Annotated in this window: 48 protein-coding genes and 1 pseudogene (2 of these 49 running past the window's edge); 33 read left to right on the top strand and 16 right to left on the bottom strand. The window is 62.5% G+C overall.

Annotation, left to right across the window (positions count from 1 at the left end; translation table 11 throughout):
* The 4 genes from E4634_RS19995 to E4634_RS19980 all read right to left on the bottom strand — a co-directional run.
* Positions 1-188: the 5' portion of an ABC transporter permease subunit gene (locus tag E4634_RS19995; RefSeq protein ID WP_206046964.1), read on the bottom strand. The gene continues 658 nt to the left of window position 1, outside the view; the window shows 188 of its 846 coding nt (coding positions 1-188); the start codon lies at positions 186-188; the stop codon falls past the left edge of the window.
* Positions 181-1095 (bottom strand): ABC transporter permease subunit, encoded by a 915-nt coding sequence (locus E4634_RS19990; protein WP_240725256.1) that lies wholly within the window; start codon positions 1093-1095, stop codon positions 181-183. The genes E4634_RS19995 and E4634_RS19990 overlap by 8 nt, the downstream gene beginning before the upstream one ends.
* Complete coding sequence (locus E4634_RS19985) at positions 1092-2234, bottom strand: ABC transporter ATP-binding protein (protein ID WP_135446448.1); 1143 nt, start codon at positions 2232-2234, stop codon at positions 1092-1094. Before E4634_RS19985 ends, E4634_RS19990 begins: the two co-directional genes overlap by 4 nt.
* A 205-nt stretch (positions 2235-2439) precedes the next feature.
* Entirely contained in the window at positions 2440-3396 is a 957-nt protein-coding gene (locus tag E4634_RS19980; protein ID WP_135446447.1) for a BamA/TamA family outer membrane protein, read from the bottom strand.
* Positions 3397-3814: 418 nt separating this feature from the next.
* Here E4634_RS19980 and E4634_RS19975 point away from each other — a divergent pair, with 418 nt between their 5' ends.
* The 7 genes from E4634_RS19975 (at position 3815) to E4634_RS19945 (ending at position 11323) form a co-directional block, all read left to right on the top strand.
* A complete protein-coding gene (locus E4634_RS19975; RefSeq protein WP_135446446.1) occupies positions 3815-4738 on the top strand; it encodes a sulfotransferase domain-containing protein in 924 nt (307 codons plus the stop codon).
* A 22-nt stretch (positions 4739-4760) separates the two neighbouring features.
* Entirely contained in the window at positions 4761-5672 is a 912-nt protein-coding gene (locus tag E4634_RS19970; RefSeq protein ID WP_135446445.1) for a glycosyltransferase family protein, read from the top strand.
* The gene (locus E4634_RS19965; protein WP_135446444.1) at positions 5669-6385 is read left to right on the top strand and encodes a 2OG-Fe(II) oxygenase; all 717 of its coding nucleotides are present in this window, start codon (positions 5669-5671) and stop codon (positions 6383-6385) included. The genes E4634_RS19970 and E4634_RS19965 overlap by 4 nt, the downstream gene beginning before the upstream one ends.
* 171 nt (positions 6386-6556) lie before the next feature.
* Entirely contained in the window at positions 6557-7090 is a 534-nt protein-coding gene (locus E4634_RS19960; RefSeq protein ID WP_135446443.1) for a hypothetical protein, read from the top strand.
* Positions 7091-7194: 104 nt separating this feature from the next.
* Positions 7195-8763: a phospholipase D-like domain-containing protein gene (locus tag E4634_RS19955; protein ID WP_135446442.1), complete on the top strand. Its 1569-nt coding sequence runs from the start codon at positions 7195-7197 to the stop codon at positions 8761-8763.
* 56 nt (positions 8764-8819) lie between these two features.
* Positions 8820-10097, top strand: coding sequence for a hypothetical protein (locus E4634_RS19950; RefSeq protein WP_135446441.1), 1278 nt, complete (start codon positions 8820-8822; stop codon positions 10095-10097).
* Positions 10094-11323, top strand: coding sequence for an LssY C-terminal domain-containing protein (locus E4634_RS19945; protein ID WP_135446440.1), 1230 nt, complete (start codon positions 10094-10096; stop codon positions 11321-11323). Before E4634_RS19950 ends, E4634_RS19945 begins: the two co-directional genes overlap by 4 nt.
* Here E4634_RS19945 and E4634_RS19940 read toward each other — a convergent pair.
* From E4634_RS19940 to E4634_RS19925, 4 genes are all read right to left on the bottom strand, one after another.
* A complete protein-coding gene (locus E4634_RS19940) occupies positions 11320-12078 on the bottom strand; it encodes an esterase/lipase family protein (protein ID WP_135446439.1) in 759 nt (252 codons plus the stop codon). The genes E4634_RS19945 and E4634_RS19940 overlap by 4 nt on opposite strands.
* Before the next feature lie 155 nt (positions 12079-12233).
* Positions 12234-13307: a Gfo/Idh/MocA family protein gene (locus E4634_RS19935; protein WP_135446438.1), complete on the bottom strand. Its 1074-nt coding sequence runs from the start codon at positions 13305-13307 to the stop codon at positions 12234-12236.
* A complete protein-coding gene (locus tag E4634_RS19930; protein WP_135446437.1) occupies positions 13300-13731 on the bottom strand; it encodes a nuclear transport factor 2 family protein in 432 nt (143 codons plus the stop codon). Before E4634_RS19930 ends, E4634_RS19935 begins: the two co-directional genes overlap by 8 nt.
* Positions 13732-13751: 20 nt before the next feature.
* On the bottom strand, positions 13752-14351 hold the full coding sequence (locus tag E4634_RS19925; RefSeq protein WP_135446436.1) for a TetR/AcrR family transcriptional regulator: 600 nt from the start codon (positions 14349-14351) through the stop codon (positions 13752-13754).
* 1007 nt (positions 14352-15358) lie between these two features.
* Between E4634_RS19925 and E4634_RS19920 the strand changes: the two genes are divergently transcribed.
* The 4 genes from E4634_RS19920 to E4634_RS19905 are packed head-to-tail and all read left to right on the top strand — an operon-like array spanning position 15359 to position 21900.
* A complete protein-coding gene (locus E4634_RS19920) occupies positions 15359-16510 on the top strand; it encodes a WD40/YVTN/BNR-like repeat-containing protein (RefSeq protein ID WP_135446435.1) in 1152 nt (383 codons plus the stop codon).
* Positions 16511-16514: 4 nt separating this feature from the next.
* The gene (locus tag E4634_RS19915) at positions 16515-18917 is read left to right on the top strand and encodes an efflux RND transporter permease subunit (RefSeq protein ID WP_135446434.1); all 2403 of its coding nucleotides are present in this window, start codon (positions 16515-16517) and stop codon (positions 18915-18917) included.
* Positions 18901-20505, top strand: coding sequence for a DUF1302 domain-containing protein (locus tag E4634_RS19910; protein WP_135446433.1), 1605 nt, complete (start codon positions 18901-18903; stop codon positions 20503-20505). The genes E4634_RS19915 and E4634_RS19910 overlap by 17 nt, the downstream gene beginning before the upstream one ends.
* A gap of 15 nt (positions 20506-20520) precedes the next feature.
* The gene (locus E4634_RS19905; RefSeq protein WP_167855004.1) at positions 20521-21900 is read left to right on the top strand and encodes a DUF1329 domain-containing protein; all 1380 of its coding nucleotides are present in this window, start codon (positions 20521-20523) and stop codon (positions 21898-21900) included.
* Positions 21901-22081: 181 nt separating this feature from the next.
* Here E4634_RS19905 and E4634_RS19900 read toward each other — a convergent pair whose 3' ends face one another.
* From E4634_RS19900 to E4634_RS19890, 3 genes are read right to left on the bottom strand one after another with little or no spacing between them, the layout of a single operon-like run.
* Complete coding sequence (locus E4634_RS19900; protein ID WP_135446431.1) at positions 22082-23326, bottom strand: MBL fold metallo-hydrolase; 1245 nt, start codon at positions 23324-23326, stop codon at positions 22082-22084.
* A gap of 4 nt (positions 23327-23330) precedes the next feature.
* On the bottom strand, positions 23331-24347 hold the full coding sequence (locus E4634_RS19895; protein ID WP_135446430.1) for a zinc-dependent alcohol dehydrogenase: 1017 nt from the start codon (positions 24345-24347) through the stop codon (positions 23331-23333).
* A 10-nt stretch (positions 24348-24357) separates the two neighbouring features.
* Positions 24358-25167, bottom strand: a complete 810-nt coding sequence (locus E4634_RS19890) for an SDR family NAD(P)-dependent oxidoreductase (protein ID WP_135446429.1) — start codon at positions 25165-25167, stop codon at positions 24358-24360.
* A gap of 205 nt (positions 25168-25372) precedes the next feature.
* On the opposite strand from E4634_RS19890, the gene E4634_RS19885 reads away from it, so the two are divergent.
* The 12 genes and pseudogenes from E4634_RS19885 to E4634_RS19835 all read left to right on the top strand — a co-directional run bounded on the left by E4634_RS19885 (position 25373) and on the right by E4634_RS19835 (position 36142).
* A complete protein-coding gene (locus E4634_RS19885; protein WP_206046963.1) occupies positions 25373-26239 on the top strand; it encodes a helix-turn-helix transcriptional regulator in 867 nt (288 codons plus the stop codon).
* 241 nt (positions 26240-26480) lie between these two features.
* Positions 26481-27167, top strand: a complete 687-nt coding sequence (locus E4634_RS19880; protein ID WP_135446428.1) for a hypothetical protein — start codon at positions 26481-26483, stop codon at positions 27165-27167.
* Between the two features lie 87 nt (positions 27168-27254).
* Entirely contained in the window at positions 27255-27905 is a 651-nt protein-coding gene (locus E4634_RS19875; RefSeq protein ID WP_135446427.1) for a hypothetical protein, read from the top strand.
* 80 nt (positions 27906-27985) lie between these two features.
* The gene (locus tag E4634_RS19870; protein WP_135446426.1) at positions 27986-28642 is read left to right on the top strand and encodes a uracil-DNA glycosylase; all 657 of its coding nucleotides are present in this window, start codon (positions 27986-27988) and stop codon (positions 28640-28642) included.
* Positions 28643-28823: 181 nt separating this feature from the next.
* Positions 28824-29087, top strand: a pseudogene (locus tag E4634_RS22155) (AAA family ATPase); the annotation flags it as partial.
* A gap of 45 nt (positions 29088-29132) precedes the next feature.
* A complete protein-coding gene (locus E4634_RS19865; protein ID WP_434783511.1) occupies positions 29133-30626 on the top strand; it encodes an ATP-dependent nuclease in 1494 nt (497 codons plus the stop codon).
* Complete coding sequence (locus E4634_RS19860; protein WP_206046962.1) at positions 30623-32389, top strand: UvrD-helicase domain-containing protein; 1767 nt, start codon at positions 30623-30625, stop codon at positions 32387-32389. The genes E4634_RS19865 and E4634_RS19860 overlap by 4 nt, the downstream gene beginning before the upstream one ends.
* 147 nt (positions 32390-32536) lie before the next feature.
* Complete coding sequence (locus E4634_RS19855; protein WP_135446424.1) at positions 32537-32929, top strand: hypothetical protein; 393 nt, start codon at positions 32537-32539, stop codon at positions 32927-32929.
* A gap of 766 nt (positions 32930-33695) precedes the next feature.
* Positions 33696-34445 carry an SDR family NAD(P)-dependent oxidoreductase gene (locus E4634_RS19850; RefSeq protein ID WP_135446423.1) on the top strand — a complete coding sequence of 250 codons (750 nt, stop codon included), beginning with the start codon at positions 33696-33698 and terminating at the stop codon, positions 34443-34445.
* A gap of 325 nt (positions 34446-34770) precedes the next feature.
* Complete coding sequence (locus E4634_RS19845; protein ID WP_135446422.1) at positions 34771-35214, top strand: hypothetical protein; 444 nt, start codon at positions 34771-34773, stop codon at positions 35212-35214.
* A 72-nt stretch (positions 35215-35286) separates the two neighbouring features.
* Positions 35287-35586 carry a hypothetical protein gene (locus E4634_RS19840; protein WP_135446421.1) on the top strand — a complete coding sequence of 100 codons (300 nt, stop codon included), beginning with the start codon at positions 35287-35289 and terminating at the stop codon, positions 35584-35586.
* A 184-nt stretch (positions 35587-35770) separates the two neighbouring features.
* Complete coding sequence (locus E4634_RS19835) at positions 35771-36142, top strand: hypothetical protein (RefSeq protein WP_135446420.1); 372 nt, start codon at positions 35771-35773, stop codon at positions 36140-36142.
* Positions 36143-36145: 3 nt separating this feature from the next.
* On the opposite strand, the gene E4634_RS19830 is transcribed toward E4634_RS19835, so the two are convergent.
* Positions 36146-37282, bottom strand: a complete 1137-nt coding sequence (locus tag E4634_RS19830; RefSeq protein WP_135446419.1) for a GGDEF domain-containing protein — start codon at positions 37280-37282, stop codon at positions 36146-36148.
* Between the two features lie 477 nt (positions 37283-37759).
* Between E4634_RS19830 and E4634_RS19825 the strand changes: the two genes are divergently transcribed.
* The 4 genes from E4634_RS19825 (at position 37760) to E4634_RS19810 (ending at position 41476) form a co-directional block, all read left to right on the top strand.
* Positions 37760-38209 carry a DUF3291 domain-containing protein gene (locus E4634_RS19825; protein ID WP_135446418.1) on the top strand — a complete coding sequence of 150 codons (450 nt, stop codon included), beginning with the start codon at positions 37760-37762 and terminating at the stop codon, positions 38207-38209.
* Between the two features lie 167 nt (positions 38210-38376).
* Positions 38377-38991, top strand: coding sequence for a MarC family protein (locus E4634_RS19820; RefSeq protein ID WP_135446417.1), 615 nt, complete (start codon positions 38377-38379; stop codon positions 38989-38991).
* Positions 38992-39147: 156 nt separating this feature from the next.
* Positions 39148-40296 (top strand): sulfotransferase family protein, encoded by a 1149-nt coding sequence (locus tag E4634_RS19815; protein WP_135446416.1) that lies wholly within the window; start codon positions 39148-39150, stop codon positions 40294-40296.
* Between the two features lie 148 nt (positions 40297-40444).
* On the top strand, positions 40445-41476 hold the full coding sequence (locus E4634_RS19810) for a DUF7064 domain-containing protein (RefSeq protein ID WP_135446415.1): 1032 nt from the start codon (positions 40445-40447) through the stop codon (positions 41474-41476).
* 54 nt (positions 41477-41530) lie between these two features.
* Here the strand turns inward: E4634_RS19810 and E4634_RS19805 are convergent, their stop codons facing one another.
* On the bottom strand, positions 41531-42091 hold the full coding sequence (locus E4634_RS19805; RefSeq protein WP_135446414.1) for a hypothetical protein: 561 nt from the start codon (positions 42089-42091) through the stop codon (positions 41531-41533).
* Between the two features lie 122 nt (positions 42092-42213).
* Between E4634_RS19805 and E4634_RS19800 the strand changes: the two genes are divergently transcribed.
* Positions 42214-42732, top strand: a complete 519-nt coding sequence (locus E4634_RS19800) for a DUF4823 domain-containing protein (RefSeq protein ID WP_135446413.1) — start codon at positions 42214-42216, stop codon at positions 42730-42732.
* Between the two features lie 6 nt (positions 42733-42738).
* Here E4634_RS19800 and E4634_RS19795 read toward each other — a convergent pair whose 3' ends face one another.
* Positions 42739-44565 (bottom strand): DEAD/DEAH box helicase, encoded by a 1827-nt coding sequence (locus E4634_RS19795; RefSeq protein WP_135446412.1) that lies wholly within the window; start codon positions 44563-44565, stop codon positions 42739-42741.
* Positions 44566-44781: 216 nt separating this feature from the next.
* On the opposite strand from E4634_RS19795, the gene E4634_RS19790 reads away from it, so the two are divergent.
* The 4 genes from E4634_RS19790 to E4634_RS19775 all read left to right on the top strand — a co-directional run bounded on the left by E4634_RS19790 (position 44782) and on the right by E4634_RS19775 (position 53037).
* Complete coding sequence (locus E4634_RS19790; protein ID WP_206046960.1) at positions 44782-47154, top strand: TonB-dependent receptor; 2373 nt, start codon at positions 44782-44784, stop codon at positions 47152-47154.
* Positions 47155-47157: 3 nt separating this feature from the next.
* Positions 47158-47838, top strand: a complete 681-nt coding sequence (locus tag E4634_RS19785; protein WP_135446411.1) for a Fe2+-dependent dioxygenase — start codon at positions 47158-47160, stop codon at positions 47836-47838.
* A 274-nt stretch (positions 47839-48112) separates the two neighbouring features.
* The gene (locus tag E4634_RS19780) at positions 48113-50518 is read left to right on the top strand and encodes a phosphoketolase family protein (RefSeq protein ID WP_135446410.1); all 2406 of its coding nucleotides are present in this window, start codon (positions 48113-48115) and stop codon (positions 50516-50518) included.
* Positions 50519-50865: 347 nt separating this feature from the next.
* Entirely contained in the window at positions 50866-53037 is a 2172-nt protein-coding gene (locus E4634_RS19775; RefSeq protein WP_167855003.1) for a TonB-dependent receptor, read from the top strand.
* Between the two features lie 116 nt (positions 53038-53153).
* Here the strand turns inward: E4634_RS19775 and E4634_RS21555 are convergent, their stop codons facing one another.
* The gene (locus tag E4634_RS21555; protein WP_167855002.1) at positions 53154-55394 is read right to left on the bottom strand and encodes a hypothetical protein; all 2241 of its coding nucleotides are present in this window, start codon (positions 55392-55394) and stop codon (positions 53154-53156) included.
* A gap of 873 nt (positions 55395-56267) precedes the next feature.
* Complete coding sequence (locus E4634_RS19765) at positions 56268-57194, bottom strand: hypothetical protein (RefSeq protein ID WP_135446408.1); 927 nt, start codon at positions 57192-57194, stop codon at positions 56268-56270.
* Between the two features lie 195 nt (positions 57195-57389).
* Between E4634_RS19765 and E4634_RS19760 the strand changes: the two genes are divergently transcribed.
* Positions 57390-57671 carry the 5' end (the start) of an amidohydrolase family protein gene (locus E4634_RS19760; RefSeq protein WP_167855001.1) on the top strand. Its footprint extends 615 nt past the window's final position, so 282 of the gene's 897 nt are visible here — the first part of the coding sequence; the start codon lies at positions 57390-57392; the stop codon falls past the right edge of the window.

The following is a 57671-nucleotide window of genomic DNA, read 5'->3' as shown; positions in this document are numbered from 1 at the left end:
CCGAGCATCTGCTCGTTGTTCAGCAGCTCGCCGTACCACTTGGTGGAGAAGCCGGACCACACCGTCACCAGGCGCGACTCGTTGAACGAGTAGATCATCAGCACCAGGATCGGCGCATAGAGGAAGGTGAAGCCGGCGGCCAGCGCCAGGCGGCCGAGCCAGCCGGTCTGCCCGCTCGCGCTAGCCACGTTGCGCCTCCTCCATTTCCCGCGCCTGGTAGCGCTGGAAGATGGTGATCGGCACGATCAGCAGCACCAGCATGACCACCGCCACGGCGGAGGCGCCGGGCCAGTTGCGCGCGTTGAAGAACTCGTTCCACAGCAGCTTGCCGATCATCAGGGTGTCCGGCCCACCGAGCAGTTCCGGGATCACGAACTCGCCCACCGCGGGAATGAAGACCAGCATCGAACCGGCGATGATGCCGCCCACGGACAGCGGCAAGGTGATCTTGAAGAATGCCCCCACCGGCGAGGCGCCTAGGTCCGCCGCCGCCTCCAGCAGGCGGTGGTCGTGCTTCACCAGGTTGGTGTAGATGGGCAGGATCATGAACGGCAGGTAGGCGTAGACGATACCCAGGTACACCGCGAAAGGGGTGTGCAGCAGCACCAGCGGCTCGTCGATGATGCCGATGCCGACCAGCGCGTTGTTGATCAGCCCGTTCTCCTTGAGCAGGCCGATCCAGGCGTAGATGCGGATCAGGAACGAGGTCCACGACGGCAGGATCACCAGCATCAGCGCCAGGTTGCGCGAGTGCTCGGGCAGGCGCGAGATGGCGTAGGCCACCGGGTAGCCGACCAGCAGGCAGATGCCGGTGGCGATCGCGGCGATCTTCAGTGAGCTGAGGTAGCCGGTCAGGTACAGGTCGTACTCGTACAGGTCGATGTAGTTGAACAGGTTCAGGTTGATGGTCAGCACGTCGTCGACGTACTGGGCCAGGTCGCTGAACGGCGGCTGCGCGATCAGGGTCTCGGCGAAGCTGATCTTGATGACGATGATGAACGGCGCCAGGAAGAACAGCAGCAGCCACAGGTAGGGGGTGGCCGTGACCAGCCGCCGGCCCCAGCCCATCAGTGCCTGAGCGGACAGAACGCTCACGAGGTCAGCACCACGCCGGCGTGCTCGCTCCAGCTGATGTGTACCTCGTCGTTCCAGGTAAAGCGCTCGGCGTCGTCACCGGCCACGCTGCGGTCGGTGTTGGCCACCGAGGCGATGACCACCTTGTCGCCGGGCAGGGCGATGTGCAGGATCGAGTGGCTGCCGAGGTAGGCGATGTCCACCACCTTGCCCCGGGCCGCGTTGTGCGGCTGTGCCGGCGCCTCGCGCGAGACGCGGATCTTCTCCGGGCGCACCGCCACCGCCAGGGCCATGCCCAGGCTGCCGGTGATACCGTGGCCGATGCGCAGGGGCAGGGCCAGGGCGGGGGAGGCGATTTCCACGTGGTCCGCCTCGTCCACCGCCAGGGTGCCCTCGAAGATGTTCACCGAACCGATGAACTCGGCGGTCATGCGGCAGTTGGGCTGCTCGTAGACCTCGTGGGGCGGGCCCACCTGGCGGATCACGCCGGCGTCCATGATGCCCACGCGCGAGGCCATGGTCATGGCCTCCTCCTGGTCGTGGGTGACCATCACGCAGGTCACGCCGACCTCCTCGATGATGTCGACGATCTCCAGCTGCATCTGGGTGCGCAGTTTCTTGTCCAGCGCGCCCATCGGCTCGTCGAGCAGCAGCAGTTTGGGCTCCTTGGCCAGGCTGCGCGCCAGCGCCACGCGCTGCTGCTGCCCGCCGGAGAGCTGGTGCGGCTTGCGTTTGGCGTAGTCGGTCATGCGTACCAGGCCCAGCACTTCCTGCACCTTGTCGCGGATGGCGGGCTTGGCCAGGCGGTCGTATTTCAGGCCGAAGGCGATGTTCTGCTCCACGCTCATGTGCGGGAACAGCGCATAGGACTGGAACATCATGTTGATCGGCCGCTCGTGGGCCGGCATGCGGTTGATCAGCGTGCCGTCGAGGTAGATCTCGCCCTCGGTGGGGGTCTCGAAGCCCGCCAGCATACGCAACAGGGTGGATTTGCCGCAGCCGGAGGCGCCGAGCAGGGCGAAGATCTCGCCCTGGCGGATTTCCAGGCTGACGTCGTCGACCGCCTTGAAACCGTCGTAGTCCTTGGTGACGCGGCGGATCGCGAGTTTGACGCGTGGGGTCACGGAGTCGCTGTGCTCGACAGCAACGTCGTTGGGCATTGGTCCGGAACTCCTTTGGCGCACTGCGGGCGCCCCTGTCAGGCGGTGGAAATGACGGCGTCGGGGCGCGGGGCGGGTGCCGACAAACGTTAATACTAACAACAAAAGGGTGCCCCTGAGCAGTGCCCCTAAAGTGGTAATAGGACCGCATTGCGCGGGGCGTGCGTGCGGCTTGCAGGGCGGGTGAGTTCGCTGTGTGGCGGGGTCAGAATTCCTGCCCGAACTTCATGTAGAACGCCTCGCTGCCGCCCTCGCCGCGGGCGTAGTCCAGGCGCACGACCATCTTCTCCTTCGGTCGCAGCACGAAATGCACGCCGACCCCGCCGGAGGCGTAGAGGTTGCCGGAGTCGGTGCAGTCGTTGAGGTCGTCGTGCAGGCAGCCGACGCCGGCGAAGGCGGCCAGGCGCCAGCGTTCGGCCAGGTAGTAGCGCTCCTCGCCCTCCCAGCTGATCACGTTGGGGGCGCGCAGCTCGCCGGGGATATAGCCGCGAAAGCGCAGGGTGGAGTAGCCGCTGTTGGGGGCATCGTGGGTGTAGCGCGCCTCGAACTGCTGGGCGAAGACCGAACCCTCGCCGTGGCCGAAGTAGTTGCGCCACTTCAGGTTGTACACGTCGAAACTGACATTGCCGCCCAGCGCCTCGCGGTAGGCCAGCTGCGAGAAAATCAGGTGGCGGCCGCTGGCGGGGGACTGGGTGTTGTCGCGCGAATCGTACTCCGCGCGCAGGCCCAGGGCGTTGGAGTTGAAGCCGCCGAGGTCGAGGATGTCGATGATGCTGTTGGCCAGGTCGTTGGCGCCGAGCATGGCGTAGTTGTTGATGAAGGCCTGGCCGCCGAGGAACCAGGACGGCGCCACCCGGTACAGGTAACTGGCGTAGTAGCCCTTGAAGTCGTCGGTGGTCTGCACCGGCAGGCCGCTGCCGAGGAAGTCCTGGTAGTCGTTGTTGGCCTTGCCGCCGCCGGCGAACATCTGGATGCGGTGCTGGTCCTCGCCGAGGAAGGCCCGCCCGAAAGCGCCGTAGACGAAAGAGTCGGTGGTGCTGTAGGTGCCCATCACGCCGAACATGGAGGGCGGGGCATCGCGACCCAGGTCCGCGATGTAGGCGCCCAGTGCGCCGCCGGAGGTGCCCAGCTTGGGGTTGCTGCTGACCAGCGGGGCGAACATCCAGGGGCTGGTCCTGGCGGGTTCTTCGGCGGCGTCGGCGGTGTCCTGCGCGCGGGCCGGCAGTGTAAGGGCGCTGGCCAGCAGCAGGCAGGCCGGAACCGCAAGGGCACGCGCCCCAGCTTGGGGTGCGCGAGCTCGTAGTGTCGGCCTCAGCCGTGATCCGTGTAAATCCATGGTCCTGGCGACTCCCGTTGCGGCGCTTGCGGGTCGCCGATGGCGCTCCCTCCCGGGCCAACTTGCCCTGTCGTGTCGCGCACCCGCCCGATTAAATCTAGTCGCTTCCGCGGCGGAAGGCGAAAGCGGGCGCCGCTGGCGCGCCGGGAAGGTCTAAACCGTTAAAAATACCGGGATATTGAGAAAGCACCCCTCATCCGCTACAGTTCGCCGCTGCCACGAAATCCCGGATTGGGGAACGCCCATGCACATGATTATCAAGCGCCTGACCAAGTGGTTGGTGCGTTTTATCTGCATATTCCTCCCCGAGGAGAAAGCCCACCAGCTCGAGCGCTGGCGCCGCGGCCGCGAGGAGTACTGGAAGTACCAGCGCTGCCAGTACATCTTCGCCTCCTATGGCAAGAGCGGGCGCACCTGGGTGCGGGTGATGATCTCGCGCTACTACCAGCTGGTGTACAAGCTGCCGGACAACATCCTCATGGGCTTCGATAACTACACGAAGCTCAACAGCGATATCCCGCGCATTTTCTTCACCCACGACAACTACCTGCGCCGCTACACCGGCAATGTCGATTCCAAGGCGGATTTCTACGACAAGAAAACCGTGCTGCTGGTGCGCAACCCGATCGACGTGGCGGTCTCCCAGTTCCACCAGTGGAAGTACCGCATGCGCCCGGAGAAGAAGTCGATGAACAACTACCCCGAGCACGACGCGGACATCTCGGTGTACGACTTCGTCAAGCACGAGGGGCAGGGCCTGGGCCACATTATCGACTTCATGAATGCCTGGGCGCGCGAGCTGCCGAAGATCAAAGACCTGCTGGTGGTGCGCTACGAGGACCTGCGCGCCAGCCCGGAGACCGAGATGGCGCGCATCGTCACTTTCCTCGGCATGGAGCCGAACCCGGAATACCTGCGCGACACCGCCGAGTTCGCCTCGGTGGAGAACCTGCGCAAGAAAGAGCAGGAGAACTACTTCTGGCGCAGCGGCAGCCGGGTGCAGGCCAAGGACGTCAACGACCCCAACACCTACAAGGTGCGCAAGGCCAAGGTGGGTGGGTACATGGATTATTTTGACGACGATCAGGTTGCCGAACTGACCGCGATGGTAGACTCGCGCCTCATGCCGGCCTTCGGCTATACCCGTGCGGAGCAGCAGGAGTCCTGACCATGGACCAGGAGTCGTGACGATGGAAAAGGTCGTCTTCATCCATACCAACGAGCGCCAGTGGTTGGGCGCACTGGTGGCGGCGCATTCCTTCCGCCGCAATGCCAGCGACCCGGACAGCTTCGATATCCGCTTCATCCACACCCGCGACCACCCCTGGTTGGCCGCCCGCGAAGGCCAGGAATTCCTGCGCGGAGGCACCACCCGTGTGTGGCGCATGGACGACCTGCAATCCTTCACCCCGCTGCGCTTCACCCCGCCGCAGCTCATGAACTACAGCGGCCGCGCCGTGGTCACCGACCCGGACGTGTTCGCCGCCGGCGACATCTGTGAACTGCTGGACCGCGACATGGGCGGCGCCGCGGTCATGGGTCGCCACCGCTCCGGCAAGGACGGCAAGGCCTACCAGGTCGCCACCAGCGTGATGCTCATGGACTGTGCGCGCCTGTCCCACTGGGATGCCGAGGCGCAGTTCGGCGAGCTGTTCGCCTTCGAGAAGGACTACAAGGAGTGGATGGTGCTGGCCTACGAGGACCCGGCCAACATCGGCTACCTCGAGGAGCGCTGGAACGATTTCGACCACCTCGACGCCGACACCCGACTGCTGCACAACACCAAGCGCCGCACCCAGCCGTGGAAGACCGGCCTGCCGGTGGATTACACCCCGGCGGACAAGTTCAAGGACAAGCCGTTGCTGGCCTCGCTCAACCGCCTGCGGGCGAAGATGTTCGGCGAGTACGGCCTGCTCGGTCACTACCACCCGCACCCGGACCCGGCCCAGGAGCAGTTCTTCTTCGGCCTGCTGCGCGAGTGCCTGGATTCCGGCCAGGTCAGCGAGGAACTGGTGCGCGAGGAAATCAGTCGCAACCACGTGCGCCACGACGCCTTCGAGGTTCTCGCGCGCACCCCGCCGCTGGAGGCACAGGCCGCGTGAAATACATCGATATCGACAAGCTGCGCAAGCTGCGCCGCGAGGACTTCCTCGCGATAAAGCCCTACCCCTACTTCAACACCGAGGGCGTGCTCACCGCCGAGGGCTTTCGCGAGCTGCTCGACAACATGCCCGGGCTCGACCTGTTCGAGAAAAAGTTCGGCTACGAGCGCCGCGCCGGCCAGGCGCCCCACGACCGCTACTCCCTGGAGTACACCCCGGAGACACCGGTACCGGCGCCCTGGAAGGCATTCATCGACGAGCTGTGCTCGGACGACTACCGCCACGAGATCGAGCGCCTGCTCGGCGCGAAAAAGGCCGAGTTCCGCTTCCACTGGCACTACACGCCCACCGGCTGTGACGTATCGCCCCACTGCGATGCGCGCCGCGAGCACGGCTCCCACCTGTTCTATTTCAATTCCGCCGAGGAGTGGGACCCGGCCTGGGGCGGCTCCACCCTGGTGCTCGACGACGGCGGCCGGCTGGACTACAACTCGGCGCCGGACTACGACCAGTTCGACGCGGTGCACGAGTGCGACTCCATCGGCAACTTCAGCTCGCTGATGCTGCGCACCGACCACGCCTGGCACGCGGTGCGGCCGATCAGCTGTCCCGAGGACCACATGCGGCGCATCTTCATTGTCGTGGTCAACCCCGACAACCTGTTCTGGAAGGTGCGCGACCGCATCGTCGGCAAGCAGGTGCAGCGCTTCTGATCCCCGCCCCGGGGTGCACGCCCCGGGCCGCTTTGGTCATTGCAAACGATTGTTTTAGTGATTGCCCGGCATCGCCCGCCCGGCGATGCTGGTTCCGCTTTATCCGCGCCATAGCCGGCGGCAGTGCGCCGCCGGCTGGCGACATAATTCCAATACGCGGAGCATGGCAGCATGGCGACACCCTCTATCAGCAAAGCGCGGCTGGTTTTCGGCCTCTACCTACTGGTTCTCATCGTGGTGCTGGAACTGGCGCTGCACTATTTTCACCTGCCCGCCTGGCCTGCGTTCATGGTGATGATCCTGTTCTTCGAAGCGCACATGAACCGCCAGCGTGCCCCGCACCTGCTGGTGGGCGCGCTGGTCGGCGTCGCCTGCTACGTGGCCACCGTCCACTTCGTGCAGCTTGCCGCGCCGACCCTGGGACTGTTCACCGCCAAGCTGCTGTTTATCTGCCTGGTGGTCTACGCCATCGTCGCCCTCGGCGAGGTACTGCCGGTACTGTTTAACAACTACGCCTTCCTGTTCTACCTGGTCAGCGGCCTGGCCGCCCGCGACGCGACGCTGTCGCCGGCGCCGCTGACCTGGGCGGCGGTGGCCCTGGGCGGCGGGGCGCTGGTGATTCTCGGTATCGGCGTGATCGGCCGGCTGGTTGCGGCTTCCGCCGCGCCGGCTGCGCCGGCGCCGGAATCCGGCGCGGAACACTGACGCGCCGCCCGGCGCACCACTGGCAGTGGCAGGCGCTCTCTGCTATTAAGTGAGTACCTGTTACGGTTTTGCCCGATAACGCCCGCTAAAAACGGAGCCAGTGGATGTCCCCAGCCCTGCCCCCCGTCACGCTGCCGTCACTGCGAGTGTCGGCGTTTACCTGTTTCCTCATGCTGTTTGCCCTGCTCGGTGGCTGCTCCAGCCACAGCCTGCAGGACGAGATCGTGCAGATGCCACCCAGTTACGCGCTGCCGCCGGCCGAGAGCGGCCTGCTCGCGGAGCTGGGACAGGCCCTGCAGGACGAGCACGGCGCGCAGGCGTCGGGCTTTCGCATCCTCGACGACAGCCGTTCCAGCCTCTACTGGCGCCTGGCCCTGATCGACTCCGCGGTGTCCTCGCTGGATATCCAGACCTACCTCTGGTACCCGGACGTGAGCGGCAAGCTGATCCTGGAGCGCGCGGTGCTCGCCGCCCGGCGCGGGGTCAAGGTGCGGCTGATTGTCGATGACCTTCTGCTACAGGGCCACGACGACCTGATCGCCAACCTCGAGGCGCAGCCGAATATCGAGTTCCGCATCTTCAACCCGTGGAGCGAGCGCAGCAGCCTGGCGCACCGGGTGGGCCAGATGCTGGCGGAGATGGAACGTCTCAACACGCGCATGCACGACAAGCTGATGATCGTCGACGGCCGCGCGGTGGTGATCGGCGGGCGCAATATCGGCGACCACTACTTCGGCCTGCACGAGACCTACAACTTCCACGACACCGACCTGTTCGGCCTGGGCCATATCGCCGAGCAGGCCGGCGGCATGTTCGACAGTTTCTGGAACAGCGAGTGGGTGGTGTCGGCGCAGAACCTCAGCGCACAGGCTGACCCGGCGCTGGCCGCGCAGCAGTGGCGGGCGATCCAGGACAGCACCGCCAGCGCGCCGCAGCTGGAGCAGTTCCCGCGCCAGCCGCGCGACTGGTCGCGCGAACTGCGCGAGCAGGCCGCCGCGTTGCGCATCGGCACCAGCGAGCTGATCTACGACGCCACCGCGCAAGACGCTATCGACCAGCAGCTGATCTCCAGCATGTTCAACCTGTTCGACCGCGCGCAGAGCGAACTGCTGGTGATGAACGCCTATATCATCCCCGCGCAGAAGGCGGTGGACTTCATGCGCGCACTCGATGAGCGCGGCGTGAATGTCCGCATACTCACCAATTCGCTGGCCTCCCACGACGTGCCCGCGGTGAACAGCCACTACGAACCCTGGCGCGACGACCTGATCGCGGCCGGGGTCGACCTCTACGAGATGCGGTCGGACCCGGCGATCCAGTCCACCGTGGTGGACGTGGCGCCGGTGCAGGCGCAGTTCACCGGCCTGCACAGCAAGACCGCGGTGGTCGACCGCCGCTACGTGTTCGTCGGCTCCATGAACCTCGACCCGCGCTCGGCGAAGATCAATACCGAGATGGGTGCCATCGTCGATTCGCCGGCGCTGGCCGCGGACATGGCGGCGGTAATCGAGCGCGATATGTCCGGGGACAACGCCTGGCATGTCACCCTCGATGACGATGGCGACCTGCGTTGGCAAAACAGCGAGGAGATCCGCGACTCACAACCCGCCCGCGACGGTATGCAGCGGGTGATGAACGTGATCATGAAACTCGGCCCCAGGGACCAGTACTGACCATCGACACACCGCGCATGGCCACTTGCCCTTCATTGTCGACCGCGCCCGCAGCGTTGCGCCTGATACCGTTCGCACTGCCGCGCGGCTTGCTGCTGGCCCTGCTGGCGATACTGACCGGCTGCGGCGTGCACAGCTTCAAGGCCAGCGACCCCGCCGCCGCGCCTTTCCTCGCCCGCGCACTCACCCAGGAGCAGCCCGGCGTGGCGATCACCGCCGCGGTGCCGGACGCCGCCGAGACCGAGGCCCTGACCGGCATCGACCTGTACGACCAGGACATCCAGCCGGTGTGGCTGGTGGTGGAAAACCGCGGCGACAAACCGTTGCGCATCGCCCTGCGCAGCATCGACGCGGAGTACTACTCGCCGATCGAGGTTGCCTACATGAACCGCGGCCCCTACAGCAGCCAGGGCTACGCGGACATGCAGCGCTGGTTCCACCAGCACGGCCTGCCGCGCGGCGTGCCGCCGGGCGAGCAACGCGCGGGTTTCGTGTTCACCCGCCGGCAGCGTGGTACCAAGGGTTTCAACGTGGACGTGTTCAGTGCCAGCGGCGGCCACAGCTTCACCTTCTTCGTGCCCATGCCGGGCTTCACCGCGGACTACACCACCGTGGACTTCGCCAGCCTGTACCCGCCCGAGCGCATGCGCGATCTCGACCTTGCCGGCCTGCGCAGGTTCCTGGAAACCGAGCTGTCCTGCTGCGCCAGCGGCCCGCAGGCCGGCGACAACGGCGGCCCGCTGAACGTGGCCATGATCGGTTCCTCGCTGGCCCTGCGCCGGGCCCTGTTGCGTGGCGGCTGGCAGGAGACCAGGGCGGGCGGGACGCTGCTGGCCAGCGCGCGCAGGCATCTCTTCGAGGAGCGTGGCCCGGACGCCATCTTTTACCTCGAACGGGCGGATGGGAACGAGATGCTCAACCTGCACCTGTGGCTCGCGCCCTGGACCGTGGACGGCGAGCCGGCATGGATCGGGCAGGTGTACTACCGGGAGTTCGAGGAGAGCCTGCTGCGCGGTATCGCCAGTAACGAGACGCTGCGCAACTCGGCATTTCTCTCGCGTTATATTCGCGAGAGCGTGGCCGCGGACATCGACGCCGCCCAGCGCTTCCTGCTGCAGAACTTCTGGTACAACCAGTCGCTCTCGGGCTTCGGCGTGGTGGGCGGTGTGGGCTATTCCAGCGAGGCAGAGCCGGCACTTACCTTTGACGGTATCGGCTATTTCAGCGACGGCTTCCGCCACGTGTTGAAGCTGTCGGAAACGCCGGTGCCGCTGGACGGCGTGCACCTGCTGTACGGTGACCTGGCGCTGCCGGGCACGGGGGAGGCGCGATGAAACACCGCTGGTGGCTGGCCGCGCTCCTGTGGTGGAGCGTCGCCGCGGGTGGTGCCGCCGACGTACCGCCCCCCAACGACCGCCTGCAGACGCGCAGCGAGGGCGCTGTATCGGTGAGTGTGGCGGTGCCCAGCGCAGCCGAGGCACAGGCGATTTTCGGTGCCGACCTCTACGCGCAAAACATCCAGCCGGTGTGGGTGAGCGTGACCAACGATGGCGAGGAGCCGGTTTTCCTCACCCCCATGGGTATCGACGCGGCCTACTACGCGCCGCGCGAGGCGCTGCAGCGCGTGCGCAGTGTCGGCCGCTCCGATGTCGCCAGCCTGGTGGAGAGCGCGGCGGTGCGCCGGGTCGAGGTGCTGCCGCACAGCCGCCGCGCCGGCTACGTGTTCACCCGGGTAGACGAGGGCACCAAGTCGTTCAATGTCGACGTGCTCAGCGACAGTGCGGTGGCGCAGATGAGCTTTTTCGTGCCGGTACCCGGGCTGCGCCTGGACCACCACGATTTCGACCGCGAAGCGCTGTACGCGGCGGAGGAGATTCGCGAACTGGCGCTGCCGGAACTGGTGGCGGCCCTGGAGGGCATGCCCTGCTGCGTGCGCGACGCCGACGGCGAGGACCGCGGCGACCCGCTCAACCTGGTGCTGGTCGGCGAGGTCGAGGACCTCTTCTACGCCTTCATGCGCGCCGGCTGGGACGAGACCGAGACCATCTACGCCAGCAGCCTGCTGAAGACCGCCGGCTCCGCGCTGACCGGCGGGCGCTACCGTTACTCGCCGGTGAGCGCCCTGTACGTGTTCGACCGCGCCCAGGACATCGCCCTGCAACGCGCGCGCAGCAGCATCCACGAGCGCAATCACCTGCGCCTGTGGCTGACGCCGCTAGTGTACGAGGGCCAGCCGGTGTGGATCGGCCAGATCAGCCGCGACATCGGCGTGCGCTTCACCACCCGCACCATCACCACCCACAAGATCGATCCGGACGTGGACGAGACCCGCGAGTTCCTGCTCGAGGATCTCGCCTACTCGCAGGCCCTGCTGCGCTTCGGTTACGTGGGCGGGGTCGGCGCCGCCGACTACAACGCACCGCGCGGCAACCTGACCGGCGACCCGTATTTCACCGATGGCCGGCGCCTGGTGATGTGGCTCTCGGGTACGCCGACGGCACTGGATGCGGTGGAAGTGGTGGACCTTTCGCCCTGGCACACCGGGCAGGTGGGGGACTAGTAGCGGCGCGGACCGCGCCGTGGTTGCGGTGCCGGCGCCATCGGCCGGTGGTCGAACTGGCCGTTTTGCAGGAAGTGGACGACCTGGTCCAGTACGCCTGTGTTCCACATGATCAGCGTGTGGGTGGCGCCCATCTCGATGAAATCCACCATGCCGGCAACGCGGGTCTCCTCCACGGAGACCGTGCCGTCACTGGCCTCGTCGGGAAAGCCCGGCAGCGGCGGCCGGCGGCTGATGTTGCCGGCGATCACGCCAACCTCGAATTCCACCGGGCCGAGTTGCAGCGGCACCGAGTTCTCCCCGGTGCCGAGCTGTCCCACCGGCACCGGTTGCAGCGGCTGCAGTATATCCAGCGAATACAGGTACTCGGCGAGCTGGCTGCCCTGGTTGGGCGGGCCGAGCATCACCGCCCGCTCCAGCCCCGCAATCTCGTGCTCCGCGAGGTACTGGCGCAGCAGGATGCCGCCGAGGGAGTGGGTGACGAAGTGAATGCGCTGCAATGACTGCCCGTGGCACTCGGCCAGCCCCTCGCCGACCGCCATTTCGGCGAGTTCCTCGATGGGGTGGGTGAGGGACGGGTAGGTGATGTTGGCCACCGTATAGCCCGCGTCCTCGAGCCGCCAGGCGACCGCCAGCATCGACAGCTCGGTGCGCCACAGCCCGTGCAACAGGATCACGCACTCGCCCCCGGCGAGGGGCGCGGCGCTGGCGGCGGGGGCCAGCCAGAGAGTCAGGAAGAGAACGAGGCGACGCATGGCAGGGAGGTTAACCCGGGCGAACAGCCCGTGTCAGCTTTTGCGTTGGGTGTGCTGTCCGTGTTGCGATGCGCGTGCTGGCAGCGTTGTTAAGCGCTCCGCAACCGGCGCCTCGCCAGCGCGGCGGCTCGTCAAAGTAGCTCTGTGTGCCGTCGCTATCCGCGCTGCACCGCGACGCTGGCACCGTCCGCGCGGGCGGAGGCGCGCACCGCGTCGATCACCTGCATAGCGGCCAGGCCGTCGGCAAAGGTGGCGAAGGGGTGGTCGCCGCTGCGGCCCTCGATGGCCGCATGCCAGGCCGCGAACAGTTTCAGCGTCGGCGGCAGTTCCACGTGCAGGTAGCGCTGGCGCGGGTCCTCGCTGGGCTGCATCGGCACCAGGCGGTCTTCCTCGGGTACCGGCAGCTGGCGCACGCCGTCCCTGTCAGCCAGCCAGGCCGTACCGTTTTCCAGCCACAGCGTGCCGTGGGAGCCGACCACTTTGGTCACCGAGGTCATCGGCCCCCAGTCGGCGGCGGTCTGGGTGATCATGCCCTGCACGCCGCTGGCCAGGCGAAAACGCACGGTGAAGGAGTCTTCCGCCACTGACTTACGATCCGCCACCAGTGGCAGTGCTGCGCTCAGTACATCGAACTCGCCGAGCCAGTCGCGCACGTGATCGATCATGTGCGAGCCCGAGGCGCCCAGCCAGCCGCCGCCGGCGTCGCTGTCAAACCACCAGTCGGGCCAGGGCCGGTCGGTATCCGCAAGCAGGTCCGCGTGCTGCAGGAAGCTCAGGTAGCGCGGCTCGCCGATCAAACCTTCGGCGATAGCCCGCGCGCCGGCGCGGCGGTCCGGCATGGCGCGCAACTGGTTGCCCATGAAATGCACCACGCCCGCCTGATGCGCGGCATCGAACAGTTCGCGCGCCTCGGCCGCGTCGCGGGTGAAGGGTTTTTCGCAGACCACGTGGCAGCCGTGGCGCAGGGCGCCGCGCACCACCTCCGCGTGGCTGTTGGGCAGGCTGGCCACGGTGACTGCCTTGGCGCCGGTAGCCCGAATCGCCGCGTCGATGTCCGTGAACGCGGCGGGGATGCCGTGGCGCTCGGCGCGTCGCGCGGTGCGCCCGGCATCGGTACCCAGCAGCCCCACTACCTCGAAGCCGGTCTCGCGCAGGGCCGGCAGGTGCACCCGGCAGCCGTGGCCGCTGCCGGCGATGATAACCCGCGGCCCGCCGCCGGACTCAGTCACCGGCCGAATCCTTTTGCGCCGCCAGCTGCTGTGCCAGCACCTGGATCGCCGGGCCGATGATCTCGCGGGTCACCCGTGTATCCATGTATTCGGCGACATGGGCGATGCGCCCGTCGCGCACGCGAAACGCGAACACGTGGTCGTTGCGCGCGTGCTGGCCGTTGACCAGCGGCCAGTCGGAGCTGACCTCGGCGACCACGCGGTCTTCCTCCGCGGTGATGCTCTGAATCTCGTAGACCAGCTTGCCCGGCTCCACCAGCGCCGCGAGCAGGGCGATGCCGCCATTGAAGCGCGCCAGGTCCGAGTCGCCGCTGGACAGCACCCAGGCGGTCATGTCCGGTGTAACCAGGTCTTCCGGCAGGTGGCCGCGACCCACCGCGGCGAAGAAGTTGCGGGCGAGTTGGTGCAGGGGCGCTGTGTCCATGGGGTTCTCCGTGAAGCGGGTTATTCTTGTGGATTGCCTGCCGTCGGGTTGGCGTTGATGCCGTCGAGGATGAAGTCCACTACCGCGGCGTTGAAGCGCGCATCGCTGGCCATGCCGGCGGGGAACAGCCAGTCGCGGAACAGCACGTTGGCCAGCACCGCGGCGAAGGACACGCGCACCATCAGCTCCGGCGCGACGCGCGCTCGGCCGTCGATGCGCCGCTTCATGACCGCGGCGCCGATATCGAAGTAGCCGCCCAGCGCGTCGATGTCGCTCAGGCTCTGGATATCCCCGGCAGACGTCGCCTCGGCAACGAGAAGCGCCTGCAGCAGCGGCGCGTTGTCGCGAATGAACTGCTGCAGCTCGCCGATGTACTGCTCGGCCCCGGCGCGCATGTCCTCGGCGGGTTCCCCGCTGCTGAGCTGCCGCGCATTGAACGCGGCGAAGCGCTCGTTCAGCGGCTCGAACACGGCGGCCCGGAACAGCGCGGCCTTGGACTCGAAATACCGGAACAACTGCGCCTCGGTAATTTCCGCCCGCCGCGCGATCGCCGCGGTGGTCGCCCCGTCATACCCGGCCCGGCTGAACTCCTCCTGCGCGGATTCCAGCAGGCGCGCCATGATTTCCTGCGGCGAACGCCTGCGTCGGCGTGGGGCGGCAGCTGCCTCCGTCTTGCTTCGGGCTGGCTTGCCGGGTTTGGCTTTTGCGGCTTTGCCTGGTGGGTTATTGCGTGCGGACAAGAGGTGCGTCTCCGGGTTTCTGGGCTCAAGATAGCAATTACTATCAATAAAGTCGACTGGGGTGCTGTGGTGTTTGGTTCGCGGCCGGGAGTGTCCGCCCTTCCAGGGTTCGAAAAGCTCACTCACCCTGGAAGGGCGGACACTCCCGGTCCTGAGACAATGTTCCAGCTAGTCGATTGCTATGCGCTCCATTCGCGAGGGACGGACCGGCAGCGCGGGCGTTGGCCGCTCCAGTCCGACGCCGCTCCGCGGTGCCCTCAGTTGGTCGGGAGCCTTAAAGCGCTTCGCTGTCTCCCTCCACGCCCTCGGCGCCAGACGTGATTTCCGCGGCCAACACCCCCGCTGCCGGCCCTCGCATTGCGCGAGTCAAGGAACTCGGAGGTTCGAGCTGCAAGTGCCGGGAGACGGGCGGGTGGAGCGCTCGCAAAAGACGCGCCGAGGGCGTGGAGGGAGACAGCGAAGCGCTTTAAGGCTCCCGACCAACCGAGGGCACCCCGGAGGGGCGCGATCTTGAGAGCGCTCCGCCCGCGGGTCTCCCGGCAACCCTCGCCGCCCCCGGACTCGGCAGGCGATCACCGCTCGGGTATCACCGGTAAGAGGCAGCCGCGAGTGTGGCAGGCCCCCGCCGCGACTGTGCTTTTGGAGCGACGGGGGCCTGCCACACTCGCGGCGGCCGTCCAGCCTCACCGAGACAAACAGCCACCCAGCCCAACCAAGACAAACAGCCGCCCAGCCCCCGACCAAAGTACAAGCCAATCCACCAGGAATTGACCTGACGCATAGCACCGTCACGTCTATGCTGAGAGTATGACCTCGAAGGGCCCCAGCCCCGAAAGTCACCAGCGCAAATAGCTCTAATAAATTCTGGTGTGGAGGCAAAAAGTTCCATGTCGAAGCCATTCGGCCACAGCATTCGGCCGTTGATCGCCGTCCTCGCGCTCGGCGTCAGCCTTGCGTTGCCACAATACGCCGCAGCAGCGGACTACGCGCTGCTCACCCCCGGCGCCGCACACTCGCTGCTGCTGGATATCGCCAGCGCCGGCGAGCGCCTGGTCGCTGTGGGCGAGCGCGGGCACATCCTATATTCCGACGACCAGGGCGCCAGCTGGGTGCAGGCCAAAGTGCCGACTTCCGTCATGCTCACCCGCCTGTGGTTTGCCGACGCTCGCCGCGGCTGGGCCGTGGGGCACGACGGCAATATCCTGGTCAGCGAGGACGGCGGTGTGCACTGGGAATTGCAGCGCGACGGCGTGAGCGATCAGGCACGCATCAACGAAGAGCGCCTGGCGCGTGCGCGCGAAACCGTGCAGACCCTGCGCGCCGAGCTTGCTCAACAGGCCGGCGAGGCAGCGCAGGACAAACTGGAGGCATTGGAAGAAGCCGAGTACGAACTGGATGTGGCCCGCGAGTTGATGCGCGAGCCGGTGTTCCCGCCACCGCTGATGGCCGTGTGGTTCGCCGACCGCGAGCGCGGCTGGGCGGCGGGGGCTTTCGGCACATTGCTGCGTACGCGCAACGGCGGCCGGCACTGGGAGGATTGGGGCTGGAAGGTGGAGAACCCGGACGAGCTGCACTTCAACGGCGTGACCGGGGACAGCCGCGGCAGGATTTATCTGGCCTCCGAGTGGGGCTACGTGTTCCGCGGCACCAACGGCGGCGAATCGTGGCAGGCGCTGGAAACCGGTTACGAGGGCAGTTTCTTCGGCGTGCTCACCAACCCGGCGACGGACAGCGTGTTCGCCTACGGGCTGCGCGGCACCATATACCGCAGCACCGATGGCGGCGATGACTGGCAGGAACTGGAAAGCCGCACCCGCGCCAGCCTGTTCGGCGCCGCGGCGACTGAAGAGGGCGCGCTGGTTTTTGTCGGCCAGGACAGTGCCGCGGTGCTCAGCCGCGACGACGGCGATAGCTTTCGTGAGCTGGCAGCGCCGGGACGGCGCGGGCTGACCGGCGTGGCCGCCACCGATGGCCGCCTGTTCGTCACCGGCGATGGCGGCAGCGAGGCGCTGGCCGTCGCGCCGCGCGCGGGGGAGTAGGGCGATGCTCGAGCAACAGCCACTTCACTACCCCGCGGTGCGCACCGCCAGCGTGCCGGAGCGGCTGATTTTCGGGGCGCGCCATTTCATCCTGGCGTTTTTCACCCTGGCCACGGTATTCCTCGGCTGGCAGGCATGGCACCTGCAGCCGGATGCGAGTTTCGCCAAGCTGCTGCCGCAGCAGCACCCGTTCATCCAGAACATGAACGACCACATGAAAGACCTGCGTGCAGCCGGCGCCAGCCTCAAGGTCTCGGTGGCGGTGAAGCGCGGCGACATTTTCAACGACGACTACCTCTCCACCCTCGGCCAGATCGCCGACGAGATCTTCTACATTCCCGGCGTCAACAAGAACGGCCTGAAAAGCCTGTGGAGCCCGGACGTGCGCTGGACCATGGTCACCGAGGAAGGCTTCGAGATGGGCTCGGTGATTCCGCAGGACTACGACGGCTCGCCGGCCTCCCTGCAGCAGTTGCGCACCAACCTGCAGCGCTCCGGGGTGATCGGCTCGATGGTCGCGGACGACTTCAAGTCCACCATCATCGAGGTGCCGATCTACGATACGGACCCGACGACGGGCGAACAGCTCAACTACCTGGCGTTCTCCCGCGCGCTGGAAAAACAGGTGCGCCAGCAGTTCGAGAGCGACAACATCCGCATCCATATCATCGGCTTCCCCAAGCTGATCGGCGAACTTCTGGAGGGTATCGGCGCTATTTTCCTGTTCGCCGCGGTCACCCTGCTGATTACCTGCGTACTGCTGTACGTCTACACCCGCGACCTGCGCGCCACCCTGGCGCCGCTGACCTGCTCGCTGCTCGCGGTGATCTGGCAGCTTGGCCTGCTGCACCTGTTCGGTTTCGGCCTCAACGCGTATTCCATTCTCGTGCCGTTCCTGGTGCTGGCGATCGGCGTCAGCCACGGCGTGCAGATGATCAATGCCGTGGCCCTGCAACTGCAGGGCGAGGTCGACCGCCTGCAGGCCAGCCGGCTGGCCTTTCGCAGCCTGTACATCGCCGGCATGACCGCACTGATTTCCGACGGCATCGGTTTCATCACGCTGCTGGTGATCGACATTGGCGTGATCAGCGAGCTGGGTATCGCCGCCAGCATCGGCGTGGCCTGCATCATCTGCTCCAACCTCGTGCTGTTGCCGGTGCTGGTGTCCTACATCGGCATCAGTAAAAAGGGCGTGTACCACATGCGCGTGGACCCGCAGCGCCGCCACCCGCTGTGGTCGCTGATCTCGCGCTGCGCCACGCCGAAGGTGGCGCTGGTCTCGGTGCTGGTCGCCGCGGCGGGTTACGCGGTGGGTATCGCCGGGGCCCGCAACCTGCAGGTGGGCGACCTCGACGCCGGTGCGCCGGAGCTGCGCCCGGACTCGCGCTACAATCTGGACAACGCGTTCATCACCGGCAACTACGCGGTGAGCACGGACATCCTGGTGGTGATGGTGGAAACCCCGGTGCAGGGTTGCGGCCTGTTCGAGAACATCCGCCTCATCGACCGCTTCGGCTGGTACATGGAGAACGTGCCCGGGGTGCAGTCCGCGGTGTCCATGGCCGACGTCGTGCGCCTCACCGCCATGGCGCTCAACGAGGGCAACCCGCGCTGGCAGACCCTGTCGCGGGACCAGCGCGCCATCGACGGCGGTGTCGCCAACGTGCCGCCGGCACTGATGAACCGCGACTGCAGCCTGGCGCTGGTGGTGCTGTTCCTCGACGACCACAAGGCCGAGACCCTGCAGCGGGTGGTGGACGCGGCGCAGACCTTCGAGGAGGAATACGGCACCGACCAGGTGCGCTTCAAGCTGGCCGCCGGCAACGCCGGTATCGAGGCCGCCACCAACCAGGAGATCGCGGTGGCGCAGACGCAGATCCTGGTGCTGGTGTACGGCGTGGTGGCAGCGCTGGTGTTCCTCAGTTTCCGCAGCAGCGTGGCCTCCGCCTGCATCATCATTCCGCTGGGGCTGACCTCCGCCCTGTGCCACGCGTTGATGGCCTGGCTGGGTATCGGCATCAAGGTGGCGACGCTGCCGGTGGTCGCCCTCGGTGTGGGCGTGGGGGTGGACTACGGCATCTACATCTACAATCGCCTCACCCACTACCTGCGCCGCGGCCTGCCCATGCAGGAGGCCTATTACCAGGCGCTGTCCACCACCGGCCGTGCGGTGGCCTTTACCGGCTTCGCCCTCGGCGTGGGCGTGATCACCTGGGCCTTCTCGCCCATCAAATTCCAGGCGGACATGGGCATCCTGCTCACCTTCATGTTCCTGCTCAACATGGTCGGCGCCCTGTGGCTGTTGCCGGCGCTGGCCTATTTCCTGGTGAAACCCGAACCGCCGCGCAAGCGCGAGAGCGCCGGCGAGGCCGAACAAGGAGACCACAGCCATGTGCAGACCGGATAAGCGAGCGCCGCTGGCGGCGGCGACTTTTCTAGCGGCGTCGGCGTTGACGCCGGGCCAGGCCCTGGCGCTGTCCTTCGAGGCCGGGGACTGGCTGTTCAACGTGGACACCTCGCTCACCGCCGCCGTGCAGTGGCGCACGGAGTCCCGCGATAAGGACCTCATCGACGACCCGCTGGACCCCTACCTCAACCTCAACGACGGCAACGTCAACTTCGACAAGGGCGACCTGGTCTCCGCCAAGGGCAGTTTCATCCTCGAACTGGGCGGCGAGTACGGCGACTTCGCGTTTTTCATCCGCGGCGACGGTCTCTACGACTACATCTACGAAAACGAGACTACCGGTATCTCGGAGCGCGACTACCTCACCTACAACGGTGCCATTCCTAACGGTGGCGACGTCGAGCGCGGCGACTTCCCGGACAAGACCCTCGACGAACACGGCAAGCGCCTGCGCCTGCTGGAAGCCTTCGTGAATTACCAGTTCGATATTGGCGAGCAGCTGAGCAGCGTGCGCCTGGGCCGGCAGGTGATCGCCTGGGGCGAGGCCACCATCTACCAGGGCGTGAACACCATGCAGAACCCCATCGACGGCGGCGTGGCGCTCTCGCCGGGGGTGGAGGCCAAGGAGATCTTCCTGCCCACCAACGCCATCGACCTGAAGCTCGGCATTACCGACAACCTCAACGCCGAGGCCTACTACAAGCTGGAGTGGGAGAAGACCACCCAGCCCGGCGTGGGCAGCTTCCTCAGCGCCTCGGACATTACCGGGCCCGGCGCCCAGCGCATCCTGCTCGGGCCGCTGGGCAGCGCCAAGGTGGTGAGCGCGGAGGACCCGTCCAGCTCCGGCCAGTGGGGCGCCGCGCTGCGGTACCTGACCGACGCCGGCACCACTTTCGCACTTGCCTACACCAACTCCCACGCCAACTCCCCGGGCAGCCGCATCGTCGTCGACTTCGCCGGCGAGTCCTACACCCAGGAGGTGTACCTGGAGGATGTGGAGTACTGGCAGGCCAGCGTCGCCGGCAACATCGGCGAGGCCTATGTGTACGCGGACCTCGCGTGGTCCGACAACGCGCCGTTCATCGACACCACCCAGTACAGCAACGACCTCGGCCAACTGGTGGTGAGCGACGTCAGTCGCGGCGAGTACCGCCAGCTGGTGCTGGGCATGACCGACCTGTATACCGCCTTCCCCTGGCTCTCGCGGCAGATCGTGTTCACCGGCGAGTTCATCTACCAGGACAACGATCTCGGCGAGGGCGACAAGACCGGCACGCCGTACATCGCCACCGACGACGCCTGGGGCTACCAGTTCATCGCCATCCTGCGCTACTTCGCCCTGGCGCCGGGGCTGGACGTGGACGTGCCGATCAGCTTCCGCCACGACGTCGACGGCTACGGCTCCGGCACCATGAAGAACAACCTGATCGAGGGCCAGAAGTGGGCCTCCATCGGCCTCGACGCCGTGTACCTGAACAACTGGCAGTTCTCCGCCAAGTACTCGTTCTACTTCGGCAACGACGATCGCGACGAGCCGGTGCTCAGCGATCGCGACAACCTCGCGCTGAGCGTGAAATACAAATTCTGACGGGAGATGTTCACCATGCGATACAAGCACAACGCATTCGCCGCCGGCCTCGCCCTGCTGCTGCCGGCACTGGCGCTGGCCAAGGTGCCCGAGGAGCAGGCGCAGCGCCTGGGCAAGGACCTCACGCCCTTCGGCGCCGAGGTCGCCGGCAACGCCGACGGCAGCATTCCCGCCTGGAGCGGCAAGTGGCGCGGGGTACCGCCAGGGGTGGAGTACGCAGGGCCAAAGAGCAAGGCGGTGAGCCCCTACGCGGATGAAAAGCCGCTGTTCTCGATTACCGCGGAGAACTATGCGCAGTACAAGGACCGACTCTCCGAGGGCCAGGCCGCGCTGTTCGAGCGCTACCCGAGCTTTCGCATGGACGTATACCCCTCGCACCGCGACTTCAACTACCAGCAGCGCATGATCGACAAGGCTGCCTGGAACGCGCGCAACACCGAGCTGACCCACGATGCCGAGGGCCTCAAGCAATACACCGGTGGCATCGCCTTCCCGATTCCCGATGGCCCCGAGCAAGTGCTGTGGAATACCCGCTCCAACTACTGCCACAACACCCTGAACGGCATTTCCGATGCGTACGGCGTGTTCGCCAATGGCGAGCGCGCCCACGAGGCCCAGGACTTCGCCCAGTCGATTCCCTTCAACGACCCGGACAACCCGATTCCCACCACGGAAGAGGTGGTGGGCGAATACATCGCCTTCGCCTTCGGCGAGCGCCTGGCGCCGCCGCGGCTCAAGGGCGAGGTGACCGTGGCCCAGGAGCCCGTCGACTACAAGAACAGCGCGCGCAATGCCTGGCAGTACCGGCCGGACACGCGCCGCGTGCGCAAGGCCCCGGCGGTGGGCTACGACAACCCGGACGGCCCCGGCGGCCTGCAGACCATCGACGACAACGAGGGCTTCAACGGCGCGCTGGACCGCTTCACCTACACGCTACTGGGCAAGCGCGAGATCTACATTCCCTACCACAACTACATCCTCAACGACCCGCGGCGCGGCGACCTGGACGACCGCCTGACCGTCAACCACATGAACCCGGACTACCTGCGCTACGAGCTGCACCGGGTGTGGATCGTCGAGGGCAACCTGGCGCCGGGCAAGCGCCACGCCTACAGCAAGCGCCGCTGGTACGTGGACGAGGACAGCTGGAACTTCGTGCTGTCGGAGAATTTCGACAGCCGCGGCAACCTGTGGCGGGTGGGCTTTTTCGCCTCGATCTACCAGTACGACATCGAGTGCTACGCCAAGCAGATTACCGTGTTCCACGACCTTCCGTCCGGCCACTACATGCTGCGCTGGGTGACCCTGGAGCGGGACGAGGTCGATTACACGGTGCCGTACCGCGACAAGAGCTATTACACGCCCGCGTATGTCAGGAAGAGTGTGAAGCGTTGAGGCCTATAGGCGCCCCGGTGCTTTGCGCGCTGGAATGTGTTCGCGTTTGGCGGAGTCGGCGCGGAGTTTTTATAGCGGAGAAAACATCAGGGGCGCACCTGGTTACCCGTGTGCGCCCCTTTGGTTCAGCTGGCCTGTGCCAGGTCCGGAATACATATAACCCGGCCTGACCAGGCCAGGTTTACCCCTCGCCGAGCCGCGCGCTCACCTTGCCCAGCTCGGTTTTCAACCACATCACCTCGCTGAGGTTACTGCCGCCGGACTGTTGCATCAGCGCCTGCAGGGCGTCCTTGCGCACCGCCAGCGCGCCGCCGTGATCCGGCACCACGCCCAGGGCGATGTCCGTCAGGTGCAGCGCCGCCACCGGCTCGCCGGCCTCCAACTTCTGCCGCGCGCGGCCTGCCAGCGGGTCGGCGCCGCCGGCCAGTTCCACCAGGTCGCGGTCCACCGCGCTGCGCGGCACCGGGTAGAGTTCCGCCGGGGATTCCAGCTTGAACCAGCCGGTGTACTCCTCCCAGATGGTGCGTACCGCCCAGCTTACCTTGCCGTGGAATTCGCCGATGCGAATCTCCTCGGGCAGGGTTATTTCCTGCATCAACGTGTCCACGTCCTTGCCTGCGTTCATGCCGGCGACGGTCTCGTCGTGCACGTAGCTCACCGCCGCGTACATCTTGTCGAGACCCGCGCGGATCTGCGCGGCGCCGGCGATCGGTTCGCCGTGGCCGGTGACGAGAAGCTCCGCGCCGAGCTGGCGCACCTTGTCCAGGCACTCAAGGTACTTCGCCGCGGAGCGGGGCTTGTCGCCGCGCACGGTGGAGAGGTTGGGCATGGACAGGAACACCGGGCCGAACAGGTTGCCGGTGAAGACGACCTTTTCCTTGGGCATCCACACGACGACGGCATCGAGCGACTCGCCGCCGGGGGTGGGGATGACCTCGAAGGTGCGACCGCCGACCTCGAAGCTGTAGCCACCCTCGGCCTCAATGTCCGGCTTCACATCCGGCACTTGCAGGTCGCGGCCCTTTACCGTGCCCGTCCACAGCACGCCGGAGCGGCGGCGGATGTAGGCGTCGAGCATGTCGAAGTAGGCGCGGGTGTCGGTGAAGCCGGGGCCGGTGATGATTTGCGTGCCGTCCTCCACGAAGGCGGGCACGCCGCCGTAGTGGTCCGGGTGCGCCTGGGTGAGCACGATGGCCTTGAGCGCGCCGGTGCGCTCGGGCGCGAACAGCGCCTTGTTGCGCTCGGCGCCGCCCATGAAGCCGGTGTTGATCATCACGTCGCCGTCGGCGGTAGTCACCAGGTAGGCGTTGGAGATGTCCTTCGCCATGTAGATGAAGTCGTTGAGGGCGACGGCCTCCGTCTGCGCGTCCCCGGCCTGGACCAGGGAGGCGAGCAGCGGTTTGTCGTTAGCGTTGTCGGCGGCCATGGGCTCACTCCTTGTTGATGTCGATCATCACCTTGGCGGAGGAGGGCGAAGCCGCGGTCTTCAGCGCGTCGATCACCTGGTCCAGCGGGTAGTGGTGGCTGATCATCGGCCCCAGCTTGTCCTTCAGGGCGGGCAGGGCGGCCAGCACCTCGGGCATTTCCGTGGGGTAGCCCATCGCCGTGGTGATGCTCATCTCGGTGGTGAGCATGGCGCCCAGGTGAATCTCCACCGGCTTCATGTAGGCGGCGGTGACGACCAGCTTCGACTGGAACTTGGCCATGCCGATGACCTGCATGAGGATATTCGGCGCACCGGCGGCGTCGATAAACGCGTCGGTACCGACTGCCTCGCGGTTGAGGATGCGGGTGCGGCCGTGCAACTCGTAGAGGGTCTCTTTCAGGTCGATCTCGGCGGGGTTCAGGGCCGCCTGGGCGCCCAGGGAGCGGGCGCGCTCAAGGCGCTCCTCGGAGAGGTCCAGCGCGACCACATCCTTGATGCCGCGCTCCAGCAGCCAGAACACCATGCCCAGGCCGATGGGGCCGCAGCCGAACACCACGACCTTGTCGCCGGGTTTCACATCCGCGCGGTTTACGCCGTGCATGGCCACCGCCAGCGGCTCGGTGAGGGCGGCGATGTCGTAGGGCAGGTCGTCGGGAATCGGCAGGATGCTGTCGCCCACCTGGGCACCGGCCACCAGCAGTTGCTCGGTGAAGGCGCCTTCCGGGCCGCCGCTGCCGATAAAGGAGGCGGTCTGCATCGGGTTGATGACGACCCGCTGGCCCACGCTCAGCCCTTCGACCTCGTCACCGACGAAGCTGATCTGCCCCGCCGCTTCGTGGCCGATGGGGGTGACGCCGCCGGGCTGGCGCATGATGCCGCCGACCTTGATATAGCTGAGGTCCGAGCCGCAGATGCCGCAGGCTTTCACGTCGATCATCACGTCCTTGCTGCCCGGGGTGGGGATGTCGGTTTCGTCGAGGCGCACGTCGTCGACCTCGTGGATATTCAGTACATGGCGCATGGGGTCTCTCCTACATCATGATCAGCGCGGCGCCGTCGATCACGAGCGTATCGCCGGTGTGCCAGCTGGAAGCGTCGCTGGCCAGGTAGGCCGCGATACCCTCGAAATCCTGCGGGAAGCCCGGGCGGGCGATGGCTGCCTTGGACGCGAAGTACTTGTCGATATCCGACCACTTCTCCGGCGGCTCGATCTGGCCATCGCGGTCGCCGCCCATAAAGCCCGTCTTGATATAGCCCGGGGCGATGTTGTTGGCGCGGATGCCGAACTTGCCCAGCTCCGCCGCCATGCAGCGCACCACGGCGCCGATGCCGCCCTTGGCCGCGGCGTAGCCGACAATGCCCGGCACGCCCTGGAACATGGACAGGCTGCCGCAGAAGACCAGTGAGCCACCGGGTTCGCCGGCCTCCGCCCGCGCTACCATGTGCTTGGCGCCCTCCTGCAGAGTGTAGAACGCGCCGTGCATGTTGGTGCCCAGCAACTCGTGGTACTGCTCCGCCGTGGCGGTGAGGCAGGACTGGGTGTTCGGCGGCATGCCGGCGTTGGCGATGACCGTGTCCACGCGGCCGTATTCTTCCATGAGCGCGACGAAGCCGGCGACCACGTCTTCCTGGGAGGAGACGTCCACGGAATTGGCGGAGGCGCGCACGCCGAAGCCTTTCAGTTCCTCGACGGCCTCGGCGTTCTTGTCCGCGTTGCGGCCCCAGATGACGACGTCGCCGCCCTGCTTGGCAATGCCGCGGGCGAAACCGAGACCGATGCCGCTGTTGCCGCCGGTGACCAGGGCCACCTTGCCGCTGAGATCGAACAGACCTTTGCTCATTATCTTCTCCTGTTGCGGGTACTATTATCGATTGATGCTCAACAGCATAGTCTGCGCCCGCCACGGGCAGGCGGCAACCGGCCCGGATATCGACCGTGGGCCGGGGTAGTGGAATCGGGCCATTGGCCCCGGTTCTCGCAGGCCGCCGGGGCGGCTATAATGGCCGGTCCCGCACAAACCCGCGCGAACGTCGAGGGGATAACACATGGGCCAGATCCAGCACTCCAGCATGCAGGTGGACGCCGAACTCGCGGTGCCCCTGGCACGCGCGCAACTCGTGCGCTTCGACATGCACGGCCCCGTGGACAACGTGATGCAGCGCAACGACGCCTACTGGCTGGACCTGTGCCTCACCCCGCGCCCCGACAACGCCCGTGCCCGCTACTGCGACCGCTGGAGCCCCCAGCGCTTCGAACGCCTGGGCAAGGTCTTCCTGCTTCCCGCCGGCGAGACCGTGCAGGCCCGCAGCGACGGCGGCCAGCGCCAGACCTCCATCCTGTGCCACCTCAACCCCGACAACGTGCAGCAGTGGTTCGACGGCGAACTTAGCTGGACCGACCAGCGCCTGCGCGCCAGCCTGGACATTACCGAAACCAGCATCCACGGCCTGATGCTTCGCCTGGCCGAGGAACTCCGCCATCCCGGCTTCGCCAGCGAGGCGCTGGTGGAACTGATTGCCGCGCAACTAGCGATCGAACTGCGGCGCTACTGCTCCAGTATCGACGACCGCGAGGACAGCGGCGGCCTGGCGCCGTGGCGGCTGCGCTTGATCGATGAGCGGCTGCACGAGGATGGCAGCATGCCCTCGCTGGCGGAGCTGGCCGAGTTGTGCCGGATTTCGGTGCGGCAGTTGACGCGTGGGTTCCGGGCCAGCCGCGGGTGTTCGGTTGGGGATTATATTGCGCAGAATCGGTTGAGTCGGGCGCGGCAGTTGTTGGCGACGGATAAAAGTATCAAGGCGATTGCTTGTGAGTTGGGGTTTTCTTCGCCCTCTTCTTTTGGGTATGCCTTCAGGCGGGATACGGGGGAGACGCCGGGGGAGTATCGGGAGAGGGTTTTTAGTATTCGGTAGTTGGGTTGGGTGGTTGCCCGATCGTTCTTTTGGGGTTTGCCTTGGTGGTTTTTTTAGGGGGAATCCTGTCTGTTGTTTTAGGGATATGTTTGCCAAGGAGCATGGCGGGTGATTGATATCTACAGCTTTGGTCAGGTTGTCGAATCTGCAATCTGCAATCTGCAATCTGCAATCTGGGATTTGGGCTTTTTTGGACCCGTCTTTTTACTTAAGTGTTAGATGACAAAAAAGGAAAGTAGCCATGTTCTGGGATTCCGTCGTTGCTGGCCTTAAAGTGCTCACATATTGGGAAACATATGTGGCGGGCCTTGAGTACCTAGCCATTTTCTTCATCCCAATGATTGCTGTTGGTATGGTTATGCAAAAAAATGAATCGGCTGCTGGGATAGCGGGCTGTCTGAGCATGCTGTTAATGCCCGTACTTCAAGTAGCAGCGCTAGCTGTAATGATACTCACTATTGCGCCAATCATTTTCGGCTTCGCTGAAGATGCTGCATGGAGTTTTCCTTGGCAACTCATAACAATGGCTCCAGGTGCATTTTTTAAGCTTGTTGGTGTGCTCGTAGTAGCTGCTATCGTTCTTGCATTCATCCCAATATTGGGTCAGTTACAGTCATTACAAACACTTGTTCTTGGTGGCATTGCACTCATGTTTGTTCTGGGTATCCTAGATTCAATTCACCCAGGTGTAGTTAAAGGGCGCATAGATTTTATCCCCGACTTTTGGTTCTCAGTAGGGCTAATAGTAATCGGGGGCATTCTGTCATGGGTGGGTATGATGGTGGCCGCTATCATAGTTACGGCCATCGACATGGCCGAGGAAGGTCTTGGCCAATTAATCATGTTTCCTATCGCTGCAATTTTGGGTTTCATCCCGGTGTTTATGTATGGCGCATGGCTAGGCGCACAAGTTCGTGGTGGGTTCTAAAATGTCATCTAACAAGGTCATCAAATTCGCTCCCTACGGTCGCCGGACGCTCGCAAGCTCGCGCCGTTTATGGCGGCGTTAACTCAAATGAAGACGGAGTCGGAAGCAAAGTTTGAAGCGTACTGTGACGACAAATCAGTTCAATGGGAAAAAATTGAAGAGGGGCATGGCAAAAGTCCAGACTATTTCCTAACTATAGGGAGCCAGACTGTAGTTGCCGAAGTAAAGCAATTTAATCCCAACAAAGACGATATAGCTAATTATAAGAAATTTAAAGAAAAAGGATTTGTTGTCGGAGATAGTACGCCTGGTGCGAGAGTGCGTGGAAAGATCACAAGCGCCGCACCGCAAATAATAGCGCTTGCGAAAGGAAGGTTTCCGGGAGTACTAATTCTGTACAGCACTGTTCCTTTGGCAAACATACTAGATCCTTACCACATAAAGACCGCAATGTATGGCTTGGATACTATAGTTTTCTCTCGGCCTGTCTCCATGAGTAATAGGCCTGAATTGTTAGAGAGAAAATCTGGCCCGAGGAAAAAACTTACCGAAGACCACAATACAACAATTAGTGCTCTCGCTGTATTGAGCGACAGTGAGAATGGCGTTTACCTAGATATCTATCACAATGCTCATGCTGCCATTCCCCTGGCGGATGAAATATTCGGCGATCTGGGTTGTAGGCAATATCGAATAATCGAAGGTGGAATAGATGAATTCGCAGGTTGGAGCGATTGACAGAGTTAACAAGGCAGGGCTACGGACCGCTTACAGCGACCACAGCCTGCAGCGCTCTAGGCCCTGGGTGAGTTTGCAGCATGCTTGAAAATCTAGAAAAAAGAATGACTCAGTGTCGCTTATGCGCGGGCACTTTAAGCAAGTATGGCGTCGTGCCGAGACCTATTTTTAGTGGCGGTGCCGAACATCCTGTTTTCCTTTTAGGCCAAGCTCCAGGTATAACGGAGTACGAAAAAAATGCTCCGTTTCAAGGGGGCGCAGGACAATCCATAAAGGCGCTCTTCAAAACTTGTGGGTTAGACGACTTTGACAGACTGGTTTACCAAACGTCTGTGACGAAATGTTTTCCTGGTCGGCGCAAAAATTCTTCAACCGATCGCATGCCTAGTGTCGGTGAAGTCGCAAATTGCCTACCATTCCTAGAAAAACAGATGAAAATCGTTTCACCAAAATTACTCGTATGTTTGGGCGGGCTTTCGTGGAAAGCATTTCTAAAACTTAAAGAAACAGACGAGCCTGGGTATTGTTTAGCTGAAATTGGAATCACAAAACCTAGTGAAGTCAAAGTCCCTGATGTAGTTGGTCGCCAATTCAAATGGCGTTCAACTATTGTGCTGCCAATGATCCACCCTGCTGGCAGCGCCAATGGGGCCAGAGCACAATATCCAAACCACGATCGTGACTCTAAGCTTTTGTTAAAAGATCTTCTTTCCAGGGTAGGCATGCATGGCCTATAACAAGTCAATCAACTTCGCGCCTGCGGCGCTGGACCTCCGCATTGCGTGCGCCGGCCCGTTATTGAGGCGTTATACGGCACGGTGGGGCACAATCATCCGTCTTCGAATATTGGCGGATATATGCTCTTCTTGTTTGCGGTCATCCGAGCGTACTTTGAGAACATAATAGGGGCATAGGGAATTGAAGATAGTAAGTCTAAACATAATCAATTTCAGAAGCATTAAAGAGTCAAGATTACTTTTTGATGGGCATAGCCTAATATTGGGCCCCAACAATATAGGCAAAAGCACGATATGTGAGGCCATTGATCTAGTCCTTGGGCCAGATCGACTATCCCGATTCCCTCCGGTTGAGGAGTTTGACTTTTATAATGCGCAGTACCTGAAAAGCAGTGACGTTGAAGGTGAAGATTCGGAGTCGTTACCAATTAGAATCGAAGTGGTACTCACCGGATTAAGCGATAAAGTAGAAAGCCGATGTGGTCAACACTTGGAATTCTGGAGCGCTGAAGAACTTCGATGTCTTTCACCTGGTGAGCTTGCTGCGGCAAATCCACCTTCTTCTGAAAAATGCCTACGTCTTGAAACTATTGGAATCTACAATAGGGAAGAAGACGAATTTGAGGCGCAAACATATTACTCTCATAGCCCAACTGCGGAACCAGGTGAACTTGATAAAGTTGGAAAGCCAGTTAAACGATTATTTGGCTTTTTGTATCTTCGAACCCTCAGAACTGGTTCCCGAGCTCTGAGCTTGGAGCGAGGCTCTCTTCTCGACATTATCCTACGTCTGGAAGGCGCCCGTGCGGGCTTGTGGGAGAAGGCCATTGATCGTTTACGTAATCTTAATATTGAGGAAGATGCAGCCCATCTTGACCCGGTACTTACCTCGATAGAAGAGCGACTGGGAAAATATATTTCCTCTGACATAGATGGACGCGCCACTAAGCTCTACGTTTCACAGCTGACAAGAGAACATCTTCGAAAAACAATGGCGTTTTTCTTGTCTATGTCCAAGGATCAATCCCCAGTTCCTTTTCAACAGGTTGGAACGGGAACGTTAAATGTTTTAGTGCTTGCTTTGCTGTCATTCATAGCTGAACTAAAACCGAGTTCAGTGATTTTTGCCATGGAGGAGCCCGAAATTGCTCTTCCTCCTCATACTCAGCGCAGAATAGCGGACTATTTACTGCGAAATACTAGTCAAGCTTTTGTGACATCGCATTCTCCTTTTGTCATTGAGCGATTTGAGCCCAGTCAAACACTGCTGTTAAAGCGTGACGAAGAGGCTTGTGTTTCTTGTATGAAGATATCGGATGCGAGCGGTCTAAAAAGTAAAGACTTTCAGCGCTACGCTCGAAGAGGGCTATCGGAGTGTATGTTAGGCAAAGGCGCGATTGTTGTTGAGGGATTAACAGAGTTTCATTCGCTTCCTGTCGCAGCCAGAATAATGGAAGAAAGCAACCCGGATTTGCAGCCGCTAGATATAGCAGGCGTCGTATTCTTTGATGCTGAAACTGAAAGCAATATGTCAAAATTTGGTAGATTTTTTAAGGATCTCGGATTAACAACATTTTCTTTTTATGACTATATCGAGCGTAAGCAGGAAAAGAAACAAGAACTAATAGATGCTTTTGATGTGGACTTTGAACATCCTCATGCGGGGTTTGAAGCACTTATCGTCAACGAAGTATGCCTTGATAGACAGTGGGATTTCATGAACGACTTGCGTGAATCGGGCGACTGCGGTGGCTTTCAAATTCCTGAAGAAAGGCCTGTTGATGATGATCTAAAGAAGCTTGTGAAATCGGCTCTAAAAAGTAGCAAAGGAACTGGTTGGGCTGCCAGATTGCTTGAGGGTTGCTCCGCCGATGAACTTCCTCAAACCGTAGTAGAATTTCTACACAAAGTGTATGAGTTGTTCCCTAATGTGTCGAGTGCTGACCATGAACCTGGTGAAGTAGATGAGGCGGATTTACTTTGAGTCAGAACGAGGGCTTGGAAATTTGCCAGCTTCGTCAAAGTCTTTTGAATTGCTCCGGTCATGCGTTAGTGATTGGTGGCCCTGGTAGTGGCAAAACGACAATTGCACTAAAGAAAGCAATTGCTCGAATCACTTCGGGGATGGAAGATTGGCAATCTGTATTATTCCTTAGCTTTTCTAGAGCTGCTGTTGCGCGCGTTGGTGAGGCCATGCGGCAGCAAGTTCCAAAAGAGCAACGGACTATGCTGAGTATGCAAACGTTCCATTCCTTTTTTTGGTCGCTAATTTCCACGCATGGATATCTCATTGGCGCCCCAAAGAAAATAAAAATACTCCTGCCTTCAGACGAAAAAATCCATTATGGTTCGATCAAAAAGAAGGATCGAAATGAAAATAATCCAGATTGGGTGAGTTGGCTCAATGAGCGTCAGCGACTGTTCTTGGAAGATGGCCTGATTGCGTTTGATCTTTTTTCAGGGAATGCGTTGGGTCTAATTGAAAGAAGCGAGCACATAAGAGATCTTGTTTCAAAGAAGTATCCACTTATCATTGTGGATGAAGCTCAAGATACCGGGCCAGAAGCTTGGAAATGTATCGAATTCTTATCAAGAAACAGCCAGATTATTTGCTTGGCCGATTTGGAACAACAAATATTTGACCACCTTCCCGGTGTGGGTCCAGAAAGAATACTGGCAATAAAGGCTGCTTTAAATCCCCTTGAGATTGATTTAGGAACTCAGAACCATCGAAGTTCAGGAACTGAGATTGCTGTGTTTGGTCAGGATATCCTTTTAGGAAACGTAAGAGGAGCACCCTACGCTGGAATCTCATCTTTATCTTATAACCCTAAGACTCGGGGTCAAAATATTGTTCTCAGAATGTCCCTTGGTATGTTGCATCGCACCATCCGCAAATCTACAGGATCATACGCGAGAAGCATTGCAATACTGACGCATTCTGGAGCATCAGCGGCAAGAATTTCAGCAGCTTTAAATTCTGAGGAAAAACCAGTACGACACAGTCTTGCTTTTGACGAAGCTGAGGCGATATTAAACGCCAGATTCGCCGCTTTTCTATTGGAACCAAAATTAGAGTCCAGTCGACTGAGTGATTTAGCTTGTGCGCTAGAGTTGTTAGCGTCAGCAAAAAAGGCAGCGGGACGGGCATCGGCCACTAAGTGGCTAGCGTGGGCTGCAAAAGTTAAGTCGGGTAAAGTTTCCAATGCCGGCTTTGTTCAAAATGTGCTCGGTCTTATAGATTCCATGAGATCTAATAGCTTGGAGGGAGATCCAGCGAAGGACTGGAATTTCGTTAAAAGAGAGCTTCGTAAGACACAAGATAAGGATTTGATTGAGGTCGCTCGAAATTTAGACTATTTGGTTGCCTTTAACCGGGGGCGCCGTATAAGCGCCGGCCTAGGGAGCGTATGGATGCGGGATGGTCAGTACACTAACGCAAGAGAAGTGCTTGATACAGCATTGGCACAAGATCAGATCTTAAACGGAGTTGATGACCCGCCGGGCATCCAAGTAATGACGATCCATAAATCCAAAGGTAAGCAATTTGATGGTGTTATTGTTGTACGAGAGGGGCGGCACAACGGACAAACACTTGAGTCTTCTTTCGTCTGGTGGGGTGATACACCCCCTTACCGACGAAGCCGGAAAATATTACGTGTTGCGGTTACTAGAGCGAAATATCACACGTTAATACTTGAACCTGTATTCCCACAGTGCCCAATTATCGGCCCTCATCGTCTTTAATCGACAAAGCGTAGAATGGAGTAACGCGTTTGGACAAATTGTATGATTAGATTCAGATGCAGGCACCGTATAACAAGGCGCTGCTGTCTGACAAATTTTGCGCTCCGCTCCAAATTTGCCGCAGAGCGCGGCGTTAAGCATACTCCGATGAATACGTGCGTAGAATTCACATCCGATATCTTTCGACCCGTTCTTTCTGAAGATGCTCAAGTCAGTCCACAAGTCTACGGTGCAGAACTGGCGTGGTGGCTCTGCCAGGAACTGGCCAAGATTGGTATAGAGACTACCTATCCGAATATCGAAGATTGGGGCTGGTTTATCGAGTACGTTGTTGAGGACAACGAGTATTGGCGTTGCTGTGGAAACGATCCAGACGGCGTAGACCGGCGGCGCATTTATCTCTCTCCAAGAGCCAAGGGTATCTTTGGCCGGAACAAGGCTCCTACTGAGGCCGCGTCCGCGCTTCTTGAGGGTGTCGCGTCGGTGCTGGAGGAAAATCAGTCGATATCTGGCATCACGTGGAGCGCGGATTATGCTTAGCGAGTCAATGCAGCAAGGGCGCTTCACGCGGGAGCCGCTCACACGCCGCAGCCTTAGGCGTGATGTACCTTGAGGATTGGACGCCAAATTTTATGGGCTGAAGGAATCATTCTTCTAGTTCCTCTATGCGTTCTCTCCGTACTTATTGCGGTCCCGAGTGCAGGGCTGATTTTCACCACTATTGGAGAGTCCGGCGTATTTCTGTTCATTGCCCTGCCCTTTCTGGTTTGTATGGCATCGTTATCCTCGGTATCTGTGAGTTTGGTCCGATATTTGAAGACGGGGTCTGCGGCCCTCAAGAGGCCTGATTGGGTAGGATTCATTCTTTTATATAGCGTATCAGTATTGATTGTATTGTTCGGCGCAGGCGAGGTGGTTTTTGGGGGGAGTAGGGGGTGGGAGCAGTCCATTGTCCGATTTTTGCCTCATTCAGAGCTTTCCGGGCTGTTTGCGCTCGGAGCGCCTGCTGTAGTACCAGCGGTCCATGTTGGCTATCTTTACTACGAGGCAAATCGATGAATTCGTGTCTTTGTGATGCCGCAGGAGCGAACCGCTATTGCCCCCGCATGTAGCGGTCGTACCTCCGTTCCGCCGCGTTTCGCCTCTACTGAGGCCGGCATGTGCGGAGCTTGCATCGCGCATGAGTGTCGGCGGCACGCTTGAGGACACCCTTCGGCTGCCGCTATACAAATAGATATCTGGAATCGTTTTAGCAGTTGGCTCTCATGGAGTCCCTGCTGGAAACGCAACATACGATGGAAGCTCAATGCCAGTTTCGTACAAGAAGAGTGTAGTGGTCGTAACCGGGGCGTCTACAGGCCTGGGCCGAGCCATAGCTTCTGGCGCCGCCAACACTGGCGCGCTCGCGGTAGTCATCAACTACGCCAACAACCCCGCCCCTGCAGAACAAACCGCAGAAATGGTTCGCTCCGCCGGCGCCGAAGCAATAGTCGTCCAGGGTAACGTAGCCGAAGAGGACGACTGCCAGAAAATCATCGCCTCTGCCCAACCCTACGGTCGAATCGACGCCCTGTTCAACAACGCCGGTGTAGCCCGCGACGGCGACTTCAACTCCTACACCGCCGAAGACTTCCTCTACGACTATCGCGTAAATGTCATCGGCGCATTCCAGATGGCCAGGGCAGCGCGTCCGCTGCTTGAAGCCTCGGACCGTGCCGCCATCGTCAACACGGCCTCTGTGGCAGGGCTCTCCGGTATCGGCACCTCACCCTCCTACACTGCCTCCAAGGCCGGCATGATCGCACTTGGCCAGTGGCTGGCGCGTGAGATGGGGCCGCGCATCCGCGTCAATAACATCTGCCCCGGGTTCATCGATACGGAGTGGTTCCAGAAGCAGGCGCCGCCCGGTGGTATCGAGAAGATGCGCGAGCGCGTCAGTCAGTCCGGCACGCTGCAGCGAGTCGCGGTTGCCGAGGATGTTGCGGATGTGGCTTTGTTCCTCGGGTCACCGGCGGCCCGTCATATGACGGGAGAATCCTTGAAGGTTAGCGGGTGAATATCCTCGTTCCACAGAGCGTGAAAGCTGAGTATTTTGTTCTTAATGTGTGCGTATGGATATTCTTGGTAAATCCGGTAGTCTCTTCCCATTGAGTACTCTCAGATTTCTCGGATTTCTACTATGCGCATGCCTCTTGCTCTTTTGTGTTTCCGAGGCCTGGCGCTCAATTGAAGACGGCGCGCCGATTGAAACACACAACATGGTGGGCATGATTCTAATGGCCTGCTATTTTGGCTTCTATGGTGTTACGGGTCACAGTTCCATTGTTCGCTACCTGCGTGTCAAGCGGCGAGACAGTGACGATGAGAACCCGGGATGACTGATGAGTTCAGTTAACTCTCTCTTCCCGAAAGCTGTCGCTATATCCCTTGTGATTGCGTCCTGTGGCGTTACAGCAGACGAAAGCTGGCTGCCAGGTATCTGGGAATTCGACCACGAGAAGACACTCGCTGAACTGGAGAGCACAGAAGGCGCTCCGGAACATCTGGTGGCTTGCTACAGAGACGGCCCCTGCGGAAGAAACGTGAAGTTCAGGTTGACCCAGGAAACCAGGGAAAACCTTTGGTCGAATGGTAATGTGGCCGGTCCATACGCCATGGAGGTCGTTTATTCTCACCAGCAGGGTCCGCTATTCGTGATGGAGGTCTACGAAGTGGATGACAATTCCATCGACCGCTTTTACTTCCTGGACGCTGACCACGTCTATGGATTTGCTACCTTTGGTGGATTCGTTTGGAAGGAATATTTGAAGCGCGCTTCCCAGTGACAGAACTTCGCGGTAGGCATCGCTTTTCATGCCGTAACGAGGTGTCACGTTCAGGATTGCTGCCGAGTTTCCATGCTTAAGAAAATCATCGGAAATCCCTTGCTGCTCGCCCTTACTGGCTGGTTGTTGATTCCGCTTATGTATCTTGCGTTTGGTGTTCTGTTCGCGCTGGGTCTGCCGAAGGTGGTAGTAGCGACAATCGCACTCCCGATCGGTCTGATTGGCTTCCTGGCCTGGATTGCCGCTGTCGTTACGGGAATCTACAAACTTGTTTGTTGGAAGCAGGTTCTGGTGTCGGTGTTGGCGCTAGTGGCAGTTGTTCCCCCGCTGGCTCTCATTGTAAGAGTCTACCAGATGGTGCCCTCCGTTTAGCGATGCGAGCGGTTGGTGGACAGAGTAGCACCTCTGTTCTTTCTCTGGGCTAGAGTCGGGGTGGGCGAAACCGGGGTCAGAGTCGTGACTCTGACCCCTCTCCAGTTCAGGAGCCTGACCCGCGGGGTTGTGAATGCTGTAGACTGTTGCCGCCCCACTCCAACCCACCAGGACCCCAAACCCCATGAGCGGCAGAAGCCTGATATTCGCCATCCTGTTGATCCTCCTGGCAGGCGCCGCCGGCCTCCTGCGCCGGGAGCTATACGCCCTCGAGCACGTGTCCACGGACCAACTCCTGGGCGCCGTCACCTTTCTCTGCGTGCTGCCTCTCGGCCAACTGGTCCTTTTCCTCCCCGGACTGGTGGTGGGCTTTTTGCAGCGGAACGTCAGCCTGGCCGTGGTGTTCCTCGCGGGCCTGGCCGGATATTTCCCCTACCAGTACCTGGCCAGTGAGATTCTCAGTTCCAACCTGGTGGACCTCGCCGCGCAGGCGTTGGCCTATGCGGTAGCTATCGTCGTCGCGTGCCTGGCCGGTGCCCGGCTGTCGCGTGGGTGAGGGTCAGCCCCTTCCCTGCCCCATCAACACCTTGAGCTCGAGGTTTTCGGATTCCTTGCACAGGTATTTGACCACGCAGTTGCGGCCGCGCTGTTTCGCTTCGTAGAGTGATTTGTCTGCGCATACCAGTAACTCGTCCGGGTTGCGGCAAAGCCCGACATACCCCGCCAGCCCGAAGCTGCAGGTCACCCGGAATGCATTCCCGTGCACACAGAACTCTAGCTCTGAAATCTCCCTGCATACACGCTCCATAAGCCCCTCGACATCGTCCGCGCTGCTCTCCGGGCAGAGGATGCAGAATTCGTCCCCGCCGATGCGCGCGACGAGGTCGGACTGGCGCACGGAGCCAAGCAGCAACCTGGATACGGCCTTGAGCACCTCGTCACCCGCTGCGTGGCCGTGGGTATCGTTGATCTCCTTGAAATTGTCGACGTCGATAATCACCAGTGACATCGGGTGCTGGTAGCGGCCGGCGCGGTGGAATTCACTCTCCAGCCGGGCGGAGAACTCGCGGCGGTTCTTCAGGCCGGTGAGCGGATCTTCGATGGCGAGCCGCTCCATTTGCTCCTTGGCCTCGCGCAGTTCTTCGAACTGCTTTTGCTCTGCCTCGCGAAGCTCCATGAGATCCAGTTTTGCCTTGGCCATTTCGCCAAACACCTGTGCCAGCCCAGAAAGGAATTCGACAATTTTGCGGATGTCCTCTTCCTTGAAGACTGGCACACGCGACAGGGCATCCATGTACGGAATCAGTTCAAAGCCGAGTTCCTCGCCCTGCTTCCTGAAGTAGTCCTCGTTGGGCGCCTCGAAGAAAAACTGGCCGGTAAAGAAATTCGCCACGTGCTCGCCGTCCACGTGGATAGGCACGGCGATGTCCACGAGGCCGTTTTTGCAGTGGTACACGTTGTAGTTGCTGCCGGCGGCAAGCTGGCCTGCGAGGCAGGTGTCGCTCTCCGTGCAGCGCTTGGCGGAAACCTCGTTGACCCGGTGGAAGCGAGTACAGATATCCTGCCAGCCGGTTTTTACGTGGACGTTGCCCTCGAGGTCCAGCAGTGCCGTCACTACCCCGTTGGTTTTGGTGTAGCGCTCGCACAACTCGGTGAGTTTGGGGATGTCGAAAACCTCCTCAAATGCATGATTCACGATCAGTCTCCAGGGTGGTGGCGAGGCAGGGGCGATGTCGGGGAGATTCCCGGGCGGGGACCTGGATGCTGCCGTCACGCCGCCGGCCAGATACGCACCGGGTTCCTGAGGGTGAGCGCGGGCCGTGCAATACGTGATTCAGCCGTTCTACATGCATGTCAGAGTTCCCGAAAGAATGTTTCAGGGGTGTGGCCCCCTGTTCCCATTCGACAGTCATGGTTGCCCCAATGGCCCGCTTGCGGCGGTGCCAAATGGTTTCGTATTCAGAGGTATCGGCCCCGGAAATGGCGACTTTATGGTGAGGGCGGAAATCACGCGGGCTGGGGATGGCCGCGCATCGGGTCGCTGTCGGGGATGACGTGTGCGCATCGCCCTTGAAACACGGGGAACCAGGCCCATCTACTGTTGTGAGTGTTCACGAACCGGCGCTCAGCGGGCGGCATGACCGCACCTATTCTCTGTTCAGGAAACGCTAATGTGAGCACTCACCAACTGGCACAGCTCAATATCGCCCGGCTGTCCGCTCCGCTGGACTCCCCCCAACTGATTGATTTCGTTGTGAATCTCGACCGCATCAATGCCCTGGCGGATACCTCGCCCGGTTTTGTCTGGCGCTTGCAGACCGAAGAAGGGGACGCCACCGGCATCGATCACTTCGGTGCCGACTACATCGCCAACCTCTCGGTCTGGGAGTCGATCGACGCCCTGCACGACTACGTGTACCGCTCCGCCCACGTGGAAATCCTGCGTCGCAAGAAGGAGTGGTTCCAGAAGATGCCGGAGTCGCACATGGTGCTGTGGTGGGTGCCCGCCGGGCATACGCCCTCCATCGAGGAGGCGGGTGAGCGGCTGACCCTGATGCGTGAGCAGGGTCCTGGCCCGCAGGCGTTCACTTTCAAGAAGGCGTTTCCCCCGCCCGGCGAATAGTCTGCCGACCGCGTGGCAGTTCCCTATAATCAGGCGCGGGGCTATCGCCGTGTTCTCCGCGGCAGACGACTGGTTCCAATCTCCTGGCAAGAACAGGCAGCAGCGACGGTTGCCGCTGTCGCGGGTGCCTTGGGCAGGCTCCGCATCCGCATTTCAGAGACAACACAATGATCGACCTGGCAGCAACCTTCATCACGTTCTTCGCGGTCGTGGACCCGATAGGTACCGTACCGGTCTTTATTGCCGTCACCGCCCAGTTCGAAGACTCCGTCCGCCGCCGCATCGCATTGACCGCGACGCTCGCTGCCGCCGGCATACTGCTGTTCTTCGTGGTGGCAGGCGAGCTGATTCTTACCGCGATGTCCATCCCGCTTCCCGCGTTCCAGATCGCGGGCGGCATCGTCCTGTTCATCTTTGCCCTGCAGATGATCTTCGGCGACAGCAAGCCGGACGAGGAGATTCGCCTGGTCAACAAGCAGCAGGAGACGGCGATATTCCCGCTCGCCGTGCCGTCCATCGCCAGCCCTGGCGCCATGCTGGCCGCCGTGCTGCTCACTGAAAATTCCAAGTTCAGCCTGGCCGAGCAGGCGCAGACCTTTCTCGTGTTGCTGGCGGTGCTGCTGGTGGCCTACGTGTTGATGCTGCTCTCCGGCGCCATCAACCGAATGATCGGCCGCAGCGGTGCCAGCGTGGTCAGCCGGGTCATGGGTTTGATCCTGTCGTCCATCGCGGTGGCCAATTTCCTGGCGGGCATCGAGTTGTACTTCGGGATCAGCCACTAGCAAGCTCCCCGCGCTCTCCGGCACCCGAGTTCCCCGCCCCGGCGAATTCTGATCTAAGCTCTCCCCATCCGGCGTTTGGCGCGGGGCGTCCAGGCGAGCGCCGGGGTTTGTCCGCCCGCCACACCTCACGGCCAACACATAATAAGAGGCTCACCCATGGCCAGCATGGAAGACTACCTGGCGCGCGCGTCACAGCGCGTCGGTCTGGGCGATTTCGGCGACGACGCGTATCAGGAAGGCCTGCAATGCCTGCTCGCCGCGGCGCAGAGCGAGGCGCGGCTCTCCGCCGCCGGCCAGGCCGCCTTCGACGAAATGATCATCCGCGCGCTGGTCAACCGGCTGGAACTGGAGGACTGGTACCAGCGTCACCCGGAAATCGACGAGGGCGAAATCCGCCGCCCGCTGATCGGCCTCGGCCTGCCGCGCACCGGCTCGACGGTGTTCTCCAACATGGTCGCCATGGACCCGGCGGTGCGGTTCCTGCGTTCCTGGGAGGGGCCGAAGCCCTGCCCCCCGCCGGTGCGCGGCGAGGAAGACAGCGACTCCCGCGTGCAGGAGATGGCGCGCAACATGGAACAGAGCTACCGCGAAAATCCCAACCTGCAAAAAATGCTGCCGTCCTCGCCAACTTCGGCCCTGGAGTGCGGCATCATCATGGGCTACGACTTCAAGTCCAACTTCTACTCGGCCATGTTTCATGTGCCCAGCTATTCGCGCTGGCTGGTGGAGGAGGCGGACATGGTGTCCGCCTACCGCTACCTCAAGCGCACCCTGAAACTGCTGCAGTGGCGCTGCCCGCCCGACCGCTGGCGCCTGAAAAGCCCCCCGCACAGCATGTTCATCGAGGCGCTGGACGAGGTGTTCCCGGATGCGGTGTTCTGGATGACGCACCGGGACATCCGCAGGGTCATCCCCTCGGTGGCGGACCTTTACTACGAACACGCCCGGCGTTTTTCCGACCACCTTGATAAACACTACCTGGGGCGGTTCAACACCGAATTCTGGGAGCAGGCCCTGCATCGCATGCTCGCGTTTCGCGAGCGCGGCAACGATGCGCGTTTCTTCGACGCGTATTTCGACGACATCCAGCAGGATCCCTTCGCGACGCTCGAGCGACTGTACGCGTTCCTGGGCGAGGAGTTCACCGCTGAAACCCGCGACAGGATAGTGCAGTGGCGCCGGGAAACTCCGCGGGGCAAGCACGGCGAGCACACCTACGATGCCGCGGACTACGGCATCGAACTCGGTGCGCTGGGAGAACGCTTCGCATTTTACAGCGAGCGGTTCGGTCTCGGCGGCGGTTGATGTGTAACTCGTGCTGGTCTGCGACTAGCTAATTGTTGCGGCTTTGCGGATCAGCAGGGCCGCCCGGGAGGCGCCGGTACGCCGGCCGATCGCGACCGGTTGCGCCGGGTGCGAATTGGATAGATCCACAAACTCACAGGTAGGTGCGATGCACATCAACCAGGACTTCACCGGCGGCCTGGCCCCGGAAGACGACTATTTTCTCCCGGAGCCGCCGCCCTACGAGTGGGTGCGCGAGGGCGCGTCCATGTGGCTGTTCGAGGAAAGCGGGGAGTTCGCCCTGCCGAGAATGGGCATCGAGGCCGAACCCTGGAGCTGGGAAAACCGGCGGACCAATGCCGGGGCCGCCTTCGCCGATGGGCGCATTCTCTCCAGCGCCGGCCTGGAACCCATGGTGAGCACGCTGGACGCGTCGGGTACGCCCAGCATCCTCGGTGCCGGACCTTTGAGCTTCCAGTGCCTGCAGCCGTTTCGCCGCTGGCGTGTCGCCTACGACGGCACGATGGCGGAGACACACGTCGATGAGCAACTCGCGCGGCAACTGAACACCGCGGCGCAGGTGCCCGTGCAGTACGACATCGAACTGGAGATGGCCACCCCGGCCTTCGTGCAGGACACCCGCCCGGAAGTCTTCTTCAAACTGGGCAAGGGTGAACAGCGCGACGGCCTGTCCGTCGGCCTCGGCTGGCGCCTGGAGCAGATGATGCGCGGGCAGGGTACGGTGACGGTCGACGGAGCGCAGCGGGAGATCAACGTTGTCGGCATGCGCGTCAAGCGCCGGAGCATCCGCACCGACGGCCTGTTCCTGCGCGGGCACTGCTGGCAGGGCGCCGTATTCCCGGACGGCAGCGCCTTTGGCTACCTCGCCTACCCCGTGCACGACGATGGCGAGCAGCCCTGGAACCATGGCTTTGTCTATGTGGACGGGAAGATGCACGCGGCGAAGGCAGTCGTCATCCCCTGGCTGAAAGACTTCGTGGCGCGCGGCGACGACGTGGCGCTTGAGCTGGAATCCGAACTTGGCATTACGCGCATTGAAGGCAGCACGATTCTCTCCACCTTCAGGCTCTCCAACCCGGACATCTGGGGCCTCAACCTGCACCAGGGCGGCGCCGTGTACCGCTGGAACGGCCAGCAGGCGGTGGGCATGATTGAGCGCTCGTCGGTCAGCGCGCCCTGACTGGATAGCGCAGCAGAAGCTTGCGCGTAGAAGGCGCTGACAAGTGGAGGGCGTTCAGATCTCGCGCTTGAGCAGCCCGGAGATGCGCTGCGCCGCTTCCTCGACCCAGCCGCGCTGCCAGGCATACTGCGCCGTCTTGATCCCCAGCCAGTAGCCCGCGTAGGCGAAGAACAGCAATTGCCAGGCGTCGCGCGAGTCCGCCAGCCAGTAGGCGGGCCAGGCAATCGCCGTGACAAAGTTCATGATCGCGTTCACGAAAAACTCGATCGCCAGGCCAACCACCGCGCCCAGGCGCAGGTCGATCACCAGTTCGGCCAGCCCGGCGAGGAAACGGAAAACGTCGACAAGCTCGATCACCAGCAGCGTATACAGCGCGACCAGCCCGTAAAAGCCGCCGCCGAAGCGCAGCCACTTGCCCAGCGCCGGATCCACCTTGTTGCTGTTGTTCTTGTCCTTCTGGGATTTTTTCAGGGCGTCCAGGCTGCCCTGGAGTTCCTTGACGCTGGTACCCGTCAGCCAACCGCGGTGCAGGGCCCAGGAGACCAGTAGCAGGGACAGCAGGAACAGGGGGAGGCCGGCGATGAGCAGGGCGGTGAGGATGTCGAGTAGTGTCATCCGGCTAGTGTAAGTGACGCGACTGCCAATGGGCACGCCCGTTGATAATATCCCGGCTAATTTATCCGCCTGCACTATAGTTCTGGACAGCTTCACCAACCCCTGAACTTTCGGAGATGCAGATGAAAAGACTGTTCCTGATAGCGCTCGCGAGCCTGGCCATCGCCGGCTGCAGTTCCACCTACCAGCATTCAGACACCGTGGCGCTCAGTGGGAAACTCGACCCGTCCAGGGGCGTTCTGGTCGCTGTGCCTGAAGACGGAAAGTTCGAGGGCGACACCTATGCCAACTCCGGCCAGATGACCGCCGACGCCATCCGGACGGCCTTCGCCGGTAACGCCGTTCGCGCGGATATCGCCACCCACTGTCGCGGCGAGTCCTGCCTTTCCGGCATCGACACGGCGAAGTACGGCTATCTGGTTACGCCGTCGATCCAGCACTGGGAGGAGCGCGCCACCGAGTGGTCGGGCAAGCCGGACCGCATCACGATACAGGTCGTGGTCTTCGATACCGCCAGCGGCAAGCAGGTCTCCAACTCTACCTATTCCGGTAAGAGCAAGTGGGCCAGCTTCGGCGGCGACCACCCGCAGGACCTGCTGCCGGAGCCGACAGCGGCCTACGTGACCGGCTTATACAAGTAATTCCGACTAGCGCCCGCGGGTTTTTTTGCTCGCGGGCGGCTTCTTGCCCTTGTGCGCGGACAGGTTGGGCTTGCCCTTGCGGGCTTTCCGGTCCGGGCCCTTGTCCACACCGTCACCGACCCGACTGATCTGCAAGCGCTGCCCGCTCACCCACACGTTCTTCAGGTGCTGGAACAACTCCCGCGGCATGCCCTCGGGCAGTTCCACGGTGCTGTGGTCGTCGAAGATGTCGATGTGGCCGATGTACTGCGCATCGATGTCCGCCTCGTTGGCGATGGCGCCGACGATGTTGCCCGGCTTCACGCCGTGGTCGTGGCCCACCTCGATACGAAAACGCTCCATACCGTGGGCCGGGGTGGCATTGTCCTTGCGCGGGCGCTTGCCTTTATTGCTGTCGCGATCGTCGTAGCGTTTCTCGCCGCGATTGCTTTCACGACTGCTTTCGCGCGGACCGCGCTCACCGTCGTGTGATGCAGCGGAAAAACCCGTATCCGCCCCGGCCTTCTGCTCACCCTTGCCCGGCACTGCCTTGTCACCCTGCGCCAGGATCGCCAGCGCGGCGGCGATGTCCAGCACTGGCACGCCGTGCTCCTGCTGGTAGCCGCTCACCAGTTCGCGCATGGTGTCGATGTCGCGGGTTGCCAGCACCTCGGTGATGCGCTGGCGGAAGCGCTCGGCGCGCTTGTCCGCTACCTGTTCGGTGCTCGGCAGGGTCATCGGCTCGATAGGCTGGCCGGTGGCGCGTTCGATGGCGCGCAGCAGGCGGCGCTCGCGGTTGGCGGCGAACAGGATCGCCTCGCCGCGGCGCCCGGCGCGGCCGGTGCGGCCGATGCGGTGCACGTAGGCTTCCACATCGTAGGGAATGTCGTAGTTGATCACGTGGCTGATGCGCTCGACGTCCAGGCCGCGAGCGGCGACGTCGGTGGCGACCAGGATATCCAGTTGCCCGCGCTTGAGCTGGTCCACGGTTTTTTCGCGCTGCTTTTGCGCCACGTCACCGTTGAGTGCCGCGGCCACGTAGCCGCGCGCCGCCAGCTTGTCTGCCAGTTCCGTGGTCGCCAGCCGCGTGCGCACGAAAATAATGATGCCGTCGGTGTCTTCTGTTTCCAGGATGCGGGTGAGGGCGTCCAGCTTGTGCACGCCGGCCATCATCCAGACACGCTGGTGGATGTTCTCGTTGGTCACCGAGCGGGTCTCGATGGTCACCTGCTCGGGCTCGCGCAGGTGCTGCAGCGCAATGCGGCGGATAGCGTCGGGCATGGTGGCGGAGAACAGGGCGATCTGGCGCTCGGGCGGTGTCTGGGTGAGCACCCACTCCACGTCGTCGATAAAGCCCATGCGCAGCATTTCGTCGGCTTCGTCGAGCACCAGCAGTTGCAGGGTGTCCAGCTTGAGGGAGCCGCGGCGCATGTGGTCCATCACCCGGCCCGGGGTGCCGACGATCACATGCACACCGCGTTCGAGCTGGCGCAGCTGCCCGCGGTAGTCGGAACCGCCGTACAGCGGCAGGATGCGAAAGCCCGGCATGTAGTGCGCGTACTTCTGGAAGGCCTCGGCCACCTGGATCGCCAGCTCGCGGGTGGGTGCGAGTACCAGCACCTGCGGCACATTGCGCGCAAGGTCAAGCCGCGCCAGTGCGGGCAGGGCAAAAGCGGCGGTCTTGCCGGTGCCGGTCTGGGCCTGGCCGACGAGGTCCGAGCCGCGCAGCAGCACGGGGATGGTCCGCGCCTGGATGGCGGAGGGGGTTTCATAACCGACGTCCCGCAGGCCCTGTTGCAGGGGCTCGGGAAGCGCGAGGTCGGCGAAGCTGGTCGCGTCGTTGGGAGCGGACATGGGGAGGCCTGCGGGGGTCTGCGGCGAAGGGGGCGGCAAGTATACAGGTGGGCCGCAGGGCTGCAATGGGAATAATACGTTGCCGCTGGGGGCAAGGCGGGGGACCTGGCCCGGCATGTATTTGTAATATAAATGCTAATCATTCTTATTTACATAAAGTCGGCAATTCTTTACAGTCGTTAGCTTCAACCCACATCCACCACAGGCGTAGTAACGATGTACAAGAAAAACCCCCTGACTCAAGCGATGGCCCCGGGGAAGGGCCTGACCGGTGTGGCCCTCGGAGCCAACGCCCTGATGCTGGCGTTTGCCGCCAGTGCAGCCAGTGCACAGGAGCCCGCGGAGCAGTGCGATCCCGCTGACAGTGCCCAGCAGTGTGCGGCGTCCGACGAGGGGCAGGTCGCCCGGGCCAAGCCGGGTTCGATCGAGATCGTGGAGGTCTACGGCGTGTCCGGTTCCAATTACCGCGCCAGTCGTTCGGGGGATATGCGCCAGTTGTCGGACCTCGCCGGCACGCCGCAGACCATGAGCATCCTTACCCAGACCCAGATCCTGGACTCCGGCAAGAGCGACCTGAAGGAAATCCTCAGCTCCCAGGCCGGCGTCACGCTGGGTACGGGCGAGAACGGCAACGCCTTCGGCGACCGCTACGTGATTCGCGGCCACGAGGCGCGCAGCGACGTCTTCGTCGACGGTATCCGCGACCCGGGCATGACCACGCGTGAAAGCTTCGCGGCGGAGCAGATCGAGATCACCAAGGGACCGAGCTCCACTTTTGCCGGCCGCGGCTCCTCCGGCGGCGCGGTCAACACCATTACCAAGGCGGCCAACCCGAACGAGAGCTTCAGCATCGTGGACGCCTCGGTGGGTACCGACGACTACTACCGCGTCACCCTGGACAGCAACCTGCAGATCAACGAGGACTTTGCCCTGCGCTTCAACGGCCTGGGCGCCTCCGAGGAGATCCCCGACCGCGACGGACTGGAGCGCGAACGACTCGGTGCGCTGCTTTCCGGCTACGCCAATATCAACGACCGCTGGAACGCCATCGCGGACGTGTACTACCTCGAGGCGGACGACGTGCCTGACCTCGGTTCCTACTTCGACCGCGAAGTACGCAAGCCGGTGGAAGACATCCCCGTCTACGCCCAGGACAACGACTTCCTCGACACCGAGGCGCTGTCCACGACCCTGCGCCTGAACGGCGAGCTCAGCGACAACTGGCGCCTGGCGGCTGCGGTGCGCTACGGCACCACCGATAACGGCTATATCACCACCGGCTTGCGCGGCACCACGCGCGACGAGAGCGACCCGGTGGCGCCCGGCGCGCCGACCATGTCGCTCTCCACCCACCAGGGTTGGCAGGAGATCGAGTACGGCGTCGCCCAGGCAAACCTGTTCTGGGATACCGCGCTGGTCGGCCAGGAGAGCCGCTTCGTGTTCGGTACCGAGTACATGACCGAAGAGGTGGATAACGGCGTATACGACTACGAGGCGACCGGCGAGACCAACTGTGTGGTCGGCGGCCGCTTCGGCGCCAGCGAGTCCTACTGCATCATCGACGCTGCGGGCAATGTGGTCGACGATCCGCGCGGCCTGATGCAGCGTCGTTTCAGCCGCGGTGAGCGCGATGCGGAGTATGAGATCGATACGATTTCCGCCTACGTCATGAACACCACGCAGTTGGGTGACAACTGGGAGGTCTTCCTCGGCCTGCGCGTGGATTCCTACGACTACAGTAATGACATCAATGGGCGTTCGGGCGAGCTGTACTACGAATTCTCCGACACGCTGACCAACGGCCATATCGGCCTGGTGCGCAAGCTGGGTGATTCCGGCAATGTCTACGCGACCTACAGTACCGCGACCAACATTAATGGCGGCGAATCCGACGTCGGCGGCAGCTGTGGTTATGGCGGCCTGTGCGGTACGCCGGAGCAGGCGGAAAACGCGGACCCGGAAAGCGTCGAGAACATCGAACTGGGTACCAAGTGGCAGCTGTTCGACGAGCGCCTGCTGGCGACTGCCGCGGTGTTCCGTATCACCAAGAGCGACGTGATGGAAAGCGTCGGCGACAGCTACAGTCAGCTGGGCACGTTGAACACGGGCAAGAACCGGGTCGAGGGGGTGGAGATCTCCCTGACTGGTGCTATCACCGATACGCTTAGCATCCAGCTCAGCGCGGCGTTGATGGACTCGGAGGTGATCGACTCCTTCAACCCGGAGAACGAGGGCCTGGCGCTGAGCAACTTCGCCGACGACAGCCTCTACGCATTGCTGCGCTGGGAGCCCAACGAGCGCTGGGCCTTTGGCGGCGCCTACACCTACCAGAGCGAGATGTACGGCGGCCAGCCGGACTCCGCGGCGGGTTTCGACCCGGAACTGGGTGACTACAGCATCGTGGTGCCGGACTACGGCGTGTTCGACCTGTTCGTGAACTACAACTTCTCGGACCAGCTGAACTTCCGCCTCAACGTGAACAACGTGACCGACGAGGAGTACTGGACGGCGGCGTATCGCTCTGGCAGCTTTATGTACCTGGGCGACGCACGCAGCGCGCGTCTGTCACTGGTCTACGAGTTCAATTAAGCGATGGTAGTTATCGAGCAGCTGCTGAGTGCGCAGGAGGTGGGCGATTTTCGCGCCCGCCTCGCCGACGCGCCCTGGCAGGACGGCTGCCGCACTGCCGAGGGCATGGCGGCGGACGTCAAGAACAACGGCCAGGCCGACCCGGCGGATGCCGGCGTTCGCGCCCTGGCCAATGCCCTGCTGGCGCGCCTGGGCCAGAACCCGCGGTTCACCGCCGCCGCCCTGCCGCAGCGCATCTTCCCCCCCTGTTTCAACCGCTATGGCGAGGGCGAAACCTACGGTTTTCACGTGGATGCGGCGATCATGCGCATTCCCGGTACGCAGGACGTGTTGCGCAGCGACGTCTCCGGCACCGTGTTCCTCAGCGATCCGGATGAATACGACGGCGGCGAACTGGTCATCCAGACGCACTACGGCGAACAGGCCCTGAAGCTCCCGGCGGGCAGCATGGTGGTGTATCCCTCCAGCAGCCTGCACCGGGTCACCCCGGTCACCCGCGGGCAGCGCCTGGCCGCCATCACCTGGCTGCAGAGCATGGTCCCCGGCGCCGAAACCCGCGCCACCCTGTTCGAGCTGGACCTGGCCATCCAGTCCCTGCTGGCCGCCGGCACCGCCACCCGCGAGCAACTCGACGCCCTGCACCACGTGTACCACAACCTCATCCGCCAGCACGCCCAACTCTGAAAAAGTGGGGTCAGATACGCCTTTAAATGATGTGCCGTTTGCTGCAATCGGTGACAGGCGCATCATTTAAAGTCGTATCTGACCCCACTTTCTTGGGCTGAGCCCGGTTTCTGCGGCTACTTTTTGTTAAGCTGGGTCAGGCAGGGGTCTCCGGTTGTGATTGCCCGTTGATGCCTGTCTGGCCGATGCCGGCCGCCATTCCCAACAATAATTTGATGATGCCCCGCTCCCGTTCGCCCTTGTCGCTGTATCGCCAAAGGAGGAGCCACTGCGCATGAACCAAATTTCGATAGCACCATCTGCCATCCCATCCACGGAACACCCGTTGGACGCCGCGGAACTGGAACAACTCGACGCCTACTGGCGCGCCTGCAATTACCTCGCGGCGGGAATGATCTACCTGATCGACAACCCGCTGCTGAAGGAACCGCTCGCGCCGGAACACATCAAGCAGCGCCTGCTCGGCCACTGGGGCGCCAGCCCCGGGCTCTCGTTCATGTACGTGCACCTGAACCGCATCATTCGCAAGCTCGGGCAACAGGCGATCTTCCTCGCCGGCCCCGGGCACGGCGCACCGGGGGTGCTGGCGCCGCTGTACCTGGAGGGCACCTACTCCGAGGTGTACCCGGACAAGAGCGAGGACGAGGAGGGCATGCGCCGCTTCTTCAAGCAGTTCTCCTTCCCCGGCGGCATCGGCAGCCATTGCACCCCGGAAACCCCCGGCTCGATCCACGAGGGCGGTGAACTGGGCTACAGCATCTCCCACGCCTTCGGCGCGGCCTTCGACAACCCGGACCTGCTGGTGGCGGTCGCGGTGGGCGACGGCGAATCCGAAACCGGACCGCTGGCGACGGCCTGGCACTCGAACAAATTCCTCAACCCGGCGCGCGACGGCGCGGTGCTGCCGATCCTTCACCTGAACGGCTACAAGATCAACAACCCGACGATACTCTCGCGCATCTCCCACGAGGAACTCGAGCAACTGTTCCGCGGCTACGGCTGGACGCCGTATTTCGTCGAGGGCGACGACCCGCAGCACATGCATCGGGCCATGGCCGCCACCCTGGACGCCTGCGTCGCACGCATCCACGAGATCCAGGCCCAGGCGCGCAGCGGCAGCGAGCCGGTGAGCAGGGCGCGCTGGCCGATGATCGTGCTGCGCTCGCCCAAGGGCTGGACCGGCCCGGCCGAGGTGGGCGGCAACCCGGTGGCGGGCACCTGGCGCGCCCACCAGGTGCCGCTGGCCGGCGTGCGCGAAAACCCCGAGCACCTGCAGCAGCTGGAAGCCTGGCTGCGCAGTTACCGGCCCGAGACCCTGTTCGACGACGATGGCAGGCTGGTCGAGCAACTGCGTGCGCTGTCTCCCCAGGGCAACCTGCGCATGGGTTCCAACCCCGCGGCCAATGGCGGATTGCTACGCCGCGACCTGCGCATGCCGGACTTCCGCGAGTACGCGGTGGATGTCGCGCAAGCGGCCGCACACAAGGCCTGGAATACCCGTCCGCTGGGAGAACTGCTGCGCGAGGTCATGGCGCGCAACGGCGAGAACTTCCGCGTGTTCGGCCCGGACGAAAACACCTCGAACAAACTGGACGCCATCTACGCGGCGAGCAGGAAGCTGTGGCTGGCGGACTACCTGCCCGAGGACGACCTGGGCGGGGAGCTTTCCCCCGACGGGCGGGTCATGGAAATGTTGTCCGAGCACACCCTCGAAGGCTGGTACGAGGGCTACATCCTCACCGGCCGACACGGCTTTTTCTCCACCTACGAAGCCTTCGTCCACGTCATCGATTCCATGTACAACCAGCACGCCAAGTGGCTGGCGATCTGCAACGAGATTCCCTGGCGCGCCCCCATCGCCTCGCTCAATATGCTGATTACCTCCACGGTATGGCGGCAGGACCACAACGGCTTCACTCACCAGGACCCGGGCTTCCTCGACGTGGTGGTCAACAAGAACCCGGAGGTCACGCGCATCTACCTGCCGCCGGACGCCAATTGCCTGCTGGTCACCGCGGACCGCTGCCTGCGCAGCCGCAACAACATCAACGTCATCGTCTCCGACAAGCAGCAGCACCTCCAGTACCTAAACATGGACGCGGCGATCAAACACTGCGCCAAGGGCGTGGGCATCTGGGACTGGGCCAGCAACGACCAGGGCTGCGAACCGGACGTGGTGATGGTCGGCTGCGGCGACATTCCCACCCAGGAGGCGCTGGCGGCGACGGCGATGCTGCGCGAGCACTTCCCGGACCTCAAGGTGCGCTTCATCAACGTCATCAACCTGTTCAGCCTGCAGCCGGAAGGCGAGCACCCGCAGGGCCTGTCGGACCGGGATTTCGATTCCCTGTTCACCCTGGACAAGCCGATTATCTTCAACTTCCACGGCTACCCCTGGTTGATCCACCGCCTGGCCTACCGGCGCACGAATCACGGCCAACTGCATGTGCGCGGCTACAAGGAAAAAGGCAACATCAACACGCCGCTGGAACTGGCCATCAACAACGAGATCGACCGTTTCAGCCTGGTGATCGACGTGATCAACCGCGTGCCCCACCTGAAGGTTGCCGGCGCCCACGTAAAGGAGAAGATGCGCGACCTGCAGAGCGAGTGTCGCGCCTACGCCTACCAGCACGGCATCGACCTGCCCGAGGTGCGCGACTGGACCTGGCCGGGGTGAGGGGCGGGGTAAAATTTGGAGTGAGTGCCGGGTAGGACACCCGCTCCCCGCGCGCTGTCGCTACGCCAGCCGTCCGGCTGGCGTTTTTCGCTGTGTGGGCTTTCTTGTCAAAATAAATGACATAAAGTCAGTATTTCTTAGTTCCTCACGAAAATGAACCTTGTGAGAAAACGGTCTTTAGTTGAATTCCATGTCAATAGCTGATAAATAGTCAATTATAACAAAGCTGCGTTTTGTTAATGGCGCGCCCCGGTGATGTCCCGGACGGGTGCTTGTCCGAAGCCTGCCTGCTGACGCCGTCCCCTCGGCAGGCCAGTGCCGAGACAACAACAATAAGGAATCAACTGATGAAGAGAATGCATATCCCCCTGGCCTGCCTGGGCCTTGCAGGGCTCGCCAACCCCGGCTGGGGGCAGGCGCCAGCCAGCGCCGGCCCCATGGTGTTGGAAAACGTGGTGGTTACCGCACAGCGCCGGCAGGAGCGGCTGGTGGACGTGCCGATCTCGATCACCGCGCTGGATGCGGAAGACCTCTTGCGTTCGGGGGTGAACTCAACGGCGGACCTCGCGCGGATCACGCCGGGCGTACAACTCACCTTCAACGGCGGCTACCTGCAGCCGGCGATTCGCGGGGTGTCCTCCCAGGGTTCCAATGCCGGTGACAGCTCGAACGTCGCCATGTACCTCGATGGCGTCTATATCGCGAGCCAGATCGGCCAGTTGATGGATCTGCCGGATGTGCAATCTGTCCAGGTGCTGAAAGGCCCGCAGGGCACACTCTACGGTCAGAACGCTACCGGCGGCGCCATCATCGTTTCGACCGTCTCGCCCTCCCTGGACGAGATGACCGGCAGGTTGAGCCTGAGCTATGGCAACTACGATGCGGTAGACGCGCGGGGCTATGTGTCCGGCCCGCTCACCGACCGCCTGGCAGGCAGCCTGGCAGTGGCGGTACAGGAGCGCGATGGGTTTCGCGACGACCTGGTCTATGGTGGCCAGGACAAGGGCCTGCGTTCACAGTTGGTACGCGGCAAGCTGCTGTTCGAGGCGACAGACAACATCGAACTCCTGCTCACCGCCTACACCAGCGAGCGCAAGGACAGCGCCGCCTATGCCGGTCGCGCCTACCAGCGCGAATCTTTCGATTACCTCGTCTACCCGACGGCGGCCTACCCCGACGTGGACGAGATTGCCACCAGCTTCACCCCGGACACCGAAATGGATTCCGACGGCGTCAGCCTGCAGGTGAACTTCGAGCTGCCTTTCGGCAAGCTGCAAAGCACGACGGCGTGGACCGACAACGAGGCGCACCTGCTGGTCGACGTGGACTACGGGCCTGCGCACTTTGTGGATGTGTCGGTCAACCAGGCGCAGGAAACCTTCGTCCAGGAACTGAACTTCACCTCGGAGCAAATGGGCGACTGGCTGTTCTCCGGCGGCCTGTTCTACCTCGATTCGTCGGACGAATTCACGCCCAACGTGTTCCGCATCCAGAGTCCGCCCATCCTGGCGCCGGCACCCTCCGCGCCGACGGTGTTCTACAACTACTCCTGGGGCGGGGTCGACAAGGAGATCTATGCAGTCTACGCGGAGGCCACCTACGATATCAGCGACGCCATGCAGGTGATCTTCGGCGGCCGCTACAGCGAAGAAGAGCAAATCTCCAAGACCAATCCCAACCCCTTCATCCCGGACAAGGAGATCGTGGAGTCGCCTTACAGCCCCGAGACCTTCAGCAAGTTCACGCCGCGGGTGTCGCTGCGTTATGCGCTGTCCGACGACGCCAACCTGTACGCCACCTACAGCCAGGGCTTCAAGAGCGGCATTCTCTCCGGCCAGAATCCGCCGGCAGACCCGGAGGAACTGGACGCCTACGAGATCGGCTTCAAGGGCAACCTGGGTGAACGCGTTTCCGCCAGCGCGGCGCTGTACTACTACGACTACAACGACCTGCAAGTGGCGCGCTACGAGGCGCCCAACTACGTCTACCAGAACGCCGCTTCAGCGCAGATCACGGGCGCCGAGTTCAACGCCACCTGGCAGGCCAGCGAGGGGCTTACGCTCGCCACGGGGGTGTCGCTGCTGGATGCCGAGTACGACGACTTTCCCTCGGCGGGCAGTTACGTCTGGAATCCGGCCAACTTCGCCACACCGAACGAGAGCGTGAACATCGACGCCAGCGGCGTGGAGATGGTGCGGGCACCGAAGATCACAGGCTTCATAAACGCTGACTACCGCGTAGATACTTCCATCGGCACCTTCGGCGCTTTCGCCTCCTGGTATTACAACGATGGCTTCAATCTTGAGTTCAGCGAGCATGTCACGCAGGACGCTTACTCGATGCTCGACGCCGAGCTGTCCTGGTCGCCGTCTGCGGCCGCAGGCCTCAGCCTGGTGCTGTGGGGGCGCAACCTGACGGATGAGGATGTACTGCAAAGCCTGCTGCAAACCAACTTTGCCAACGGTGTGTCCTATGCCGCGCCGCGTACATTCGGCGCGCGCGTGGAATTCGAGTTTTGAGCCGGCGGCGGGCCCAGCGCTGTGGTCTGGCCCGCCGACCGGTTTTTTAGATGTCGCGCGGCTATTCCGCCGCGCGTATAGGTCCCCCGACTAATAGCCGGTTCGGGCAGGCTGACTCAGACTCCCTGCTCGAGCGCAAACGACGCCGTCTCGTGGTAGTCGTAGCCCTGGATGCGGCTCTTGCCGGTAAAGTGCTTCGCCTGCACGTGCAGGTGTACGCTGAACGTGCACTTGGGCTTGCCGCCGAGCATGGTGCCGAAGGTCTGCGTGCCGGAAGCCACCGGTCCGCCGGTTTCACCGACGTCGGTGTGATCACTGGCCGGCGCCACGCCCGGTGCGAAACCGAGGCTCCCCGAACTCCCGTTCAGGCCGCGTTGCCAGCTGATGCTGTAGCGGCGCATGAAGGAGTTGTCGTCGCCATCCCCCGCATGCTCCACGCCATTGACGTGGTATGCGCGAAAACCGATCGAGAAGGTGCTGGTGGATGTGCCGGTGAGGAACTGGCACTCGGCGGTGTTCGGCGCGCCGTTCAGGCGCAGGTCGACGATGTCGCCGGAGACCGGGATGTTGTCCAACCAGAACGCGTGGGCGAGGTCCGCAAACGGCACCGGGTCGGTATTCGCGGCGGACACCCAGCGGCGGAACTGGAAGTTGGCGTTGTTGCCGGGGCCAGCTGCGCCATTGGGCTTCAACTGGTTGCCGCCGGCGTCGAACACTTCCACGATCAGCATGTGCTTGCCGCTATCGAAGTCGCGGTCGGTATACCAGACCTGGTGGTACTGCCCGGAGAGGTAGCGGTGGTCCGGCGAGCTCCAGTAGGGCACGCGGTACAGGCCGCTCTCGCCGCCCACCGGCGGCACCGGTCCCAGCGCTTCCGATGCCGCGACGATATCGCCGCCGGGCAGGGTGACCAGCTTGCTCCAGCTCACAGGGTCGTCCAGCACTTCAGGTGCACCGACCGGCTGGCCGGCGTCGTTCACCGGTACAGCCTTGATGCGGTAGTACTCGACCACGCCCTGTAGTTCCGGTGATACCCACAGGCGCAGGCCCAGCGCGCCGCCCCAGGGGCAGTCCGGCGCATAACCCGTGGTGTAGGTACCGTCGTTGGCATCCAGCGCCGCCAGTTGCGAGACGCCGGTCTGTACCGGGAAGTTGTGGTGGAAGGTGCCGTACTGGCCGACGTGCTCGAGCATGACAAAGGGCAGGTCGCCGCCGGGGGGCGGTTCGCCGGGACCATCGGTACAGGTGCGCGCCTTGGAGTTGTAGGTATGGATCTCGGCCGGCTCACCCGCGGCGAAGTACTCGTTGGCGGCGAGTCCGTCGTAGACCACGGTGGAGACCCCGTTGATCACCTGCTTCACCACGTAGGCATAGGTGCGCACGCAGTGGTGGTACGGGTAGAGGATGATCGGGTACAGCGGGTAGCAGAAGCTGAACGTGCCGCCGGGCTGGATCGGCGCCTGGCCGACCTTGCGCACGCTGCAATGGCAGTGGATCGCCAGCAGGTAGGGACGCGCATGCACGTATTTTTGCGCCTCTGCCTCGGGCATGGCGATCAGCGCCTGGTAGTCGCGCAGCAGGCGCTCCGGGGGCACGGCGTTGAGGTCGAGCCTGGCCGGTGCTTTCTCGATCGCGCGCGCCACCGACTTGCCCCTGGCCAGGTCGAAGTCAGGCAGCGGGTCCGGCCCCGGCAGCGGACGCTTGATCGGCCCCGGGAACGGGTCGGGAATCGGGTCCGGGATGGGGTCCGGAATGGGAATCGGCAGCACTTCGAGAATATCCCGCAGGCGCCAGACCAGGTCCGGAATGAGGATCTCATGGCAGCAGCATTCGCGCTCGTAGATCTCGACCTCGCCATCGCAGATGGTCTGGCAGGTGACCGGGAAGTGCAGTTGCGGCTGAAAGTCGTAGCTGATCGGGCGAATGTTGAATTCGTTGATCGCCGCCACCACCGGTTGCAGCTGGAAGTCGTCGATGACCTTCCAGAACCAGGGGCTGCACTTTTTCACGCTGCCGGTCACACATACCAGCGGCAGGAAAAACAGCTCCCACACCGGGCGCGGCAGCACGATGCCCTGCGCTTTCCAGCTCTCGGCGTACTGTGCCACTCGGTATTGCGTGAGCGAGCTGCGCGACAGCGACCCAAGGTCCTCGACGTCGGGACCGAAGCCAACGACGTCGTCCCGGCCGACATCGAGCCTGATGCCCTCGCCGTTGTACTGGCCGATTTTCTTCACCGGTCGGCCATTGTCATCGATCAGGTAGGCGGCGAAACACGGCGTCTCCTCGCCGTCCTCGCGACCGACGAATGTAACGGGCAGTGTTCCCTTGGGTGATGGATTCCTTTTATTAACCATTGCTAGCTCCTGTCTTGCGGACACGAATATGTGGTGGCTCTGATGGCCGGTGCGCAGGAAGGTAGTTCAGGGTATTCGCTGCCGCGATTACGCGGACTTACCTAAAGCCGAGTGGGTGTTAGCGGAATGGGTTGGCGAAAGGTAACGCGGTAAAACTCCTGGGCGGAAATCGGGTCGGAAGCATAGAGCGTGTACTCGGGAATTGCGGATGCACAAACTTGCATGGCGGGCAGGCGGGAAACCGACGTGACGAATTCGTTGAAAAGCGGGTGGGCAAGGGTATACAGCCCGTGTGTGCGGCTGTTGAAGACGTGTTTCCTCCTGCTGGTGATTGTCCCCGCCGCGTCATGGATAGTGGTGAAACCAGCGCGATTGCTGGCACCCGCGTTTGCGGGAGTTCAGTGTATGGAAGACGGTCTGTGTGTCGATTCACTCGACAGGCTGGAAGAAGCGCGCTCACTGCGCGGGCAGGCTATCGAGTTTGTGGAGAAGGAACTGGCAGCGTTCGATGCTCTACCGCGCACCGTTTTTTGCAGTTCCTGGGACTGCGCGCGGGCCTTTGGCCTGGGCGAGCGCTCCGCGGTGACCTTCGGTGGCGCCGGCAGCGCCTTCAGCCCCAGGGCCTGGGAAGCGCACTACGTTCGTCACGAATTGATCCACCAGTTGCAGGTGCAGGAGTTAGGGGTCGTGCACTGCCTGCTGCAGCCGCAGTGGTGGATTGAGGGTATGGCCTACGGTTTAAGTGAGGACCCCAGGTCGCATCTCGATCAGCCCTGGGAGGACTACCGGCGCAGGTTCGTGGACTGGTACGAGGGGGTGGAGCGCACCGGCATCTGGGAGCATGCCCGGAACCTGAAGCGCGATGCCGTGGCGCTAGGCTGGCCACCACCAGGCCGGAGTGAGCAGGGCGAGGCCGACCGCCAGCAGGGGCAGGCCGACTTTAAGGCCCTTGCGCCACTCAAGGTCGAGCACCTGGAGGCGTTCGTCGATGTCGCCCGGGAAAGCTTTCATCCCGCCGATACGGCGCCCGTCCAGCCCCTCACTGCCGCTGGCGTAGGTGCCGAGAATGGTGATCGTGGTAGCGACCGGCAGCGTGTCTTCTAGGATACTGATCTGGTTCGCACCGGTCGCTGTCGAGACGACGAACAGGTCTGCCGATTGCGGTGCTATTGTGTTGCGGCGCGCGTCCTCCAGTGCACCGCGCGCCTCGGCCTCGCTGTTGCTGGTCCATGCCTCGGCGGCGCTGCGGATGTGGACCAGGGCAGCGTCGCCCCATTCGCCGCCCAGGCTGGTGGCACGAAACTCGTCATCCACGTCGGGAATCGCGAGCAGTGGGAATCGCCTTGCGCCTGTATCCAGCGCCGCGTTGGCCAGCCTGTAACCCAGCAGGCACAGTTGCTGCCGGTAATCGCTGGAACTCGAGCCGGCGCCGCGACGCTGGCCTGAGACCTGGTAGCTGTAGGCAGCGCAGGGCGTGCCGCTGTAGGGAGCAGTGGGTACGTCCCCGTCGACGATAACCTGCCCGGTCAGTGCCAGCGTCTGGCCGTCGCTAAACGTGTCCAGCGGGTTTGCGCGGTGTGCGCGCAGAGCCCGTGCGTCAAGCAGGCTGGTTGCACTGCCCCAGGTGGCGACGATGCCGGCGATCAGCAGGAACAGACCCGGCAGCCAGAAAGCCCAGCCGATGTTGCCGAAGCGGGTGGTGGTTGCGTTCACGCTTATGCCGGCCAGTGAGATCAGTCCGACCAAGATAATGAATGTGACGCTGGCCTTGAGGATGAATCGTTGTTTTCCAGCTGGCATGCTGCGCTCCCCTGGTGGTGGTCTCTTGTTTTTCCGCTGTGGGTTTTTGTTGGTCACTATAACAAACCGTGGATGGGTGTCGGTGTGGGCATGCGTCAGTCGCGTTTGCCTGTGGCTGCGGGCAGGCATGCCATGCGACATGTACGACGATTCCCCGCTAAACTGGTGGCGGTCGCGAAGGCAGGAAACATAAGAATGACCGAAGACACAATTGTGCCTGATATCGTTGATGCGCAGGTGCATATCGGGCCGGGTGGTATAGAGCATTGCCTGGCCGCCATGGATGCACTCGGCATTCGCTCGGTGCTGGTCGATGAATACTGGATGAGCAGCGGCAATGGCGACCCGGGCTACCTGCTGCCGAATGGCGTCTTCCGCCCACTACAGCCCACTGCGGAGCTGGCTGCCATGCTGCACCCGTCCCGTTTTTCCTACCTGGTGCGCGTGGACCGTCGCGACAGCGAACTCGAGGCCATC

Source organism: Mangrovimicrobium sediminis, assembly GCF_004745945.1.
Taxonomy (GTDB): Bacteria; Pseudomonadota; Gammaproteobacteria; order Pseudomonadales; family Halieaceae; genus Mangrovimicrobium; species Mangrovimicrobium sediminis.
This window is presented reverse-complemented; position numbering and strand designations above follow the sequence as displayed.

Excerpts from the sequence above, each read along its gene's own strand:
- E4634_RS19985 (WP_135446448.1), bottom strand. The coding sequence starts at position 2,234 with ATGCCCAACGACGTTGCTGTCGAGCACAGCGACTCCGTGACCCCACGC.
- E4634_RS19980 (WP_135446447.1), bottom strand. The coding sequence starts at position 3,396 with ATGTTCGCCCCGCTGGTCAGCAGCAACCCCAAGCTGGGCACCTCCGGC.
- E4634_RS19975 (WP_135446446.1), top strand. The coding sequence starts at position 3,815 with ATGCACATGATTATCAAGCGCCTGACCAAGTGGTTGGTGCGTTTTATC.
- E4634_RS19970 (WP_135446445.1), top strand. The coding sequence starts at position 4,761 with ATGGAAAAGGTCGTCTTCATCCATACCAACGAGCGCCAGTGGTTGGGC.
- E4634_RS19960 (WP_135446443.1), top strand. The coding sequence starts at position 6,557 with ATGGCGACACCCTCTATCAGCAAAGCGCGGCTGGTTTTCGGCCTCTAC.
- E4634_RS19955 (WP_135446442.1), top strand. The coding sequence starts at position 7,195 with ATGTCCCCAGCCCTGCCCCCCGTCACGCTGCCGTCACTGCGAGTGTCG.
- E4634_RS19945 (WP_135446440.1), top strand. The coding sequence starts at position 10,094 with ATGAAACACCGCTGGTGGCTGGCCGCGCTCCTGTGGTGGAGCGTCGCC.
- E4634_RS19940 (WP_135446439.1), bottom strand. The coding sequence starts at position 12,078 with ATGCGTCGCCTCGTTCTCTTCCTGACTCTCTGGCTGGCCCCCGCCGCC.
- E4634_RS19930 (WP_135446437.1), bottom strand. The coding sequence starts at position 13,731 with ATGGACACAGCGCCCCTGCACCAACTCGCCCGCAACTTCTTCGCCGCG.
- E4634_RS19925 (WP_135446436.1), bottom strand. The coding sequence starts at position 14,351 with ATGGCGCGCCTGCTGGAATCCGCGCAGGAGGAGTTCAGCCGGGCCGGG.
- E4634_RS19920 (WP_135446435.1), top strand. The coding sequence starts at position 15,359 with ATGTCGAAGCCATTCGGCCACAGCATTCGGCCGTTGATCGCCGTCCTC.
- E4634_RS19915 (WP_135446434.1), top strand. The coding sequence starts at position 16,515 with ATGCTCGAGCAACAGCCACTTCACTACCCCGCGGTGCGCACCGCCAGC.
- E4634_RS19910 (WP_135446433.1), top strand. The coding sequence starts at position 18,901 with ATGTGCAGACCGGATAAGCGAGCGCCGCTGGCGGCGGCGACTTTTCTA.
- E4634_RS19905 (WP_167855004.1), top strand. The coding sequence starts at position 20,521 with ATGCGATACAAGCACAACGCATTCGCCGCCGGCCTCGCCCTGCTGCTG.
- E4634_RS19900 (WP_135446431.1), bottom strand. The coding sequence starts at position 23,326 with ATGGCCGCCGACAACGCTAACGACAAACCGCTGCTCGCCTCCCTGGTC.
- E4634_RS19895 (WP_135446430.1), bottom strand. The coding sequence starts at position 24,347 with ATGCGCCATGTACTGAATATCCACGAGGTCGACGACGTGCGCCTCGAC.
- E4634_RS19890 (WP_135446429.1), bottom strand. The coding sequence starts at position 25,167 with ATGAGCAAAGGTCTGTTCGATCTCAGCGGCAAGGTGGCCCTGGTCACC.
- E4634_RS19885 (WP_206046963.1), top strand. The coding sequence starts at position 25,373 with ATGGGCCAGATCCAGCACTCCAGCATGCAGGTGGACGCCGAACTCGCG.
- E4634_RS19880 (WP_135446428.1), top strand. The coding sequence starts at position 26,481 with ATGTTCTGGGATTCCGTCGTTGCTGGCCTTAAAGTGCTCACATATTGG.
- E4634_RS19875 (WP_135446427.1), top strand. The coding sequence starts at position 27,255 with ATGAAGACGGAGTCGGAAGCAAAGTTTGAAGCGTACTGTGACGACAAA.
- E4634_RS19870 (WP_135446426.1), top strand. The coding sequence starts at position 27,986 with ATGCTTGAAAATCTAGAAAAAAGAATGACTCAGTGTCGCTTATGCGCG.
- E4634_RS19855 (WP_135446424.1), top strand. The coding sequence starts at position 32,537 with ATGAATACGTGCGTAGAATTCACATCCGATATCTTTCGACCCGTTCTT.
- E4634_RS19850 (WP_135446423.1), top strand. The coding sequence starts at position 33,696 with ATGCCAGTTTCGTACAAGAAGAGTGTAGTGGTCGTAACCGGGGCGTCT.
- E4634_RS19845 (WP_135446422.1), top strand. The coding sequence starts at position 34,771 with ATGAGTTCAGTTAACTCTCTCTTCCCGAAAGCTGTCGCTATATCCCTT.
- E4634_RS19840 (WP_135446421.1), top strand. The coding sequence starts at position 35,287 with ATGCTTAAGAAAATCATCGGAAATCCCTTGCTGCTCGCCCTTACTGGC.
- E4634_RS19835 (WP_135446420.1), top strand. The coding sequence starts at position 35,771 with ATGAGCGGCAGAAGCCTGATATTCGCCATCCTGTTGATCCTCCTGGCA.
- E4634_RS19820 (WP_135446417.1), top strand. The coding sequence starts at position 38,377 with ATGATCGACCTGGCAGCAACCTTCATCACGTTCTTCGCGGTCGTGGAC.
- E4634_RS19815 (WP_135446416.1), top strand. The coding sequence starts at position 39,148 with ATGGCCAGCATGGAAGACTACCTGGCGCGCGCGTCACAGCGCGTCGGT.
- E4634_RS19810 (WP_135446415.1), top strand. The coding sequence starts at position 40,445 with ATGCACATCAACCAGGACTTCACCGGCGGCCTGGCCCCGGAAGACGAC.
- E4634_RS19805 (WP_135446414.1), bottom strand. The coding sequence starts at position 42,091 with ATGACACTACTCGACATCCTCACCGCCCTGCTCATCGCCGGCCTCCCC.
- E4634_RS19800 (WP_135446413.1), top strand. The coding sequence starts at position 42,214 with ATGAAAAGACTGTTCCTGATAGCGCTCGCGAGCCTGGCCATCGCCGGC.
- E4634_RS19795 (WP_135446412.1), bottom strand. The coding sequence starts at position 44,565 with ATGTCCGCTCCCAACGACGCGACCAGCTTCGCCGACCTCGCGCTTCCC.
- E4634_RS19790 (WP_206046960.1), top strand. The coding sequence starts at position 44,782 with ATGTACAAGAAAAACCCCCTGACTCAAGCGATGGCCCCGGGGAAGGGC.
- E4634_RS19785 (WP_135446411.1), top strand. The coding sequence starts at position 47,158 with ATGGTAGTTATCGAGCAGCTGCTGAGTGCGCAGGAGGTGGGCGATTTT.
- E4634_RS19780 (WP_135446410.1), top strand. The coding sequence starts at position 48,113 with ATGAACCAAATTTCGATAGCACCATCTGCCATCCCATCCACGGAACAC.
- E4634_RS19775 (WP_167855003.1), top strand. The coding sequence starts at position 50,866 with ATGAAGAGAATGCATATCCCCCTGGCCTGCCTGGGCCTTGCAGGGCTC.
- E4634_RS21555 (WP_167855002.1), bottom strand. The coding sequence starts at position 55,394 with ATGGTTAATAAAAGGAATCCATCACCCAAGGGAACACTGCCCGTTACA.
- E4634_RS19765 (WP_135446408.1), bottom strand. The coding sequence starts at position 57,194 with ATGCCAGCTGGAAAACAACGATTCATCCTCAAGGCCAGCGTCACATTC.